The 56196-nt window shown below is 65.1% G+C and carries 55 protein-coding genes (1 of these 55 running past the window's edge); 35 read left to right on the forward strand and 20 right to left on the reverse strand.

The window, feature by feature from the left end; translation table 11 throughout:
• The first annotated feature begins 12 nt into the window (after positions 1–12).
• The 19 genes from PHA29_RS00915 to PHA29_RS01005 all read left to right on the forward strand — a co-directional run bounded on the left by PHA29_RS00915 (position 13) and on the right by PHA29_RS01005 (position 15843).
• Positions 13–1158, forward strand: coding sequence for an RNA-dependent RNA polymerase family protein (locus PHA29_RS00915; protein WP_270847547.1), 1146 nt, complete (start codon positions 13–15; stop codon positions 1156–1158).
• Positions 1159–1206: 48 nt separating this feature from the next.
• The gene (locus PHA29_RS00920; protein ID WP_270847548.1) at positions 1207–1449 is read left to right on the forward strand and encodes a hypothetical protein; all 243 of its coding nucleotides are present in this window, start codon (positions 1207–1209) and stop codon (positions 1447–1449) included.
• The gene (locus PHA29_RS00925; RefSeq protein ID WP_270847550.1) at positions 1446–1889 is read left to right on the forward strand and encodes a hypothetical protein; all 444 of its coding nucleotides are present in this window, start codon (positions 1446–1448) and stop codon (positions 1887–1889) included. The genes PHA29_RS00920 and PHA29_RS00925 overlap by 4 nt, the downstream gene beginning before the upstream one ends.
• Positions 1890–1901: 12 nt before the next feature.
• Complete coding sequence (locus tag PHA29_RS00930) at positions 1902–2162, forward strand: phage holin (RefSeq protein WP_270847551.1); 261 nt, start codon at positions 1902–1904, stop codon at positions 2160–2162.
• Entirely contained in the window at positions 2163–2819 is a 657-nt protein-coding gene (locus PHA29_RS00935) for a C39 family peptidase (protein ID WP_270847552.1), read from the forward strand.
• Position 2820: 1 nt separating this feature from the next.
• Positions 2821–3915: a LysM peptidoglycan-binding domain-containing protein gene (locus tag PHA29_RS00940; protein WP_270847554.1), complete on the forward strand. Its 1095-nt coding sequence runs from the start codon at positions 2821–2823 to the stop codon at positions 3913–3915.
• 640 nt (positions 3916–4555) lie between these two features.
• Entirely contained in the window at positions 4556–5467 is a 912-nt protein-coding gene (locus PHA29_RS00945; protein WP_270847556.1) for an FRG domain-containing protein, read from the forward strand.
• 39 nt (positions 5468–5506) lie between these two features.
• Positions 5507–6505: an Abi family protein gene (locus PHA29_RS00950; protein ID WP_270847558.1), complete on the forward strand. Its 999-nt coding sequence runs from the start codon at positions 5507–5509 to the stop codon at positions 6503–6505.
• Positions 6506–6643: 138 nt separating this feature from the next.
• On the forward strand, positions 6644–7156 hold the full coding sequence (locus PHA29_RS00955; RefSeq protein ID WP_270847560.1) for a GNAT family N-acetyltransferase: 513 nt from the start codon (positions 6644–6646) through the stop codon (positions 7154–7156).
• Between the two features lie 243 nt (positions 7157–7399).
• Entirely contained in the window at positions 7400–7720 is a 321-nt protein-coding gene (locus tag PHA29_RS00960) for a PadR family transcriptional regulator (protein ID WP_270847561.1), read from the forward strand.
• Positions 7707–8339, forward strand: coding sequence for a DUF1700 domain-containing protein (locus PHA29_RS00965; protein ID WP_270847563.1), 633 nt, complete (start codon positions 7707–7709; stop codon positions 8337–8339). Before PHA29_RS00960 ends, PHA29_RS00965 begins: the two co-directional genes overlap by 14 nt.
• Positions 8340–8354: 15 nt before the next feature.
• Positions 8355–8618, forward strand: coding sequence for a hypothetical protein (locus tag PHA29_RS00970; protein WP_270847565.1), 264 nt, complete (start codon positions 8355–8357; stop codon positions 8616–8618).
• A gap of 151 nt (positions 8619–8769) precedes the next feature.
• On the forward strand, positions 8770–9492 hold the full coding sequence (locus PHA29_RS00975; RefSeq protein ID WP_270847567.1) for an ABC transporter ATP-binding protein: 723 nt from the start codon (positions 8770–8772) through the stop codon (positions 9490–9492).
• On the forward strand, positions 9489–10328 hold the full coding sequence (locus tag PHA29_RS00980; RefSeq protein ID WP_270847568.1) for a hypothetical protein: 840 nt from the start codon (positions 9489–9491) through the stop codon (positions 10326–10328). The genes PHA29_RS00975 and PHA29_RS00980 overlap by 4 nt, the downstream gene beginning before the upstream one ends.
• Position 10329: 1 nt before the next feature.
• Positions 10330–11106, forward strand: coding sequence for a hypothetical protein (locus PHA29_RS00985; protein WP_270847569.1), 777 nt, complete (start codon positions 10330–10332; stop codon positions 11104–11106).
• A gap of 104 nt (positions 11107–11210) precedes the next feature.
• Complete coding sequence (locus PHA29_RS00990) at positions 11211–11879, forward strand: ATP-binding cassette domain-containing protein (protein WP_270847570.1); 669 nt, start codon at positions 11211–11213, stop codon at positions 11877–11879.
• Positions 11876–12631, forward strand: coding sequence for a hypothetical protein (locus PHA29_RS00995; protein WP_270847571.1), 756 nt, complete (start codon positions 11876–11878; stop codon positions 12629–12631). Before PHA29_RS00990 ends, PHA29_RS00995 begins: the two co-directional genes overlap by 4 nt.
• 550 nt (positions 12632–13181) lie before the next feature.
• Positions 13182–15569, forward strand: a complete 2388-nt coding sequence (locus PHA29_RS01000) for an AAA family ATPase (protein WP_270847572.1) — start codon at positions 13182–13184, stop codon at positions 15567–15569.
• Positions 15559–15843, forward strand: coding sequence for a hypothetical protein (locus PHA29_RS01005; protein ID WP_270847573.1), 285 nt, complete (start codon positions 15559–15561; stop codon positions 15841–15843). The genes PHA29_RS01000 and PHA29_RS01005 overlap by 11 nt, the downstream gene beginning before the upstream one ends.
• A 278-nt stretch (positions 15844–16121) precedes the next feature.
• Here PHA29_RS01005 and PHA29_RS01010 read toward each other — a convergent pair whose 3' ends face one another.
• Positions 16122–17159 carry a hypothetical protein gene (locus PHA29_RS01010; protein WP_270847574.1) on the reverse strand — a complete coding sequence of 346 codons (1038 nt, stop codon included), beginning with the start codon at positions 17157–17159 and terminating at the stop codon, positions 16122–16124.
• The gene (locus tag PHA29_RS01015) at positions 17122–18342 is read right to left on the reverse strand and encodes a WYL domain-containing protein (RefSeq protein WP_270847575.1); all 1221 of its coding nucleotides are present in this window, start codon (positions 18340–18342) and stop codon (positions 17122–17124) included. The genes PHA29_RS01010 and PHA29_RS01015 overlap by 38 nt, the downstream gene beginning before the upstream one ends.
• Positions 18343–18467: 125 nt before the next feature.
• Here PHA29_RS01015 and PHA29_RS01020 point away from each other — a divergent pair, with 125 nt between their 5' ends.
• On the forward strand, positions 18468–18734 hold the full coding sequence (locus tag PHA29_RS01020; protein WP_270847578.1) for a hypothetical protein: 267 nt from the start codon (positions 18468–18470) through the stop codon (positions 18732–18734).
• On the opposite strand, the gene PHA29_RS01025 is transcribed toward PHA29_RS01020, so the two are convergent.
• Together PHA29_RS01025 and PHA29_RS01030 are read right to left on the reverse strand one after the other, a co-directional pair.
• A complete protein-coding gene (locus PHA29_RS01025) occupies positions 18688–19959 on the reverse strand; it encodes a tyrosine-type recombinase/integrase (RefSeq protein WP_270847580.1) in 1272 nt (423 codons plus the stop codon). The genes PHA29_RS01020 and PHA29_RS01025 overlap by 47 nt on opposite strands.
• A gap of 447 nt (positions 19960–20406) precedes the next feature.
• Positions 20407–21612 (reverse strand): helix-turn-helix domain-containing protein, encoded by a 1206-nt coding sequence (locus PHA29_RS01030; protein WP_270847581.1) that lies wholly within the window; start codon positions 21610–21612, stop codon positions 20407–20409.
• 236 nt (positions 21613–21848) lie between these two features.
• Here PHA29_RS01030 and PHA29_RS01035 point away from each other — a divergent pair, with 236 nt between their 5' ends.
• The 4 genes from PHA29_RS01035 to PHA29_RS01050 all read left to right on the forward strand — a co-directional run bounded on the left by PHA29_RS01035 (position 21849) and on the right by PHA29_RS01050 (position 24122).
• Positions 21849–22160, forward strand: a complete 312-nt coding sequence (locus PHA29_RS01035) for a PadR family transcriptional regulator (RefSeq protein WP_270403818.1) — start codon at positions 21849–21851, stop codon at positions 22158–22160.
• The gene (locus tag PHA29_RS01040) at positions 22157–22780 is read left to right on the forward strand and encodes a DUF1700 domain-containing protein (RefSeq protein ID WP_270847583.1); all 624 of its coding nucleotides are present in this window, start codon (positions 22157–22159) and stop codon (positions 22778–22780) included. The genes PHA29_RS01035 and PHA29_RS01040 overlap by 4 nt, the downstream gene beginning before the upstream one ends.
• 15 nt (positions 22781–22795) lie before the next feature.
• Positions 22796–23059 carry a hypothetical protein gene (locus tag PHA29_RS01045; RefSeq protein WP_270403814.1) on the forward strand — a complete coding sequence of 88 codons (264 nt, stop codon included), beginning with the start codon at positions 22796–22798 and terminating at the stop codon, positions 23057–23059.
• 211 nt (positions 23060–23270) lie between these two features.
• Positions 23271–24122 (forward strand): hypothetical protein, encoded by an 852-nt coding sequence (locus tag PHA29_RS01050; protein WP_270847584.1) that lies wholly within the window; start codon positions 23271–23273, stop codon positions 24120–24122.
• Between the two features lie 33 nt (positions 24123–24155).
• On the opposite strand, the gene PHA29_RS01055 is transcribed toward PHA29_RS01050, so the two are convergent.
• From PHA29_RS01055 to PHA29_RS01065, 3 genes are all read right to left on the reverse strand, one after another.
• The gene (locus PHA29_RS01055; RefSeq protein ID WP_270847585.1) at positions 24156–25607 is read right to left on the reverse strand and encodes a DHA2 family efflux MFS transporter permease subunit; all 1452 of its coding nucleotides are present in this window, start codon (positions 25605–25607) and stop codon (positions 24156–24158) included.
• 177 nt (positions 25608–25784) lie between these two features.
• Complete coding sequence (locus PHA29_RS01060) at positions 25785–28013, reverse strand: YhgE/Pip domain-containing protein (protein WP_270847586.1); 2229 nt, start codon at positions 28011–28013, stop codon at positions 25785–25787.
• Positions 28014–28017: 4 nt separating this feature from the next.
• Positions 28018–30612, reverse strand: coding sequence for a YhgE/Pip domain-containing protein (locus tag PHA29_RS01065; RefSeq protein ID WP_270847587.1), 2595 nt, complete (start codon positions 30610–30612; stop codon positions 28018–28020).
• Positions 30613–30766: 154 nt separating this feature from the next.
• Between PHA29_RS01065 and PHA29_RS01070 the strand changes: the two genes are divergently transcribed.
• The gene (locus tag PHA29_RS01070; protein WP_270847589.1) at positions 30767–31396 is read left to right on the forward strand and encodes a TetR/AcrR family transcriptional regulator; all 630 of its coding nucleotides are present in this window, start codon (positions 30767–30769) and stop codon (positions 31394–31396) included.
• A 31-nt stretch (positions 31397–31427) separates the two neighbouring features.
• Here PHA29_RS01070 and PHA29_RS01075 read toward each other — a convergent pair whose 3' ends face one another.
• The 5 genes from PHA29_RS01075 to PHA29_RS01095 are packed head-to-tail and all read right to left on the reverse strand — an operon-like array spanning position 31428 to position 35354.
• Positions 31428–33023, reverse strand: a complete 1596-nt coding sequence (locus PHA29_RS01075; RefSeq protein WP_270403802.1) for a hypothetical protein — start codon at positions 33021–33023, stop codon at positions 31428–31430.
• 9 nt (positions 33024–33032) lie between these two features.
• Positions 33033–33710, reverse strand: a complete 678-nt coding sequence (locus PHA29_RS01080) for an ABC transporter ATP-binding protein (RefSeq protein ID WP_270847591.1) — start codon at positions 33708–33710, stop codon at positions 33033–33035.
• 14 nt (positions 33711–33724) lie between these two features.
• Positions 33725–34606, reverse strand: coding sequence for a hypothetical protein (locus PHA29_RS01085; RefSeq protein ID WP_270847592.1), 882 nt, complete (start codon positions 34604–34606; stop codon positions 33725–33727).
• A 54-nt stretch (positions 34607–34660) separates the two neighbouring features.
• The gene (locus PHA29_RS01090; protein WP_270847594.1) at positions 34661–34942 is read right to left on the reverse strand and encodes a DUF2087 domain-containing protein; all 282 of its coding nucleotides are present in this window, start codon (positions 34940–34942) and stop codon (positions 34661–34663) included.
• Between the two features lie 37 nt (positions 34943–34979).
• The gene (locus PHA29_RS01095; RefSeq protein WP_270847596.1) at positions 34980–35354 is read right to left on the reverse strand and encodes a VOC family protein; all 375 of its coding nucleotides are present in this window, start codon (positions 35352–35354) and stop codon (positions 34980–34982) included.
• Between the two features lie 475 nt (positions 35355–35829).
• On the opposite strand from PHA29_RS01095, the gene PHA29_RS01100 reads away from it, so the two are divergent.
• Positions 35830–37833, forward strand: coding sequence for an elongation factor G (locus tag PHA29_RS01100; protein ID WP_270847599.1), 2004 nt, complete (start codon positions 35830–35832; stop codon positions 37831–37833).
• A 204-nt stretch (positions 37834–38037) separates the two neighbouring features.
• Here PHA29_RS01100 and PHA29_RS01105 read toward each other — a convergent pair whose 3' ends face one another.
• The 6 genes from PHA29_RS01105 to PHA29_RS01130 form a co-directional block, all read right to left on the reverse strand.
• On the reverse strand, positions 38038–39939 hold the full coding sequence (locus tag PHA29_RS01105) for an alpha-amylase family protein (protein WP_270847601.1): 1902 nt from the start codon (positions 39937–39939) through the stop codon (positions 38038–38040).
• A gap of 318 nt (positions 39940–40257) precedes the next feature.
• A complete protein-coding gene (locus PHA29_RS01110) occupies positions 40258–41058 on the reverse strand; it encodes a transglutaminase family protein (RefSeq protein ID WP_270847603.1) in 801 nt (266 codons plus the stop codon).
• A gap of 15 nt (positions 41059–41073) precedes the next feature.
• Entirely contained in the window at positions 41074–41772 is a 699-nt protein-coding gene (locus PHA29_RS01115; RefSeq protein WP_270403786.1) for an alpha-E domain-containing protein, read from the reverse strand.
• Positions 41754–43106 carry a circularly permuted type 2 ATP-grasp protein gene (locus tag PHA29_RS01120; protein WP_270847605.1) on the reverse strand — a complete coding sequence of 451 codons (1353 nt, stop codon included), beginning with the start codon at positions 43104–43106 and terminating at the stop codon, positions 41754–41756. The genes PHA29_RS01115 and PHA29_RS01120 overlap by 19 nt, the downstream gene beginning before the upstream one ends.
• A gap of 253 nt (positions 43107–43359) precedes the next feature.
• Complete coding sequence (locus tag PHA29_RS01125) at positions 43360–44538, reverse strand: cation diffusion facilitator family transporter (RefSeq protein WP_270847607.1); 1179 nt, start codon at positions 44536–44538, stop codon at positions 43360–43362.
• Positions 44539–44683: 145 nt separating this feature from the next.
• Positions 44684–45784 carry a glycerol dehydrogenase gene (locus PHA29_RS01130; protein ID WP_270847609.1) on the reverse strand — a complete coding sequence of 367 codons (1101 nt, stop codon included), beginning with the start codon at positions 45782–45784 and terminating at the stop codon, positions 44684–44686.
• 548 nt (positions 45785–46332) lie between these two features.
• Here PHA29_RS01130 and nrdD point away from each other — a divergent pair.
• The 6 genes from nrdD (at position 46333) to PHA29_RS01160 (ending at position 52662) form a co-directional block, all read left to right on the forward strand.
• Positions 46333–48555, forward strand: coding sequence for an anaerobic ribonucleoside-triphosphate reductase (gene nrdD / locus PHA29_RS01135; RefSeq protein WP_270403779.1), 2223 nt, complete (start codon positions 46333–46335; stop codon positions 48553–48555).
• A 91-nt stretch (positions 48556–48646) separates the two neighbouring features.
• On the forward strand, positions 48647–49228 hold the full coding sequence (gene nrdG, locus PHA29_RS01140) for an anaerobic ribonucleoside-triphosphate reductase activating protein (RefSeq protein WP_270403777.1): 582 nt from the start codon (positions 48647–48649) through the stop codon (positions 49226–49228).
• Between the two features lie 79 nt (positions 49229–49307).
• The gene (gene folE / locus PHA29_RS01145; RefSeq protein WP_270847611.1) at positions 49308–49868 is read left to right on the forward strand and encodes a GTP cyclohydrolase I FolE; all 561 of its coding nucleotides are present in this window, start codon (positions 49308–49310) and stop codon (positions 49866–49868) included.
• Positions 49865–50452, forward strand: coding sequence for an HD domain-containing protein (locus PHA29_RS01150; RefSeq protein ID WP_270847612.1), 588 nt, complete (start codon positions 49865–49867; stop codon positions 50450–50452). The genes folE and PHA29_RS01150 overlap by 4 nt, the downstream gene beginning before the upstream one ends.
• 48 nt (positions 50453–50500) lie before the next feature.
• A complete protein-coding gene (gene folB, locus PHA29_RS01155) occupies positions 50501–50995 on the forward strand; it encodes a dihydroneopterin aldolase (protein ID WP_270847613.1) in 495 nt (164 codons plus the stop codon).
• Between the two features lie 92 nt (positions 50996–51087).
• A complete protein-coding gene (locus tag PHA29_RS01160) occupies positions 51088–52662 on the forward strand; it encodes an RNA-binding domain-containing protein (RefSeq protein WP_270847614.1) in 1575 nt (524 codons plus the stop codon).
• Here the strand turns inward: PHA29_RS01160 and PHA29_RS01165 are convergent.
• Complete coding sequence (locus PHA29_RS01165) at positions 52659–53444, reverse strand: M48 family metallopeptidase (protein ID WP_270847615.1); 786 nt, start codon at positions 53442–53444, stop codon at positions 52659–52661. The two genes, PHA29_RS01160 and PHA29_RS01165, sit on opposite strands and share 4 nt — an antisense overlap.
• A gap of 203 nt (positions 53445–53647) precedes the next feature.
• Here PHA29_RS01165 and PHA29_RS01170 point away from each other — a divergent pair, with 203 nt between their 5' ends.
• From PHA29_RS01170 to PHA29_RS01180, 3 genes are all read left to right on the forward strand, one after another.
• Positions 53648–54712 carry a D-alanine--D-alanine ligase family protein gene (locus tag PHA29_RS01170; protein ID WP_270847617.1) on the forward strand — a complete coding sequence of 355 codons (1065 nt, stop codon included), beginning with the start codon at positions 53648–53650 and terminating at the stop codon, positions 54710–54712.
• Between the two features lie 102 nt (positions 54713–54814).
• Complete coding sequence (locus PHA29_RS01175) at positions 54815–55243, forward strand: FKBP-type peptidyl-prolyl cis-trans isomerase (RefSeq protein WP_270403770.1); 429 nt, start codon at positions 54815–54817, stop codon at positions 55241–55243.
• 137 nt (positions 55244–55380) lie between these two features.
• Entirely contained in the window at positions 55381–55746 is a 366-nt protein-coding gene (locus PHA29_RS01180) for a metal-dependent transcriptional regulator (RefSeq protein ID WP_270847619.1), read from the forward strand.
• A 150-nt stretch (positions 55747–55896) separates the two neighbouring features.
• Here the strand turns inward: PHA29_RS01180 and PHA29_RS01185 are convergent, their stop codons facing one another.
• Positions 55897–56196 carry the 3' end of a heavy metal translocating P-type ATPase gene (locus PHA29_RS01185; RefSeq protein ID WP_270847621.1) on the reverse strand. It continues 1617 nt past the right edge of the window, so the window shows 300 of its 1917 coding nt (coding positions 1618–1917); its start codon lies beyond the right edge, outside the window — the gene reads right to left on this strand; its stop codon occupies positions 55897–55899.

Here is a 56196-nt window from a genome sequence, read left to right on the forward strand (position 1 = left end):
TGGAGGTGACGTGTGAACTCTGAAGAGCGACGCGCTGCCAGGAGGGAGAGGCGCGAGGAGAAGAGGGCGGCGAAGCGAGCCGCGAGGATCGAGCGGTGCACCCTCGAAGAGGTCGCCGACATGAACTCCCTGTACAGGGCGCAGCGCCAGGCCGCGCGAGGGGTCAGCTGGAAAGCCTCGACGCAGAGGTACCAGATAAACTGGCTTCTCAACATCAATCGAACTCGCAGGGACCTTCTTGCCGGCAACGACGTGCGCAGGGGGTTCCATGAGTTTGACGTCTTCGAGCGAGGGAAGCTGCGCCACATATCGTCCGTTCACTTCTCCGAGAGGGTGATCCACAAGTCACTCTCCCAGAATGCCCTCGTACCCGCCATGACCCCGTCGCTCATAGACCGGAACACGGCGAACATGAAGGGGAAGGGTCTGTCCTACGCGCTTAAGAAGCTCAAGAAGGATCTAGCCGACCACTACCGAGAGCACGGCAGTGACGGGTACGTCCTGCTCATGGACTACTCAGGCTACTTCGCGAGCATCGACCACGGCGGAGTGAAGAAGCTCGTCAGGAAGCACCTTGACGACCCGCGCCTCATCGCCCTGTCCGACTCCCTCATCGACTCTCAGGGTGAGCGCGGCCTCGGGCTCGGGAGCGAGCCCAACCAGGTGTGGGCGGTCGCCTACCCGAACCCGATAGACCATTACGTGACGGAGCTGTGCCACGTCGAGGCGTACGGACGGTACATGGACGACTCCTACGCGATTCACGAGAGCAAGGACCACCTCAGACTCGTGGCGGCGTGCGTGGCCATACTGTGCGAAGACATGTGCATCGTCCCAAACCCAAAGAAGACGAGGATCGTCAAGCTGTCCAACGGATTCACGTTCCTCAAGAAGAAGATCTTCTACGGAGAAGACGGCAAGGTGGTGATGAGGCCGTGCCGAGAATCCATTACGCGGGAGCGCCGGAAGCTGAAGCGTCAGGCCGGCCTCGTATCCGAAGGCGTCATGAGCCTGGAGGACGTCACCCGGTCGTACCAGTCGTGGCGCGGGTCTCTCACCGGCTTGAGCGCCCAGCGGACCATGGAGTCGATGGACGCCCTGTTCCGCTCGCTTTTCAAAATCACGGAAGACCCCCCCCAGAGACCAAAAAACCGATAGCAGCGTTTATGAACCCCTCGCAAGAGGGGTTTTTCTTTAGGAGGGCAAATGGAACCTAAGACGATCGACGGGATCGACGCGGAGATCGCCGCGTGCAAGATCCTGCTCAACAACAGCGACTACCAGGCGATGAAGCACGCTGACGGCGCGCTCACCGACGAGGAGTACGCGGAGATGAAGGCAAAGCGCCAGGGATGGCGAGACACGATCAACGAGCTTGAGGCGCGGCGCATGTCCCTTGAGGCAAGCCTTGAGGGCGAGGTCGCGACCGAGGGACAGGGGAGCGAATGATGGATGAAACTGGGGCCGCACTCGTGGAGGCGGTCGAGCCCTACGGCCTTCTCCCGCTTCTCTTCATGGGAGCGGGGATAGCTGTCGTGGTGGTGCTTTGTGTCTTCATTCTGCCGACGTGGCGCAAGAACCTCGAGGCGCAGCAGGAGATCGAGCGCATTAAGGCCGAGGCGCAGATCGAGCTTGAACGCAAGCGGGAGGAGAGAAAGGCCGCAGACGCCGAGAGGCAGGCGCAGATGGACAAGGAGCGCGCTGAAATCGACGGGAGGAACGCCGTCACCACGGAGGGTCTGAAAACGTCGATAGACGCCATGCGCGCGACGCTCGACCGCAACAACGCGCTCCTTGAGGGGAGCCGCAGCGGCTCGGCGAAGATGGGCGAGACGGTCGAGGACACCAACCGACTCGTCACGGAGATCCACCACGTAATCGTCAAGTAGGAAGGACGAACAATGATCAACTGGACCATACGAGTCAAGAACAAGAACTTCTGGATGGCGCTCATCCCCGCCGTGCTCCTGCTCGCGCAGGTCGTGGCGGCGGTGTTCGGCTACCAGCTGGACCTCGGCGAGCTGGGCAACCGCCTGCTCGACGTGGTGAACGCGCTCTTCGCCGTGCTGGTGATCCTCGGCGTGGTCACCGACCCGACCACCGAGGGCGTGGCCGACTCCGCGCAGGCGATGACCTACACCGAGCCCAAGAAGGACGAGTAGGTGGCGGGGCGAAAGCCACTCGCCGCGATCGCTGCCCTGGCTGCTCTGGCCCTCGCCTGCGCCGCCGCGCTCCTCTCGTGGCTCGTGCTCTCATCCCAGCCGGATCAAGCCGAGCCGGAGCCGGTCGAGCCGGTTCTTGAGGTCGTCTACGACGAGCCCGCCCCCTCCGTCCCCCTGTACACGCAGACGGACGAGCGGTGGGGCGGGCTTCCTTATGCTGACGCCGACCTTGCCACGTCGGGGTGCGGGCTCACCTGTGCGGCTATGGCGTGGCAGTACTTGAGCGGCGAGGAGTGCACCCCAGCCATGCTCCTGAACCTCGTTGGCAACGATTACGTGCAGTCGGGCCAGAACTACATGCCCGGATTCTGCTCATGGATGTCCGAGCAGGATCCGACGCTCGACTACACGGTGCTCTACGAGAGCCGGGACCGCGCGCTCCGCGAGCTTAGCGAGGGCCGTCTGGTCTTCGGCGAGATGCAGGGCAGCTTGGTGGATGGCGGCAGGGAGTACGGAGGGCACATCGTGCTGCTCGTGGCGGTAGATGGCGGCGAAGTGACGATACACGACCCCTGCGTTCCTTACGCGGAGGTCATTTCGGAGCCCCGGTTCCACGAGGTGGACTGGGGCTATTTCATATCCATCGAAAGGAGCTAGCATGGCGCTAAACGGCATCGACATCAGCGACTACCAGAGGGGCATCGACCTCACGAAGGTACCCTTCGACTTTATGATCTGCAAGGCGACCGAGGGCACGAGCATCGTCCACAGCACGTGCGACCCGTACATCCAAACGTGCAAGAGGCTCGGGAAGCTCTGGGGCTTCTACCACTTCATGAACGGCGAAGACCCCGTGGCGCAGGCGGACTACTTCTTCAAGCACTGCGAGAACTACTTCGGCGAGGGCATCCCGGTCTTGGACTACGAGATGTACGGCAGGATCGGAACCGCCGGGGCGAAGAGGTTCCTCGACCGCATCTACGAGCTGACTGGCGTGCGCTGCATCGTCTACATGAGCCGTAGCGTGTGCAACGAGGAGGACTGGTCGCAGATCGCGCCCAACCACGCCTTGTGGGTCGCGCAGTACGCCAACAACAATCCGACCGGGTACCAGGTCGACCCGTGGCTGCCCGGCGGCGGCTTCGGCGCGTGGGGCAGCTGCGCCATCCACCAGTACACGTCCACGGGGCGGCTCGACGGCTACGGCGGCAACCTCGACCTCGACATCGCGTACATGACGCGCGAGGCGTGGGCTAAGTTCGCAAACCCCAAAGGGGCTGCTGCTCCCGGTGGCGGGAACAGCGCCTCAGACGGCGGCGGCTCCGACCCTGCTCCCGATGCTGGCTCTGAGGGCGTAGCCCCTTCCGGCTCCACGCTCGACCTCGCTTACCACGTCGTTTCCAACAACATCAACGGCGATGCCCGTAGGGACTACTGCGGCAGTCGCTACGATGAAGTGCAGGGCTTCATCAACGACACCCACAACGCATCAGCCGAGACGCTTGCAGAGTGGATCAAGGCCGGGAAGTACGGCAACAACCCTGTGCGGAAGACCGTTATCGAGGCGTGCGACGGCAAGTACCAGGAGGCGATGGACATCATCAACGGGACGGGAAAGACATATACCGTGAAGAGCGGTGACACGCTCAGCGGCATCGGCGCGAAGCTCGGCGTCAACTGGAAGGACATCGCGAGCAAGAACGGCATCAGCTCGCCCTACACCATCTACCCGGGCCAGAAGCTCAAATACTAGGGCCATCGCGGGGCATCCTTCGGGGTGCCCAGCTTTTTTCATGTCTTGAAGAGTCGGGTTCAAGCACTCTGGTTAGGGGTCATGCGATTTCAGCCGTCAAACAGCATTACAGCGGCTTGTCTACCTGCTGGTTCTCAAACATGTTTATGCGAGCATGGCATCAGTAGGTAGCGCATAAAGATGTCGCTTCTGTGCATAACGAACGTATGGCTAAGCATGGCTAAGTGTCAGCGTTTGCTAGCGTATATCAACGTTTTTTCAAGTTGAGCTATCAACAAAAGGCCAGCTAGATTATACTGTGGAGTTGTATTTCTTTCCCTGACACGGAAGAGGTCACAAGTTCAAATCTTGTAACGCCCACCAAACTTTCGCAGCTCAGAGCATATTCGCTCTGAGCTGTTTTTGTATCTGTCCAAATGGTGTCCAAACAGCTGTCCAAATTCGGTGGGATTTACCGGACGATATGGAATGTCAAGTTATGCACGGACTTGAGTTACATAGCTTCGAGGATATGATTTATCTACACCAATAATCCATGGATGCTCATGATATACGCAGGTAATAGCCTATTCTTGTAGAGTCCAACGGGATAGTATCTTGGCTGTTCCTAAAGCTGCTAACAAGAATGGAGTCTCTTAAATTGGAAGCACGTGATCAGGATTCTCGTAGGATTAGTAGCGTTAGTGACTACCTGGCTATCGTAGACAACGCGTCAAATCGGGACTTCCTGATCAATGGGGTGAACGGAGTCACTTTTTATAGAGGCCAACCGGATAGCAAGTGGGAATTGTCTCCAAGTTTGTTTCGTGAGGGGCTTCTCGATAGCGAGAACGTATTGCTTACCTCAATTAGGCGGTATCGTCCGGATGATTTTACGGGTAGCAGATTGCAGCAACTGGCTTTGCTCCAGCATTATGGGATGCCTACAAGGTTGCTTGACGTGACGACCAACCCGTTAGTGGGGTTGTTTTTTGCATGCGGCGGACCTAAAGATGCGGATGGCCGAGTATTTGTTTTTCCCAAAATGCCCACGTCATGGGGCTCCGACCCCTTCATAAGCATGGTTATAGATTATTGCTTTGATTTCTGTGCTGTAAAGTGTGACCTCGATGCTGTATTAGATCAGGTGAAAGCAAAGTATTCGGTTACTCCGCATCACATAATGCCTGATACGGTGAAGCGACTTTTGGTACATCTAACAATTCCGTACCAGTTTGTCTTGCCAGAATGGACCAACCCTCGAATAGGCGCTCAACGCGGGGCGTTTATTGTCTGCGGAATGGATTTGCTGCGCGTTGAGCCGGCGATAAGTCACGTTGACCCTAACAAGCAGTACTACTTTTTTGGTCCCACCAGTGATCTGTATGGGCGTTTAGAGAAGCAGGGTACGTTCTCCCTTATAGTTCCCCATCAATACAAAGAAGATATTCTGCGTCAGCTCGAAGCGATTGGAATCGACGAATCATCATTGTTTCCTGATTTGCCGCATGCAATTGCCCATACAGTAAGAGAAGTGAAAGCCCGCAAACTCGGACCGCACTGCTTTTCCTAAGCTGTCTTCAGTTTCTGGTCGTAGGGTAGAATTGCTTGCATGATGGATGATGTTAGGAAACTCACAGCTTGGGGCATGGATGACGGCGTTCATGACGCGCTATCCCTCAAGCCCATAACAACTCCTGAGCAGCAGATCGATCTGCTCAAGGGCAAGGGCGTCACGTTTGAGCGCTGCGCAGAGGAGCGCGCGCTCAAGATTCTTGCGAGCGCCGAGACCTACCTGCATCTCTCTGCCTACCGGGTGCTTTTCCAGCGCCATGAGGACGGTCCCGACGCTGGGAAGTTCGTGAGCCTCGACTTCGGGGACCTCTTGGACGTGAGCTCTCTTGACGACGTTCTCCGCGAGACGTTTCGCCTCATGGCGAAGGATGTCGAGCGCGCGGTCAGGGCATGGCTCGTGTCCGATGCCGCTGAGCGCGGGGAGGATGGCTATGGGATTGTCGCCGACTTCGTGTCCTCCCTACCGCGCGGCTTCCGCGAGAGGCTGAGACGCGATCTCGTATCGCGTTCCCAGGCGGACGAGTACGCGGGGTCGTTGATCGGCCACTACCGGGGTGCCATGCCCGTATGGGTGCTGCTGGAAGTGGTACCGTTCGGGACGTTGCTCGCCTTTTACCTCTTTTGCGTTGAGCGCTGGGACGAGACGGGAAGGCGGGAGATTCACTACGCTCTTAAGGATGTGAAGGCCGTTCGCAACTGCGCGAGCCATGCGGGCTGCCTGTGCAACGGCTTCGTGCCCGAGCGCGAGACGAGGCACGCAACCTCGGGGGTCGCGCTCGAGTGGCTGAACGTCCACGGCATCCGCAACAGCAAGGGCCGCCGAGCCAGATTGCGCAACCGTCGCACGCAACAGCTCGTGACCACCGTGGCACTGCATGACATGCTTGCGGGCGAGCATGCCTCCCCGGCGGCGCTTGACGCGGTCGCTGGCCTCCGCCCCCTGATGGACGACGCGATTGCGCGCTATGGGACGCAGAACCCTCTCGTGTCTCATCTTGCGTTTCTTGCAAGGGTTCTTGACGTGGCACGAGGCTGATGCCATGATGTACACAGATGCAAAAACCTTCGAGGTTTTGTAAGGGCCGGTCCTCTCGGGGACTGGCTCTAGTTGTTTATGGGGCCTTAATTGATGCTGGATGCCATGCGGTGACTAGAAGAACGACCGGCGGGTGATATGATGAACGGCGACGCGCTCAGCAGTGCAGTCATGTCGGTCAGGAAACTTTCCCATTCCGACCTTCCCGCACTGCTTTCCCTCTGTCTCGGCAATCCGCAATACTATGCATTCCTCGACGAGGAGCCGACGATGGACGCGCTTGCTGCCGAAATGACCGAACTGCCCCCAGGATGCCTCCCGAATCAAAAGTCTTATCTCGGATTCTTCGATGCCGGCGGGGATCTTATCGCCGTGCTCGACCTCGTCCGGGGATATCCGGCTGAGAGGAGCGTCTTCATCGGATTCTTCATGGTCTGTGTCTCTCGACAGGGGGCGGGTGTCGGGAGCTCGCTCATAACGCGGCTTCGGGACCGCCTCCGCGGCGAGAGCGTTTCTCGCGTGCGCCTCGCCTACGTCGAGGGGAACGAGCAGTCCCGCCGGTTCTGGGAGAAGTGCGGCTTCGTCGAGGCTGGCGCACCGATCGACCAAGGTGAGTATAGGGTCGTTCCTATGGAGTACCGGCTGACGTAGCCTATGTGATCTGAGTTCTCTGCATATGAGGCACGAAGCTCGGCGAAGGATTGGGACGAAAGAACTAGAGCTCAAAGGCGCGATCGGACACTTTCTCAGCCTGCCACGATGGTGACGGAGGCTGCCATGAGGAAGGTGTTGCGAGCGCCTATGACAGGAGAATCTTCTCGATAGATGTTGACGCCTGATACCTTGCGTCGTATAGTGTGCGTAGCATAGTATACGACGAGGGGAGGTGTGCGGATGGAGGCCCAGATGAAGCGCGGCTTCCTGGAGGCCTGCGTGCTCGCGGCCATCTCGGGCGAGGAGTCCTACGGTTACCAGATCGTGAAGGACGTTCCTGTGAGTATGGGGCTCACGGAGTCCACGCTCTACCCGCTGCTCAAGCGCCTGGAGAAGGCGGGCTGCATCACGGCGCGCTCTGCCGGGCACAACGGGCGGGTGCGCCGGTACTACCGCATCACGGACGCCGGGCGCGAGCGCATCGAGGAGTTCCTGGCAGAGTGGCCGTCCGTGCAGGAGATCTACGCATATGTTGAGGAGGCACACCATGACGCGCGATGAGTTTCTGAACCGGCTGGGCGAGCTTCTGGCCTGCCTGCCGGCCGAGCAGGTCGAGGAAACCAAGGCGTTCTACGCGGAGGCCATCGCCGACCGTATGGAGGACGGCATGACGGAGGCCGAGGCGGTGGCCGCCATGGGCACACCCGGTGAGGTCGCCGAGGCAACGCTCGACGAACTGCCCGCCGTGCCACGCGCGATCGCGAGGACCAAGCGCATGAGCACGGCGCTTCTATGGGCGCTCGCCATCGTGGGCTCCCCGGTATGGATTCCACTGCTGCTCGCGTTCGTCGCCGTTGCTGTTGTGGTCTACATCTGCATCTGGATTCTCGCGCTTTGCGTGTGGATCGTGGCCATGGCTCTCGCGGGCGCAGGCGTGGTGGAGCTCTTGTTTGCGGTGAGCGGGGTAGTCATCGGACATGCTCCCTATGTCTTCGCATCGGTCGGAGCGGGCCTTGCACTCCTCGGTTTGGCACTTCTTGCAGGCGCTGGCGCCTGGGCGGCCTCCAAGCAAATCGCGCGCCTCTCGGCCCTTTGGGCGAAGAAAGCCGTTTCGCCCTTCTGGAAAGATCGAGGCAATAAGAGCAGCAGGGGCGCTGAAGCGGCGCCGCTCGCGGTATAGGAAGGAGTGCCAATCATGTCCAGCGTAAAAAAGATTTACCTTGCCGTAGCGAGTGGGCTTGTTGCCGCAGGGATCGTCCTGGCTGCTATCGGATTTGTGGCCTCCGGCTTTGACCTCGCCGTGTTCAACACACAGATCGACCTGCGCGATGACACCGTCATTCTGGGTGGTGTTGAAGTGGACGACCCGACAGGGCTTCCACTCATCGAGCAGCTTGCCGAGGTTGGCGAGATTGATGTCTCGGCCCCCGAAGCTCCGGAGGCACCCGCCGTGCCTTAGCCGCGCACCGATAGGGAATACCGCACGTTCCGTCATATGAGCTGACGCTACGCACCCAAACCCGAAACCTACAACCGACGAAGGCCCGCCCTCCGTTTCGCACGGGGGTTCCTGACGCATACCAAAAACCATCCGAAGAGAAGGGAACGCCATGACCACAGCTACGCCCCTCCGCCTCCGCGGGGTCGCGAAGGCCTACCGCGGGAGGACCGTCCTCGGCCCCATCGACCTCGCCCTCGAGGCGGGTCGCATCTACGGGCTCATCGGCGAGAACGGCGCCGGGAAGTCCACACTCATCCGCATCATCACGGGCACCACCAGCCCCAGCTCGGGCTCGGTCGAGCTGTTCGGCGCGCGCGGCGGACGCGGGCTCGCCGCCGCCCGGAGACGCATGGGCTACATGCCCGACGCGAGCTCGGCCTACCCGGATCTCTCCGCGCGGGCGAACCTTGAGGTCCGCTGCCTCGAGTGGGGCGTCCCCGCCTCCGGGGTAGACGGGCTGCTCGAGGCAGTCGGGCTCGAGACCGCCGGGAAGAAGCGCGTCCGCGCTTTCTCGATGGGCATGCGCCGCCGCCTCGACCTCGCCGTCGCGCTGCTGGGCGATCCCGAGCTCGTCATCATGGATGAGCCGGTGAATGGCCTCGACCCGACCGGGATCATAGAGGTGCGCGAGCTCATCCGCCGGGTGAACCGGGAGCGGGGGACGACCTTCCTCGTCTCGAGCCACATCCTGCCCGAGCTCGCCGAGGTGGCGACCGACTACGTCGTGGTGTCGCAGGGGCATCTCGTAGGGACAGTCCCGGCGCGCGACGCGGCGGGTGCCGCCTCGCTCGAGGCGCTCTACGGGAGACTCGTGCGCGGGGGCGACCGATGATCGCCTTCACGCGGGCGGTCAGCGTTGAGGCGCGCAAGCTCCTCTCCTCGCGGGCCCTCCCCGCGCTCACCGCCTGCGCCGCACTGCTCGCCGCCCTGACCATGACCTCCCCCGCCGAGTTCCCGGGTGGGCCGCTTCTCATGACGGCAGGGTCCGATCCCTCGCGGATCGGCGGGGCGATCGGCTTCATCGGCAACGTCGTCGACCCCTCGGCGCCCGGTCTCTCGGCGGTGCGCACGTCGCTCGTCTACACCGTGCTGTGGATTCCCGTGGCGATCGCCTTCGGGCTCGCGACGTTCTCCGTCGACTTCTCGTGCGGCGCCGCGCGCGTCTCGCGGGCGCGGGGCGCTTCGCTCGCGGAGTCGGGGGCAGCGCGCATACTCGTCGCGTGCTGCGCGATGGCGGTGCTCTATGCCGCGTCGTGCGTGGCGGCGCTCGTCTTCAAGGCCACTCAGTACGGTGCCGCCATCGGTCCCAGTGAGTTTTCGGCATTCGCCGGCGCGGGCGCTGTCAACGCGCTCGGCCTCTGTGCGCTCGCCTCGTGGTCTGCCGCGCTTTATGCCATGTCCCGCGGTTCGTTTATCACCGTCGTGGCGCAGCTCGCCCTCGCTGCGCTGGTCCTGCTCGGCTATCCGAGCGCCTACGGGGCGGCGGCTTCGGCGGGAGCGGTGGCACCGGTCCTGCCCTGGGCGCTCCACCCTGTCTTCTACCTGCTGAACGCTGCAGCGCTCTGCCTCGATACCGCGCAGACGGCACTCGCCCTCGGCATCTGCGCCGCGATGCTCGTCGGCGGCGTCGCTGCCGCAGCGGTGGCATCTCATCTCAAGGAGGTCTGACATGATGCGAACTAAACCTCTGACCGCCCAGGCGCGTGTGGCGCTCGCGAGCGGGGCACCGCTTGCCGTGGTCGCCTGGGTCTCCGCCGTGGCGGCGCTCTACCTGTTCGCCGGCGCGGGCGCCTGGGCCGCGGGCTTCACCGCATCCGGCGAGGTGCTCGGCTTCCTGCCCGACCCCGCTTACGCCGCAGGGGTGTCCGGTTGCGGCGCAGCGGAGGCGATTGCCGTCGCTGCGCTCGCGCACGCGGCCGTGCTCCCCGTCGCGGCAGTTGCGGTCGCCTATCTCGTGCTGCGCGAGGGGTTCTCGAGTGGAGCCGCAACCGTATCGTTCGCCCGTGGGGCGCGGCGTGGGGCATGGCTCGCCCGCAGCGCCGCGATCGTCTCCGCGAGCGTCGCCGTGCCCTTCGCCGCCATGAGCCTTGTCGCCGCGTGCGCGCTCGGGGCGGCGTCCGGCGCGGCGCCGGCGGCCGTCGCGAAGGAGCTCCTCCCGCGCCTCGCGGTCGCGGCGCTCGTCGCGGCGAGCCTCGCGTGTCTCTCCGTGGCCGCGTTCGCCCTGCTCGGCGTCGGGCCCTTCGCCGCGACGGCGGTGATCGTCCTCGCGGTAGCCGGCCTCGTCTCCCAGATGTCGGGGGCGCCCGTCCCGACGCACATGGGAGCCCTGGCGGTCGCCTGCGGCATAGGGACCGCCTCGCAGCTCCCCGCGCAGGCGCTCTTCGCGGCGGTCACCGCCGCGGCCGAGCTCGCCTTCGCCTTCGTCGCGATTCAGAAGAGGGCGTAGGGCGGGTGATGGATTCGCAATCCGCGCCTGATCCATGCCTGCGGCTGCAGGCATAACGGTCTAGCTATACCGGGTCGATTTTCTAATGACGGAAAGGAGCTGACATGGTGATTCACTTCTCCGTGGGCTACGACTTGGAAAGCCCGCTGGTCCGTGAGTGCGACCTGCGCATCGACGAGGGACGGGTCACGAGCATCGTCGGGGACAACGGTTGCGGCAAGTCGACGGTGTACCGCACGCTTGCGGGCGAGATGCCGCCTCTCTCCGGTGCGGTCCCGGGCGACCTGCCCGGGCGCTGCTGCACCGTCTCGGACCGCTCGAAGATTCCCGGCGAGGTGCTGGTCGGTGACATCGTCGACCTTGTCGGCGAGGCCGGCATGGCGCGGCTCCGCTCCCGCTCGCGCATGATTGCGGACGTCGTGGAGGGCCTCTCGGGGACGCGCGTCTCGAGGCTCAGCACGGGTCAGCGCCGCCTGCTCGAGATCGGCGTCTGCCTCTCCACGGGGCGGGACGTCCTCATACTCGACGAGGCGTTCAGCGGCCTCGACTACCGAAGCCGCCAGGCGTGCATCGACGCCGTGCTCGCCCTCGAGGGGACGACCGTCCTCGCGACCTCGCACAACCTCGAGGACGTCCTCGCCCTCGGCGACCGCATTCTGTTCCTAGACGCGGAGGAGAGGGCCCTCGTCGAGTACCCGGGCGAGAGGACGGTGGAGGCGCTCCGCGCGTTCATGACGGCGCGGATGGAGATGAGGGGTGGCGATGCCCTATGAGGGCGATACTGCTGTTCGAACTGCGGAGGATGTTGCGCGGCCGCACGGCGCTCGCCCTTGTGCTCGCTCTCGGCACCCTCCTCGCGATGTGCGCGATGCTCTCTGCCCCGTACGCGGCACAGGGCGGGCTCGCGCTGCCGGGCGCGGTGGCACTCGTCTACCACTCGGTGCTCTCGCAGTTCGGCTTCATCGTGCTCGGAACCATCTATTGCTACGCCTTCGCCCGCGACTTCGACGGGACGTGGCGCTTCTACGCCCAGGCGGGTGTGTCCCCTCGCCATGCCGTCCTGGCGCGGCTCGCGCTCCTCTCGCTGTTCTCCGTCATCGCCGCGGCGGCGATGTACCCCCTGCTCTCCCTCGCGTTCGGGTCGGCGGGCAACGCGTCGGCATTCGCCGTTGCCAGCGTCGCGCTCTCGGTGCTCTTCTGTTGTGCCCTCTCGTGCTCAGTCTCGCTCGTCGCGAGGAGCCCCCTCGTCGCGACGCTCGCGGTCCTCGCCCTCTTCATCGCGAGTAGCTTCCTTAACATGAACCTCGGGGGCGTCTTCTTCCAGGCCGACCTCAACGGCGTCTCCGCTGCTACCATGAGCGCACTGGTCGGAACGGGTGACGCGGCGACGGTGCCGTGGATCGACGTTGCCCGGTGGGGAGTCCCCGCGTCGCTCGGCCTCTCGACCGCCTGGCTGGCGGCGGCGGGGCTCCTCCTCGCGGCGTCGCTCTCCCACCTGGCACGTCGTGACGCAGCGTGGAGGTGAAGCGTCCGAGCTTGACCGGTGCGGCATTCGTTATGTTCGGCGCTCTATATTTGCCTATTCTTACGTGCTATGGGTGTCGCCAGGATGGCAACCCTCCACAGGACGGCCTGTTCAATTGGGGTTCCTTGGAAAACTATTCGCCACTCGACTTTGGAATGCGCCCTGATTCGAACTCGGCCGCAGGGCGTAGTTGCCTTTAGTCGGGACGACAACGATGAGCTGAAGCAACCGCTATATTCCCGTCACTTACGCAATTCCCCGGCTGGGGATATCTACTCTGGCTGCGCATCGTTATGATGCATCTCAATATCATCTAAGAGCGCGTGGGTGCACCCTTGTACCGTTCGGATGATTCGTATCTTACCCTCGATTATCGATTGAGATAGTTTAAGAGATAGTAATTCTAAGTTTGCGGGAGATAGCAATGGGGCTTTCAGAAGGAGTGCTGTTTATAGAGTGGTCGAATTGTATTTAGAGTGAGTATTCGAGACTGATTTTTTCGTAAGGCAGGATTAGATACCGAGCCGTAGATATTTAGGAGCTTTGCACTATGCCAAGAGAGGATGAGCGTATCTGCACACGGGGTAAGATTTGGGAGCTCCATATCCACTCCAATCAGTGCTTTTCGGCAGACAAAGAGCTGAAGAAGCTAAGTATTCTCGAGTACGTAACGGCGATCCTAGCGGTTCTCGAGGACTACAGGGACCTCGAGATGATTTCCTTTACCGACCACAATCTAATATGCTTCGATTTGTATAAGGAGTTTATTAATAGGAAAAGTAGATTTATCCTGCTTCCGGGCATCGAGATCGACACGTCCCTGGTTCCTAACGGCGAGAAGAAGGATAGTAAGCACATAGTTGTCTATTTCGACGCCGTCGACAATCTAGACCGACTCGAGATGATAGCTCGAGAGGTTAACCGGTTCATGATTTCGGAAAACATTGGGGTACAGGATGGCCAGCATCCGATTTACATTCACGACTTGCTCGATAGGCTGGCGACCCTGAAAGTGCAGTTCATCCTTAGTCCGCACGCGATGAAGCAGCAGAACAGAGACATCGACGCCGACTGGCATTGTATGGAGGACGCAGAACGTGCGGGCACTATGAAAAAGTATCTTGACCAGTTCTTCTGTTTCTGGGAGGCTAGCGGGACTAGCCAGATTCACCATGCAACTCAGTTTTTACGCGATATGGATTGCGGCGAGAGGATTTCAGTAGTCGCGTTTTCTGACTCAAAGGACTTCGATAAGCTCAGAAAATATCTCGATAAGCCGTGTCAGTATTTTAACGCTCTGCCGAGCTTCAATGGCTTAAAAATGGCCGGAAGCGAGATGGCGAGAATTACCCGTGAGCAGTATCGCAATGACAGTGCGGAGCTTGGCAGCTACATCGGAACAGTTCTTTTCGGTGGGCGAGAAATAAAACTCTCGCCGCGTCTGAATGCCATTATTGGTGGTAGGGGCAGTGGAAAGTCCGTTCTCTTGGATTCGTTGGCCAATGGCCTCGGACTGCCCGGCGGTCGTCTTGAGAAGAAGAGAACAGATTTCATCGGAAAGCTTCCGATATCCCTTTCAAGTATGAGTGGGGTTCCAATTAGCGCCGGGCAGTTCCATTTTGACTACTACAATCAGAGCTACATTTCGAAGCTGTTCGAGAAACAGGGTGACGATTTCAATAAAGAGCTTGAGAGCTACTTTTCTTCCGCATTTGAGCGCATTGAGCCGCTTGAGACCTCCGCAATCAAGCGTAGTAACGAAGAGAGCTTCGAGTCGAATTTAGAGTCTTTCCAGAGCCAAGATCACGACAATTTGGAAGGGTTTGTTGAAAAGTACATCGTCGATAATAAAGACACTCTCAGTATCGCTATTCGTGATAAAGATCGAAAAAAGCCAGACGCTAAGCTGGCGTCGTTTTCCTACGAGGAGAGTCTCGCCGCTCTTGCCAAGGCGATAAAGCCGAAAATCCCTCCTTTCCTCCGCGAGGATAAAGCTGTTGAGGAAGCGGCAAACAACCTGTATCGCGTCATTTGCGAGCGAGCGTATGCCAAACGGATGCAATACCTTGAGAGCGACTTTTTCTTCAATGCCATTATCGACACCTTCAAGGCGAAAAAAGCAAGCATAAGTAAGGCTCAGAAGGACCGTTCAGAAGCGAAGACGCTCTTCCGGACCATATTCGAGGAGAAGGGGATTGGCTATCGTAGGCGAGTGTCGCTAGTCAACGTCTTTGTGAGGGCGTGCGATGGATTCCAAACTCACTACGAGAACTCGTGCCATGCACGGGGAGAGCGGGAAAGAGCCTTCCTGTTCAAACGAGAGCTCGATGTTGAGCATCCTCTGGACTACATGGCGAGGCTCTTTTCTGAGCAAATATCCTCTAGGGGATTGGGCGCATGTGAGCACAGCAACTTATGGGCATACATTCAAGCCTTTTGCTTCGATGAGGACTGCTACAAACAAGGGTATAGCGCTGAGACTCTCTTTGATGCGTTGTCAAAATATGATCTGAGGTATGAGGAACGTCTGTCGATAAGCTATTTGCGCGACGACGGCGGATACGATGACATCTCCACCCTTTCGCCCGGAACGCAGACCAATATCCTTCTTGAATACATTGTCCATCAAGAGACAAAGAAGCCCCTGCTTATCGATCAACCTGAAGATAATGTTGACAATCAAACCATATATAGCGACATCAAGCGCTGGTTTATGAAAATGAAGCACATGCGACAGGTGATTGTCGTGACGCATGACGCGAATATCGTTATCAATGCTGATGCGGACAATGTCATCATTGCATCACAGGATAAGAATGGAAGCTTTACCTATAAGTATGGTGCCTTGGAGTACGACGATACGCTCGAGGACGCCTCATTGATTCTTGATGGGGGCAAGGAGGCCGTGAAGAGGAGGCTTTTGAAATATGGCGAGTAGCGAAGTGAAAGTGACGCTCATGCCCAAGGTTGAGGTTGCGTTAGCTACCGATAATCCCAACATTGGAGAGTTGGTCGATACGGCAGTTCTTTACCGAGACTCGCTGGATATTAGCGCAATAAGCGTTACGTGCGAAGATGAGACATTTGACGCCCAAAGCTTTACCGAGATTGTTAAAGACTCGATAAAACAGCTAATTGAGGCAATCGAGCTTGAGAGGGATGCGTTCGACAAGGCGATCCTTTCTCTTGAGACCAAGGACTCGCAAAAGTGAGTGGTTCCGTTGGATTTGCGATGCAGTTGATGGCACTCGCTTGAGGTGCGAAATAGAGGCAAATACTAGACTGCCCCTCCGCCTTAGATGGGCGGAGGGGAGCAGGATAAGGCTCCACTACGTTTCGACAGAAGAGCGGGCGGCGCAACCCGGCGAGCTGGGTTCGAGGTGCAGGTCAGCGGGGTCGCAACGAGGAGGCCGAGAGATCTTGACCGTGTAATCGGCGGGCGGGTGAGCGCATACGAGAGCACGATTTACCGAGCTAGAGGCCGATTACATCAGTATGCATCGGAGCTGTCGCAGTCCTTGAGCTCGGGCCAGCCGTGTATCGTCCACCCCTTGCGGTTCGCCACCTCGGTGCAATCGCTGTATAGCTTCCGGCATCGCTTGCCGTCGTACCCTATTGGGCGCTTTGCCGGGTCGGCCATTATGCACGCGAGTTCTCGGAGGTGATGGAATTGCAGCGATTCGATTCCTACCGACAGAAAAAGGGAGGCTGCGGACCCGTAATCAGGTGGCAAATGCCTGCCGTCTTGGAACAACCCGTTGAAATAGGCACTGCCAAGGTCTTCCTTTGCGGGCGGGAACCCCCTGTCTGCGAGCGCACGGAAAAGCTTATGGCTTTTCTCAAATAGATAAGGATCGTTGCCCAAGAGTCTTTCTTCTTCGCGGACATATGCATGGAGCCTATCGGGAGCTCCCATTATTTTATCTGCTATCTGCTCAATCTCGATGTCCTGCACGGATGGCAGACGCTCCTCGTCATACACGCGTTGGAAGATCGACTCCTCGTTTTCGAGTGCCTGACGTCCGGACCTGACATAGGCTTGGTATTCGTTGCATGCGCCGTGGACTTCCTCCACCTTGTCGAGGAACCGCTCCATGTCGCAGAGGCACACTATGGCTCTCTTCCATGAGCGCCAGTCATCGGGCGCGTCCTCATGGGAGTGGAAGTTATTCCTGTCATCCCGCAAGGTGAAGACCCAAGAGCGAATCTTCTGGTGTATTTTTACGCCTGCCAGCCATGGATCGTTTTTCGGGTCCATATCCTCAATTAGCAGTGCGCACAGCAGCGTGACGTCCATATTATTCGTCGAGAAGCCGTCAAAGTCCTCGTCGAGCGCCCTCTTTGCTTTGAGATATGTGCTGCCGTGCTTTCCGCCGGCTTTCCTTTCCGCGAGAGAGGAGAAGCGCGTCTTCCATTGCCGGCCATTTGGGCTGTCGCGTATGAGCAGGTCTAGATACCCTGCGAGGAGGTCGCGCATGATGGCTATCTCGTCATTGATCAGGTTTCTCGCGCTCTTGGTCCGTTGCATCGCCGTCTCCTTGCCAGCCGTCGAGGGATTCGAGCGCCTCGGTCAGCATCTTCCTGTACCCGGCTCTTGCGGCGCGGTAATCCTCTAATAGTAAATCGTACCCCTTGAAGCAGCCGGTCATGTCGTCCCAGTACGGTTCGAGCCAGTCGATGGACTTCGGCTGCTCGAGTGCGATGGCCGTGCGCATCCCGAAGAGCCAACGGTAGAATGTCGGCGAGAGCTGCACTACGACGCAGGCACAGCCGCTGGACCCGTCCTCGGCAATATGGCTAATGTGGGCGCTCGCCCCGAACCTGTCGCGAAAGTACCCGGCGGCCCTCTCGTGGACTCTGAGGAAGAGGACCCTCGGGGTCCCGTCACCCCACATATCGAAAACCTGGCTTGTTCGCTCTTCGACGGTCCTTCGCAACTTCCTGACCGTTCGGGTATCCTGAGCCCTTTTGCTTGAGACCGATGGGTCGCGCATCTTGTCGAGCCTTCTGTTGAGTTTGGCCCATTTGCCCTGCTCGTGTTCGCCCCAAGTCTCAAGATAGTAGTTTCCGAAGCTGAATATGAGCCTGATGGGGGTCTCCTCGAACACCTTCGTCCCGTCCGGAGCGGTCATGAGACGGCTTCTGCCGTCGAGGCCCTGCGCAACGTAGGAGAACCGGATGCGCCGCTTCTCCCTCATGGCCTTGGAGGCGACGTCCGCCGCGTGGAACACCTCGGTCTCGTCGGACGTCTCCCTGCGGTCGATGCACACGTCGTCGACGATGGAGTCCTGCTCGTTGATGGAGACGAGTTCGTATAGCGAGTTGCATAGCGCTAGCCGGTCCCCGGCGGTGATGAACTTGCATGTGCGCACCATGTTTACGAGGAGCCTCACTTGTGAGGTGCTGAGGGCCGAGCTGGTGCACCTGAAGCCATCGTTCTTCCCCCTTGCGGGCACGCTGACCTCGATTCCCAGCGGCCTGTTCCGGGCGATCTCGTTCAGGTCTGACAGGACTTTGCCCTCTGTCGGGGCTTTGCCCGTCCTAAGCCCGATTATCTCGGCGATCTCTCGGGCGGTGAGGCCGTGGCCTTCGTCGGTAAGGGTTCGGACGATATCCAAGATGGACAGAAGCTCCGACTTGGCTGTGCCGGTCGAGCATGCTGAGGGTTGAACCGACCCCTCGAGAAGTCGAAGCTCAGAGTGATTTTTCATTACGTGCCTCCGTCAAGATGACATTGAAATATCAATGTCATCTTGACGTATTCGGAAGACGTTGCACAACGACGAACGACAGAATTCTTAATGATGCAATTCTCGACGATGAACGGAGGACGGAAATGCTGGACAACACGATGCAGATGATGCGCGGGTGTGGGGACAAGCTATTTCGGGGCTTTACAGTTGAAGCTTCGACTACGACGACAGGAGGCACGGTGTCGTCCCAGAGCGGAGCGGGGACGGTCCTGTTCATGGCGTTCCTCGTCTGCTCGCTCGTGGCGCTTGCCATCGAGAACGGGAAAGACGTCGAGTTGGATCTCCATTCCGGCAAGCTCTCGATCAAGGGGCCGCGTCTTGCGCATGATGCGCTGGGGCTTTCGGCCTAGAAGCCCTCCGGCGTGTATTCGACGCGCGCGGCGCCCCTCCTCGCGGTATGCAGCCTTCGCGCGCTCCAGGGGATCGAACCTCGCCGAGGCGTCGGGCGCGTCGAACATCGCGTCCACGATGCGGTGGGTGCCCGCGCGCCTGAAATACGGCTCGAGGTAGGTCCTCAGCTCGTTTTTGATGTCGTTGATGACGAGGCTCCTTCCCATCAGGAAGTTCGCGAGCGCCGAGGGGATGGCGATCCTTCGCGACTTGCCCTCGCCGCTCTCCGCCAGAACGCAGACGTGGACGGAGTCCATCAGCCTGATCTCGCTGCCGAGGCGAGCGACATGAAGTCCTTCGTGTGCGGTCGGGCGTGTAGAACGAGTCGCCGTCCCCGAGGACATAGCAGTCCTCCCGCGCGCTTGCCCCGAGAGAGCTCCTGAGGGAGCGCAGGGTATCGGCGAGCCCCTTCTCGAGGACGACCTCCCGCTCGCCTGCCTCGGTCTTCGTGCCCTTGAGATAGGGTCTGCCGTTCGACACCCCGACGGCGCGACCGACTCTGATTCTGTTGGCAACGAGGTCAACGTCGCCCCACCTGAGGCCAGCGACCTCCTCTCTTCTGAGCCCGGCGAGCAGCCCGAGGCGCGCCGCAACGCTCTGCTTGGTCGTGGGGGACGCGTCCAGGACGGATAAAAGCATCGAACGGCTCCTCTCGTCGAGCGCGTTCGGACGAGGCTTCCGACGCTTCGGCGGCTTGGTCGCCTTGTTGAAGGGGCTGCGATGGATATGGCCCATCTCGCAGGCGCAGTCCATCACCTGTTTGAAGAAGCGATGGTCCTTTGCAACGGTGTCGGCGACGAGGCCGTCCGCGAGCAGAGCTGCCTGCACGTCCATGACGTTCTCCGGCGTTATCTCTTCGATTGAGTAGCCCTCGAGATAGCGCGCGAGATGCTTGATGGAGCTGCGGTAGTTGGTCGCGGTGCTCGCCTCTATCTGCTGGGAGCGCTCGCGCTCGTCAACGTAATCCAACATGTACGCAATGAGTCCGCGGCTTGAGGCGCCGTCTCCGTCCTGCTCGATCAGCTCCCTTCTGATGTCCTCCATGATGAGGGTCGCGGCTCGGCGAGAGGTTGCTTCGAACGATCTGGTTACGATGCTCGAGCCGTTTCTATCGGTCCGGCAGAAGCGTGCCTGCCAGTGCCCCTTGCTTCGCTCGCGCAGGCTTCCTTTCGAGTAAGTTGCCATTGAGACCAGCTCCCGAATGTCTGTCCAAATGAATGATGTCTGCTGTCCAAACGCTGTCCAATATAGGTTTGGACTCACCGTAACGGACGGCCTGTCTGGAATCATAGAGAATCAGAAAAGTCGAGATAGACGGACCAATCGGACGCTCTGGATGCATGAAGTGTGAAGATTGATTCACTGGGAAACGCCTGTTGGCGGAGCGGCAGGGCGCTGACACGGAAGAGGTCACAAGTTCAAATCTTGTAACGCCCACCACGAGAACGCAGGCCGGAGGCTATAAGCTTCCGGCCTTTCTTTTTCAGCTCCCTTGCTGCACGGTCAGGCGCCCTCAGGTCGATGCGGGGTCGCGGGCGGGCGCCTTATCGTGTACGGGCATCCGGCTGCCGTGTGCGACGTCCGGCTGTCGTGTACGGGCGCCCGGCTGCCGTGTGCGACGTCCGGCGCGCCTTATCTGCTCGCCCCTTCATCCGCAAACCCCCGTGCGGACGCCACAACCTCCCGATAGCGCGGGTCGTCGCCGGCGAGGTCGCGCCACTCCGGCGACGCCGCCCGCTCGGCGACAGCCCGCCTCATCACCGCCGTCGTCTCGTCGGCCTGGCGCGCCTTGTGCTCGGCCCACGCGGAGCCGACGCGGTCCGGGTCGGCGCGGTCCGCTATGCGGTCGAAGAACGGGGATGCCGAGAGGCCGGGTGAGCGGGGGTCGACGCGCCCCGCGGCCATCGCCGCGCGCGCAAGGGCCTCGATGGCGCCGTCCCGCTCGCCTGCTCGACGAAGCGCCTCGGCTTCCTCGAGCGCCATGCTGACGGGGTACCACGGGTTCAGCGAGCCCATGCCCAGCGCGTCGTACACCGCCGTCGCCGCTGCGCCGGCGTCATGTGCGAACGTCGCGTCATCCCGCATCCCCATCTCCTGCGCGAGCGACGAGAGCACGAAGTTCGCCGCGCGCAGCCGCTCCATCTGCAGAAGGTCGAGGGCGTCGCCATCGCGACCGAGCCTGCAGTAGGCAGAGGCGAGCAGCATCGTCGGGGCGCCCGCGTCCTGCCGGCGCACCAGCGGCTCCAGCAGCGACACGGCCTCCTCATAGCGCCCTGTCTGGAAGAGCGTCGTCGCCTTCTGCTGCTGCGCGAGGAAGAGCACGGGCGCCTCCGTCGCGATCTCCAGAGCGCGGTCGATGAGGGCGAGCGCCGCGGATCCGGGCACAGCACCCGTCGCGCCGTCGGTTCCGCTGCCGTCTGCGTCGCCCGTCGCGTCCGCGGGCGCGAACGGCGACGCCATGCCGGCCGACCATGCCGTGAGCAGCGACGCCAGCATGAGCAGAAGGTTCGCGTCCGAGTAGTGCTCCGCCGCGAGCGCGCGAAGCCGTTCGCGCGCCGCGTCGAGATCCGTCTCCGCCAGCGCGTAGACCTCGGCGTAGAGCGCGGCGGACTCCGCCTCGGTGAGCTCGTCGCGCCAATCGAAGAGCTCGTCCAAGGTGAGCGAGAAGTACGCGGCGATGCGCGGCAGCAGGCTCACGTCCGGCAGGCTCTGGCCGAGCTCCCATTTCGACACCGCGGCCTTCGAGACGCCCAGGTGGGCGGCCAGCGCCTCCTGCGTGATGCCCATGCGGCGGCGCTCGCGCGCGATCGTACGGCAGATGTTGATGCGTTCGACCATCTGTTCCTCCCTTGATGCGATGGATGGGCGGCTGCCGGCTGCCATCTCCAGTATGCGGTCGAGCGAAGGTGGAATCAAAGGAGCGCCGGTTGACGTTTCCCGGGAGAAGTCAACCGGGTTTCTCCCGGGTGCCCGGGACGACACCGTTGTCCTCGTTCTCAAAATATCCCTTGACGTCTTATACTCTACGACATATAGTATGTGTCATACAGTATAAGACGAGAGGAGGTGTGCGGATGGAGGCCCAGATGAAGCGCGGCTTCTTGGAGGCGTGCGTGCTCGCAGCCGTCTCCGGCGAGGAGTCCTACGGATACCAGATCGTGAAGGATGTGCCGGCGAGCATGGGGCTCACGGAGTCCACGCTCTACCCGTTGCTGAAACGGCTCGAGAGGGCCGGATGCATCACGGCACGCTCCGCCGAGCACAACGGGCGGCTGAGGAAGTACTACCGCATCACGGACGCCGGGCGCGAGCGCATCGAGGAGTTTCTGGCCGAATGGCCGTCCGTGCAGGAGATCTACCGTTACGTCGAGGAGGCGCGATCATGACGAGGGACGAGTTCCTTGATCGGCTGGGCGAGCTTCTGGCATGCCTGCCGGCAGACCAGGTCGAGGAGACCAGGCAGTTCTACGCGGAGGCCATCGCCGACCGCATGGAGGACGGGATGAGCGAGCAGGAGGCCGTGGCGGCGATCGGGGCACCCGGGGCGGTTGCCGAGGCCGTGCTCGACGACCTGCCCGCCGTACCGCGCGCCATCGCCAAGACGCGCCGGCGCAGCACCGTGCTGCTCTGGGTCCTCACCGTCGTGGGGTCTCCGGTCTGGGTGCCCCTGCTCCTCGCGTTCGTCGCCGTGGCGCTCATCGTCTACGTCTGCATCTGGGTGCTCGCGCTCTGCGTGTGGATCGTCGCCGCGGCCCTCGGGGGCGCGGGCGCGGTGGAGCTCGTGTTCGCCGCGGGAGGTCTCGCCATCGGGCACATCCCGTACGTCCTGGCCTCGGTGGGAGTGGGGCTCGGCCTCATCGGCGCGGCGCTCCTCGTGGGCGCGGGCGCCTGGGCGGTCTCGAAGCAGATCGCGCGACTCTCGGCGCTCTGGGCGAGGAAGGCCGTCTCACCCTTCTGGAAGGGCAGGGGCGAGGGGAACGACGTGGCCGCGCACCTCGCGGCCTAGGAAGGAACGGCTATCATGACCAGCGCGAAAAAGGTTTACCTCGCTGTGGCGGGCGGGCTCGTGGCCGCGGGCATCGTCCTCGCGGGCATCGGCTTCATCGCCTCCGGGCTCGATCCTGCGGTGTTCAACACGCAGATCGACCTGCGCGACGACACCGTCGTCCTCGGCGGCGTCGAGGTGGACGACCCGACAGGGCTTCCCCTCATCGAGCAGATCAGCCGGGTGGGCGAGGTCGATGTCTCCGCCCCCGGGGCCCCGGAGGCGCCTGCCGCGCCCTAGCCGCGCATCGTCGACATCCGCTCCGGCGCTCGTCTATCGCGACCCCCTCCGACATGGCGGATCGGCACGTCTCGAGCTTTCAGCGTCTGCCGTGAGCCTGTTGCGCCGACGGTTCTCGTCGTCGGCTTTTTTCCTGCGAGCGCTTCGCGGGGCGGCATGCGACAATCGAGCCGAACCGTTGTCCGATGCACCCGCGCCGAGGGGAGGCCGCATGGCTCGTCGTTTCGCTGCGCCCGTCCTGCTGGCTGTTTTGAGCCTGGTCGGCCTGCTGGTCTGTATAGGCTGCGCCTCTCAGCAGGGTACAAGCGGCGATGCCGTTTCCCGGTGCACGCGCGCACGGGTTCTTTCGGTAAACGATGGGGAACTGACTGCCGAGGTGCTCATCTTGGAGCCTCCCGGCGACTCGTCCGTTGCCTGGGGCACGTTTGCGAAAGGCGAGGAGGGGCAGGCGGACTTTTCCGGATGGGGGGCCGATGAGTTGCCCGCGGTCGGTTCGGATGTCGTCCTGACGTGGATCGGCGCTCCCGACGAGGAGAGCTCGTTTCCCATCGACGTGTACGACTGGGAGCCCACGGTCGACTTCTATGCGTCGCTCGATGAGGTCCGCGAGGTTCGCCTCACGGCGTCGATGCTCACCTTCATGGATCAGGAGTCCGATGAGTTGGCGGCGGATTTCGCCGACGTCTCCGATCTCGCCCTCGAGGCGCGGGCGGACGGCGGAGATTTGGTGCTCGTCTTCACCGACGGTCAGCTTGAGGACTATCGGGCGGACATCGAGGGGACCCTCGAGGGCTACGCGGCATCGCTGCGGGAATCCGACGAGGTCGCCTCGCTTAAGATCGCCGACGACCACACGGGCATGACCATCGCCATCGCGCCCGCCTTGCTGGATAAGCCGGTGCTCACGGGCAAGGCGTTTATGGGCGTCCCGGGCATGTGCATAACGCTTCAGGCGCTCGACGGGGTAACAGACTGGCAGTTTGACGTCACGGTCATCGATGCCGAGACCGACGAGGAAATCGGCCATGCGACGCTGCCCGAGGAATCGTTGACGATCGGTTAGCGATTGCGTGCGGCGCGCTGGCGTCGCGGGTGACTACAGGAGCTCGTCCTCGCGCTTGGGCAGCAGGCAGGAGACGATAGCGCCGACGACGGCGGCGCCCGCGAGCACGCAGATGGCGGCGACGAAGCCCTCCGGGGTGTTCTGGTCACCGGTGCCGCCCGTGGCAAGTGAAACCGTCTGCAGCGCCATGGCGACGATCGCGGTGCCGAACGAGGAGCCGACCTGCTGCATGGTGCGTACGAGGATGGTGCCGTGCGGCACCTGCTCGGGGGAGAGGCCGACGTAGACCGCCGAATTGATGGGGATGTTCACCGTACCTTGGGCGAGTCCTCGCACGAACAGCAGGGCGACAAGCGGGACCGTCGGCGCGTCATGCGCGATGCAAAACGGCAGCGTGGTGGCGGCGAGCAGCAAAAACGCGGTCACCGACACCGCCTGGTCGCCAAAGCGGTCGATGATGTGCCGCACGAAGATACGGCTCACGAGCACGCCGATACCCTGCGCCATCATATACTCGCCCGTCTCGAAGACGGTGGAGCCGTGCATCTGCTGCCACCACAGCGGTAAAACAAACTGGGCGGCATAGAGGCATACGCCGAAGAAGAACGACGCGGTGCTCGCGGCGCGCGACGCGGACAGTGCAAGCAAGCGGATGTTTACGAGCGGGCTTTCGGTGCGGCGGAGCGTGTGCTGGCAGAAGGCCGCGATCAAGACCATACCGGCGACGATGGGGAGGGCGACGTCGATCAGCACGCTCGCGGGCTGGCTGGCGATGTTGGACAGGCCGAGCAGCACGAGCACAAGGCCGATCGAGATGAGGGCGAGACCGGCGAGGTCGAGCCGTCCCGCATGGTCGGCGCCGGCGGCGTCTCGCGGCATGAAGCGCAGCGCCAGCAGAATGGCGAGGATGCCGAGCGGGATGTTTACCAGGAAGAGCCAGTGCCAGGACAGCGAGTTCAAGATGATGCCGCCGACCGCGGGGCCGAGTACGGGGCCGAGCGAGATCGGCAGCGAGATGGTGGCGACGATGCCTGCGGTGCGGGTTATCCCGGCACGGCGCGCCTCCATGACCGGCAGGGTTTGCGTAAGCGGGAGGATCATGCCCGCGGCGATACCCTGGATCGCACGGAAGCCGATCAGCGCGGCGGTCGTCGTGCTCGCGGCGCAGCAGGCCGACGAGATGACGAACAGCACGAGGCAGCCGAGCCACAGGCGCCTGCCGCTCCAGCGTATGAGCGCCCAGCTCGTGATGGGCACGACCGCTGCCAGTGCAAGCAGGTAGGAGGTGCTCACCCACTGCATGGTGATGGTGTCCGAGCCGAACGCCTCGACGAGGGTGTCCATGCCCACCGAAACGAGAGTCGAGTCGATGACGGGCATGAGGACGCCGCAGATGATGGCGGCGAGATAGCCGGGGCCGAGGATAGCGAGCGCGCCGGGTTCTCGATCGGATGACGTGTTGCTGCCGTGCCTTGTCCGCTCCATGCTACCTCCCGCGCGCTGTTTGCCACCACCACGCTACCGGCAAATCGGGGCCGGGTTAAACCTGCGCGACAAGTTGGGGCTGGGTACTAAGGGCGACACTTGGCGGACGGCAAGACGGGGACCGGCGCAGCCCCGTCGAACACGCGATAGAGCTGCGCCTGCCCCCGTTTCGCACGTCTACATGATACGGGTCGATTCGAGGGCGTGCTCGAGGCGCTCGTTGAGACGGATCACGGGGCGCCTGAGCACGAGGCCGAGCAGCAAGGACGGAATCAGATAGAGCGCGAGCAGGCCGAGTTCAATCCAGAAATCGTCCCCGTATACCCCGAACATTGCCGCGCGCATCGCGCCCTCGGCGTGCACGAAGGGCAGCCAAGGGTAGATCGCCTGAAAGAGGGGCGGCAGCATCTGCTGCGGAAACGTGCCGCCGGAGCCGGCGACCTGCACCACCATGAGCACGACAGCCACGGCCTTGCCCACATCGCCGAACGATGCGGTGAGGGCGAAGATGATGTTCACGAACACAAACGATGAGACGAGGCCCGCGAGCACGAACAGGCCGGGATGGGCACATTGGACGCCCAGGTACCAGAGGTCTCCACCGCAGATGAGCAGGGTCTGTGCGGCGCCGAGGATCGCGAAGAGCGCAAGGCGCCCGATATAGGCCTGCGGCTGCGAGCAGCCTGTCTGCGCGAGCGCACGTCTGCTCGGTGTCGCCTTGATGAGCGCCGCGATCACCACGCCGCCGATCCAGATGGCAAGCGCGGTGTAAAACGGGGTCATGGCGGACCCGTTGTTGTCGACGGGGAAGACGGCGTGACGGTCCATCTGAACCGGCGTCGCGACAAACGAGGCGATTGCGTCGGGATTCGCGACGAGGATGGTGCGGACTTCGTCCAAGTCGTTCGCTGCAAGGGCGTTCTCGAGTCGGTGCTGAAGATCCCGAAGACCGCCTGCGGCCGCATCAAGCGTCTGCGCGGAGCTGTCGAGGGAGGAACGGGCATCGCCTAAGCCGGCAGACGCGGTGCCGGCGCCGTCGGCCACCGAGTCCATGACACCGGACAGCCCCTCCATGGCAGTGTCCACATTCGATACCGCATCGTCGATGCTGTCGGCAAGCTCGTCGAGCGCGCCGTGCAGCGAGGAATCATAGGTCGTCTGCGCATCGGCGAGGCTCGTGCGCGCGTCGGCGACCATCGTGTGCAGCTCGCTGCGGGCGTCGTCGGCGTCCACCGTCGTTTGTGCGATGTCCCCCGATGTCTTCTCAAGTCCTTGCGATAGGTCCTCGAGTTCGGTAATCGCTTGGTCCACGCGTTCGCAGATGCCCGCGATGGTCGTGGATGCCTCGTGGATGCGCGCGGCCTGTGCCGGATCGGCCGTGCCTTGCGCTTCCAGGCTTTTGAGGAGGGAAGCGCTGTCGGCAAGGGCGTCGGCGAGCCGACGGAGGAACTCCAGCTGACGGTCGACAGCCCCCTTCGTCTCGTCGAGTGCGGTGACGATTTTGTCGGCCTGCCCGTCTGCGGTGTCGAAGGCTCGGTCGATAGCCGCATCGACGTCGTCCATGCCGGCCGTACCCTGCGCAAAGGCCGCATCTGCCGCCTCGACCGCATCGTCGAGCGCGTCCCCGAGACCGCGCAGGCCGTCGGCGCTTTGCGTGCAGGCGCCGGAGACGTCGCCGATCGGTGCACGCGCAGCGTCGAGCGAGCTCGAGCTTGCGGCGACCAGGCTCTGTGATGAGGCCAGTACGTCGGAGAACGATCGCGCGGTCTGCGCGGTGCCGTCAAGCGTGTCCGCTGCCGTCACGAGCGCCTGATCGAGGCGAGCTGCCACCGAGGCGATTCTGTCGTCATCGAGCAGGCGACACAGTTCTTCGAGGGCGCCAGCGCCCACGTCGGTCGCCGTGCGGGCGAACCCTTCGTCGATATCGCGCTGGATTGCGGCGGACGCCTTGTCGGTGACGATTTCGGCGATGGCGTTCGCCTTTTGGTTTTGATAGAAAGCCACCTTTGCCTGACGGGGATTCGCCGAAAATCCGCTGAGCAGGCAGGCGGAGAAATCCTCGGGAATCACCACGGCGGCATAGTATTTCCCGGAGCGCACGCCCTCAAGGGCGTCTTCACGCGTGGTAGGGGTGTAGCCGATGGAGTCCGACTTCATCAGGTTCGCGACCACGCGCTCGCCGAGGTCGAGTGTGACGGGGATCAGCTCGCCGGTGTAGCCGGCGTCCTCGTTGACGACGGCGACGCGCAGGTTCTTCGTGTTGCCGTACGGATCCCAGCTGCCCGCGATGTTGAACCATGCGTAGAACGACGGCACGGCGACGATGCCGACGACCACCACGATGCCGATGGCGTTGGCGAGCGCGTGCCGCACGTCGCGGCGGAAAAACGAGACGATGGAGTGCATGGCGCTACGACCTTTCGGAGAGGGAGGCGGGATGAACAGGGGCGGATGGGCCGGCGTGGCCGGCACGAGTCGCCAGGCGGCGCGGGTGTCCGGTGCGTCCCGCAAGGACGCCGCGTGCACGTTCATGCAGGTACTCGATGACGATGAGGTAGATGCACGTCGCCGCGAGCGATATGATCCAGCAGATGAGCAGGGCGAACTTAGCGGGAAGCGCCAGCAGGGCGAGCAGCAGGGTCGCCGGTACCACGGCCAGGGCAACCAGTCCGCGACCGATGAGCATCGGATAGCGTCGCTCGAAGCGCGCCGCCCGCATCGGGTCGGCGACCCAGGCGCCAGCGCTCACGAAGCTTTCGCCTTTGCGCTCATCGAGCGCGTCTTCGGCGACGTCATGCTCGGCGATCATGAGATCGGTTTCAGCGAGCCTGCGGTCGAACAGGGTGTTGATGCCCACAAGATGCCGTCGCGCGCCGATGCCGACGAGCAGCGCCGGTATCGCGAACAGCAGCAGGGTTGCCAGGCTGCGGACGTAGAAGTCCCCGTAAAATCCGGCAACCGCCTCGCGCATGGCGTCGATGCCGTAGGTAAAGGGCAGCCAAGGGTGCAGGGCACGGAAAAAGCTCGGCATCATCTCGATGGGATAGGTCCCCGAGGTGCCCGGAATCTGCAGCACCACGAGCAGGACGCCGAGCGCCTTGCCGATGTGTTTGAAGGCGACGGCGAGCGCATAGACGATGAGGACGTAGACGAGCGATTCGACCATGCCCGCGAAGACGTAGGCGACAGGTACGACGCACTGGATGCCGAGCGCGATCACGCCCGCGCAGCAGATGATCGCCTGCAGCTGTCCCAGCATCGCGAGCAGCAGCCAGCGTCCGAGAAAGCCCTGCCAGGGAGCGATGGCCCCGAGGCCTTCCGGATCGACCTCCAGCTTGTAGATGGCGACGAGCACGAAGCCGCCGACCCACAGTGCCAGATTGGTGTAGAACGGCGCCACGCCTGCGCCATAGGTGTCCACGGGGAAGATCTCGTGCGTGACCAGGACGGCCGGCGCGCTCATGAACGAACCGACCTCGGTGGGGTCGAGGCGGACAAGGTCGCGCAGGGACGCCAGGGCCTCGGCGCCGCCGAGGGCGTCGATGTCGGTGGCGAGCCCGTCGACGTCTGTCGCGGCTTCCCTGAGCGAGGAAGACGTCTCCTTGATGGTGTCAGCCGCTTGGGCAAGCAGGGCGTCGAGCTGGTCGAGGGACGACTCGGCCTGCGACGCGATTGGAGAAAGCGAGCCCACGGCGCCCGACAGGCGCCCGCCCGCATCGGCGAAGGCGTCGAGCGAGGATGAGATCTGCAGCCCGATGACGCCGGACAGCTGCGCCTGCAGGTCGCTCAAGGCGTCTGCCCCGTCCTGAATGCTCCCGTTCACCGAGCTCGACAGGTCGCGTACGCTATCGGCGGCTGCCTTGATGTCGTCTGATAGCTCCTGCAGCCGGTCGAGCTGAGCCAGCTGTTCGTCGGATAGACTCGAAAGCAGGTCGATTTCCGCATCGATCTGCTGGAGCGCTTGCGTTCGCAGGCCGTTTTGCTCGGCGCCGTCGAGCGCCTCGATTGCGTTGCGGGCGTTCTCAAGCGAGGTCATAAGGTTGCGCACTGTATCGTTGAGGGCACGGATCTGCGCGATGGCGGCATCGATCTTGCCCTGCGCCCAGCCGATGTCTCCAGCGAGCTCCCCGATGTCGTAGGAGGCCTTTGACGAGATGCCTGCCATGGTTCTTGCGTCGGCGCCCATGTCGCCTGCAAGCTGGCCTGCGAGCGTCTGGGTACCGGAGCGCGCGGTGCCGAGTGCCTCCTGCGCGCGGTCGAGCGAATCGGCGAGCGATGAGCTTGAGTCCGCGATCTGCTTCAGGGCACCCCGGGCGTCTCCGACGGTCTGCCGGGCCGAGTCGATGCGCCGCTGGGCGCCATCCAGATCGTCTGCCAGCGCGGTGAGCGTCGCTGCGGTGTCGTGCAGGCTTCCGGCAGCATCCTGGGTCGCCTGGTCGACGCTTGCGGTCGCAGATGAGGCGGCCCCTTTGAGCCTGTCGGCCACCGTGTCGCCCACCACGCGCATGAACTCGCCCTCGATCTGGGTCTCAAGCGTGGTCGCGCCGGTGTCGGTCACCTTGGGTGCGATGGCGTTGGCTTTCTCGTTGACGTAGTAGGCGATATCCGCCGTTTCGGGCTTGCCGTCGACCACCCCTGCAAGGGTAGCCGAGAAATCGCGGGGGATGACGATTGCCGCATAGGCGCGGCCCGCTTCGACTTCGGACACGGCGTCGTCCTTGCTGGGGGAGAAGGTCCACTCGAGCTGATGGTTGTCTTCGAGCCGTTCGCGAATCATCTCGCCGGCGTTGATGTCTCCCAGCCCGGGCACCGTCGCGCCCTCGTCCTCGATGACGACCTCCACCGGCACGGTCCCCGTGTTCTCATAGGGGTTCCAGTTGGCCAGGATATTGATCCATGCGTACAGCGACGGGATGATGCACACGCCGAGCGCGATGACGATGGCTGCAGGATTGCGCACGATGCGCTTGAGGTCCCTGATGAAGATTTGCAAAACGGTACCCACGGCGTCCCCCACGACGGTTCGATGACAAAGTGTTGGAATGTTGTATCCGAGGGGATGGGTCTTTATGCACGCTCATCCAATACTTTTGAAAAAGATTCAAAAAACGTAAGCGATGCTACACTTTCCGGTGGATAAGCTGAGCGAAGGAGACGGTATGGTGAAGCGGGCCGACGGAACGGAACAGGGTGGCGCGAGCGCCAAAACAGCGAAGAGCGCCGCGACGCGCGAGAAAATCATGGCCGCCGCAACCCAGCTCATGGTCGAGCGCGGCGGTACGGGCTTTCAGATCGGCGAGGTGTCCGATCGGTGCGGCATCTCCAAAGGCGCCCTCTACTACTATTTCGCCGATAAGGGCTCACTTGTGCAGGCGATCTTCGATCGGGCGATGGAAGGGCTTGTCGCCGACGTCGAGGCCGCGGTCGCCCAGGCTCCTTCCTCGCGCGCTTCGATTCTGGGGCTCGTCGGCGCACTCGCGCATGCGGTCCGTCCCGGCAGCGCGCTTACGCTTGCGCTCGCCCATGGCATCTGGGATGTGGAGCACGAGGTGCTTCCGCACATCAAGGGGCGCATGGAGCGCATCATCGCGGTGCTCGAGGCGCAGCTCGAGCGGGCCAAGGTCGAGGGGCTCGTCAAGCCGGATGCCAACAGCCATCTGGTGGCGGTCGCCATCATCGGCGCCTTCGCGATCTCCGAATACGCCGGCGAGGCGGTCGATGCCGCGGGCGACCCCGAGGCATTCGCCCACGGCGTGCTCGATGTGGTGTTCCACGGTATCGGCGCGTGACGAGAGGCGGCTGTATGCGGGCCCGATGGGCCTAACGGAGCGCCCGTATAACCATGGTCGCTACGGCGGCTGCGGTTATCCAGAACGCAAGCGGGGCGAGGCCGGTCGGTATGACGGCGGCGATGAGCGCCGCGGTCACGGCGGAGAGCCCCAAAGCGCTCTCACAGGACAGGCGGAGCTTCCCGGGTGTTCGTTCTGCTGCGTCGAGCGCTCCGCAGAGCGCCAGGATGATATCGAGCGCCAGCGCCGACGAGAAGGCGCCGAGTGCCGACATGACGCCTGCGCTCCAAGCAAGGGGGATACAGACGAGAAGCGACGCTACGACGGCGACGGCGAGCGCGGGAAGAGCGTCCAGCGCGAGCAGTACCGGTGTCGACACGGGCAAGTGGTCGCGCATGAAGCGGTTGCCCATATCGTCGGTGAACGTCCGGGCGATTGCGCGCGGGAGCTCGGAACAGGAGAGCGCAAACAGCAGCCATGAGGCGGCACCGAGGATGCGCCCGCCCGTTGCCCCTCCGAGCATGCCGGACGCGGCGCTCATCTCGGCAAGGGAGCCGGAAAGCAACGCGACGCCCATCGGCGCCAGGACGGCGCCAGCCCCCAGCAGCTGCGGCAGCATGTCGTATCTGCGAACGAGCGAGATGGCGGAGCGCGCGAGGACCGTTGCCGTTCCCCTGATGCATGGCATGTGGCCGATAGGGCGACGCCGCGCCGCGCGACGGCTTTTGATGAGGCTGCGGTAGAGCTTGGGGTTGTAGACCGCCATGCGGCGCACCGCGTAGACGGAGGCGTCGCCGGCATCGCACGTGAGCGCGCAGGCGGGTAGAGTGCGGGCGACGACCGCGCTCGTCGCGACGAGCAGAAGCGTACCTGCTGCAGCAGCGATGGGTGCGGATGCCCCGGGCTTGCCGAAGATCAGCGCTTGAGCAATGCCGGCGAACCGGGGGAGGAGCGCACCGGTCGTGACGACGAGCATGATGCCCGCCGCGGCGATGGCGCAGACGAGGGCGAGGCGCCGCCTGCCCGCGACGCGCAGCCGGATCTCGCCGACGACCCAGGCGAGGGCATACGACGCACTCGTCATCAGACCTGCGGTCATCGCGTAGGGCAGGCAGATAACAAGGTCGGCTTGGGTGCCGAGTGCCGTTGCGGCGAAGGCTGCGACGAGGTAGCCCGCAGCACCTCCCACAAGGGCGCGCGCGATCAGACGCGGTGCGAGTTCGACGAGGTTCCAGCCGGCAAGCGCCACGGGCGTCTGCGCGAGCCAGGCGGCGTCGGGCGCGGAGACGGCCCAGGGTGCACGCCAGGCGGCGCGAACTGACCACAGGGCTGCCGCGCAGACGGGGAGCGCAAGGGCGGCTCCCGCGATGAGCAGGGCGATATCGGCGGTGACGGCTGCCATCTCGGGGCTGTCGGTCTGCGCGGATCCGGTAACGAGGCCCAATAACCACAGCCAGCACGCGACAGCGCATCCGCAGACGATGACCGCCACGTAGAGCAGGTAGATTCGTTCGCTCAAATCGCGCGTGTCGTCCAAGTCAGCACCGGCCGCCCACAGCCAGAAGTTGGCAGAGGCGCGCAGGTGCTTGCGCTTGAGCCAAAGCATGGTGGAAAGCCCGCCGAACATGATTGTCACCTACACGGATTTCCAGAACGCATCGTCGACGGGGCCGTCAAGATGCTCCAGTCTACCGCCCTTGAGCATGAGCATGCAGGTAGGCTGGAGCGTTTCGAGCGCATGGTGGCAGCTCATGATGATGGCGCAGCCGCAAGCGGCGGCACGGGCGAGCTCCTCCTCGAGCACGCGCGCGGAGGTGGGGTCGAGCGGACCGGTGGGCTCGTCGAGCATCAAAAGGGCGGGCTGGACGGCCAAGGCGAGCGTGCAGGCGAGCTTCCCGCGCATGCCTCGCGAGAAGCTCTGCGGATACTGGTCGCAAAAGCGCGCGATGCCGAAGCGCTCGAGCAGGCGGTCGGCCTCGTCCCAACGCTCGTCGTCCCAGTTGTTGGCTCGCCCCAACAGCTCGACATGCTCGTAGGCGGTGAGATCGTCGTAGAACGCGGGGACGTCCGCGACGAACGCCATGCGGCTGCGCTCGGTGGGCCTGGCGCGCTCGAGCGCGGTTCCGTTGAGCAGGATGGTGCCCTCGCGGAGCCGCTCCCAGCCGGCAAGACAGCGCAAGAGCGTGGATTTTCCCGCGCCGTTCGGGCCGACAAGCAGCGCCACGTCGCCTGCAGCGAGCGAAAACGTCACCTGTTCCCAGATGTTGGCACGACCGTAACCGAACGCGATGTCTCGAACATCGAGGATATCCATAGCGGGCCTTTCGCTTACCGCACCGTGAACACGTAGCTCACGGTGCCTTCGCCGAAGGTGACTTTCACGCAGTAGCGCCAGCCGGGCTCGATAGCGAGCGTTACCGTGCTGTCGACGAGCGCTGCTTCGACCTGTTGGCCGGGAAGCGCGTCCGCATCGATATCCGAAGGAGATGCCGCCTTCTCGGTAGCCGCTGCGATGTCGTCCTCGCTCCAGCGCGTGACCGACACCGAGCGGGCGGAGCGGTCGAGGGCCAACGTGGCCTCGATTTCGCTGTCGATACGCGCATCGGGGATGTCGTCGCGAGAGATCTGCGTGGGATGGGGGACGTCCGCCACGACGGTCCGCATCTGCCCGTCCTCTTTAAAGCTCCAGGTGAAGCCGTTGGTGAGGGGCATCAGCGAGACCGCCGCAAGATCGGTGGTGTAGTCGAGTGAGGCGCTTGCCGGCTGCGAGGGGTCGGGCTCGCTCCAGAGCTGGGCGACGAGCTCATCGTAGACGGCAGCGTCCTCGGGCGCCCCTTCGTCGATGACCTCGACGCGCGTGATGCCGGGATACTGCCCGGGATAGCTTTCGAGCATGATGCCGTTGCCGGTTATGCGCACGACGTTGCCGGGCTCGAGGTCCTCGGGCGCGATGGCGGCGCCATCGATGCCGGCGATCTCGGCGTCGCCGATCGCGGTCGGGACGAAGGGCGTCTCGGTGTCCTGATCGACAAGCAGCAGGCTGCCGTCGCTTAGACGAAGGACCATCGCGGTGCTTTCGAGCTCCTGCTGTTCCTTTTGCTGTCCCGCGTCGCTTCCTTCGGCGCGCTTTGTGCCGTTGGCTGCACAGCCGGCGATGCCGACGACGGCACCGAGGCAGGCGAGCGCGATGATCGCGATGCGGAGGTTCATGGGCAGCCTTTCGTCAGAGGGCCGAAGACGGATTTCCGTTTGTCACATGATACGCTACGTCGCGATACGACGGTATACGCGGCCGTCGTCGCTGCGCTCGAGGTATCCGAGGTCGACGAGCATGCGCCGCAGCCACGCGTGGTCGTCGACGATATCCAGCAGGATGAAGTTGACCTCCTGCTCGGTATAGGTGCGCCTCGCTTCGAAGCGGCTCGTCGCGTAGCGTAGCAGTGCCTGTCGATAGATGTCCTTGCGCGGTATGGTCGCCACCCGGCCCGCTTCGTCGATAAACCGACGGCGAAACTCAGCGTCAACATACGCGATGTCGTTGTTCATGGACACTTCCTTAGACAGGTGGGGTCGGCCCGGCTCGTCAGTCCGCCGTGTAGTCGTGGAGTACGGCCTCGATGTTGTTGCCCTCGGGGTCGAGCACGAAGCAGGCGTAGTAGCCGGGGTGGTAGTCGCGCGGGCCCAGGGCGCCGTTATCGGTACCGCCGTCGAGCGCGGCCTCGTAGAACGCCCGGACATCATCGGTGGTCTTGGCGCGCCATGCGTAATGGCTCGGCGCAGGCGCGATGCCCTCCTTGGTCGCCGAGATCCAGACGGCGTCGCCCGTCTCGTCGTCGACGAATTGCGTGCCGCCCGGGTACTCCACGCCTTTGTGATAGCCCACGGTTGCGAGCACGCGCTCGTAGTAGGCGGCCATGGCAGCGGGATCGGATGCATGGATGATGAGGTGATCGAACATGGCATTCCTTTCGCAGATGGTGCAGATGGGTACGTGTTCGTTTCATCCCCTTATTGCCGGCGATGGTGACGGCCGACTCCATTTTCCCATCGTGCCCATGGGCAGATACCGATACCTTCGGCGAGCGGTGCGCTCCGCGCTGGGGACCAGCAGTTTTCTCGTATCAGGATCGAGGCTCTCGCGAAGTGAGTGCTTCATATTGAAAACCCTTTGTATACCGCGGAGGTTGCAATTCGTGTACCTGCGGATTTCTTGCTGTGCAGTACAGGGATACTCGAGGAATCCAAAACGAAGCACTCACTTCGCGAAATCGGACGAGCCCCGGCGCGCTTGAGGGAGCTGCTCCATCGACCAGAGGGGCTCTTTCGGGCAAAATGGCCCGCGTCGACCGAGACCGCGTTGCCGTTTTGGCATGCGTTTCGCCATCTTCAGCGTGCTACCATCGTGGACGCGATGCGAAAGCGGGGAGGCGCGCATGAAGCAGGCGGTCGTGGGGCTTGTCGCCCACGTGGACGCGGGGAAAACGACACTGGCAGAAGCCATGCTTTTCGCAGCGGGCTCCATCCGCGCGCGCGGACGCGTCGACCGCGGGGATGCGCACCTGGACAGCGATGCCATGGAGCGCGAGCGCGGGATCACGATTTTCTCCTCGCAGGCGTCATTCGATTTCGAGGGCTTCCATTACATGCTGCTCGACGCCCCCGGGCACGTCGACTTTTCCGCCGAGGCCGAGCGCACGCTGCGCGCGCTCGACTGCGCGGTGCTCGTGATCGGCGCAAATGACGGCGTCCAGGGGCATACCGAGACCATGTGGGACCTGCTTGCGCGCTATCGGGTGCCGACATTCCTGTTTGTCAACAAGATGGATCTTGCCACCGCCGATCCGGATGCGCTGATGCAGCAGGTCCATGGGCGCCTTGACCCGATGTGTTTGGACGGTGCGGCCCTGCTCGCTGCCGACGAGTCCGTGACGGAGGACGCCGCGGCGACCGACGAGACGGTGCTCGACGAATATCTCGAGACCGGCGCGCTTTCCTCCACGACGCTTCGCCGCCTCGTCACCGAGCGTCGTATCTTCGCTGTGTTCTCGGGATCGGCGCTTCGTGGTGACGGCGTCGAGGACCTGCTGCGCGGCATAGCCTCGCTGATGCCCGAGCGCACGTGGCCCGACGAGTTCGCCGCGCGCGTGTACAAGGTGAGCCGCTCGCCGCGCGGCGAGCGGCTGGCATGGCTCAAGGTCACCGGTGGGGTGCTGCGCGCCAAGATGTTCGCCTCGGGCACCGACCATGGCGAGGTATGGGAGGAAAAGGTCGATCAGGTCCGCATCTACCAGGCCGACTCGTTTCAGACGGTGACAGAGGTCCCCGCAGGACGCATCTGCGCGGTGACGGGCCTTTCTCACGTGATGCCGGGCAGTGTCCTCGGCGCCGAGCCGCAGGGTCTGGCGCCGCTGCTCGCCCCCGTCCTGTCCTACCAGGTGCTTCCTGGCGATAACGACGTGCATACGGTGGTGCGCGCCCTGCGCGAACTCGCCGATGAGGATCCCTTGCTCGGCGTGAGTTGGCAGGAGCATCTGCAAGAGGTGCACGTGCAGCTCATGGGCGCCGTGCAGCGCGAGGTCGTGCAGCAGGTGCTCGCGGAGCGCTTCGGTCTAGCCGTCGATTTCGGTCCGGGCGGCATTCTGTACAAAGAGACGCTGCGCGCGCCCGCGGAGGGTGTCGGCCATTTCGAGCCGCTTCGGCATTACGCTGAGGCCCACCTGCTTATCGAGCCCCTGCCGCGCGGGATGGGAATCGAGGTCGGTACGCGCTGCTCGGAGGACGACCTCGACCGCAACTGGCAGCGGCTCATTCTCACCCATGTGCTCGAGCGCGCGCATATCGGCGTGCTGACCGGCTCGCCGCTCGCCGACGTGCGCATCACGCTGCTCGCCGGTCGCGCGCATGCCAAGCACACCGAGGGCGGCGACTTTCGGCAAGCGACCTACCGCGCCATCCGCCAAGCGCTCATGTGCGCCCGCGAGCAGGGGGCGTGCGAGCTGCTGGAACCCTGGTACCTCTTCCGCCTGGTGGTGCCCGCGGACAAGGTCGGGCGGGCGCTCGCCGACCTGCAGCGCATGGGGGCGTCGTTCGATCCGCCAGCGACAGCGGGGGAGGTCGCCACGCTCGTCGGATTCGCGCCGGCATCCGAGATGCGCGAGTACGCGCTCGACGTGACGGGCTACACGGCGGGGCTTGGACGTCTGGCGCTCGAATATGCCGGGTATCGGGAATGCCACGACGCGGAACGCGTGATTGCCGAGGCCGCCTACGATCCGGAGGCCGATCTGCCCAACACGCCGGATTCGGTCTTCTGCGCGCACGGGGCGGGCTATACCGTCAAGTGGCACGAGGTCGCCGAGCAGGCGCACGTGGAGGTCGATCCCACGCGCCTGCGTCCCTGGCGCGAAGCCGACGCCTCGTTTTTCGCGCGGGGGTAGCGCGACCGGGCGCTGAGTGCTCCCCGAGAAGCACATGTGCGTTTACGGTGCGGTTTATGGGAGGCCTGGCGAGTAGACCGCTGAACCCGCAGGCGCGCTGCCAGCGCTTTTGCTCTGGGCATCGGCGGTGATACTCGACCATCCTGCCATAAACCGCACCGTAAACCGTTCGTTTGTGAAGATAAAGAGGGCGCCGCGGCGTCCTTACCGCAGCATCCAGGCAAAACCCCAGCTCGGCATGGCGATCGTCGCGAGCTCGGCGGTCTCGCCGCTCACCAGGTCGGTGTACGTGGCCGTCTCGGGCATCCAGATGGTCTTGGCGTCGTCGCTGAAGTTGAACACGGCGTGCAGCGTCCTGTCGCCGATGCTGCGTACGACCCACAGGATCGAGGTGTCGTCGTAATCCTTGGTGCGCACGTCGGCGTCGGCCGAGAACACCGGCTCGTCGCGGCGGATATTCTCAAGCGCGCGCAAGGCGCCGAAGATGCGCTGCTGGACAGACCCGGGCTCGTCGATGTTTTTCGCAAGCTGCCAGTCGAACGCGCCGCGGTGGATGTAACGGGAGTCCTCGGCCTTCTCGGGGTCGTCCTTGTAGGTGTAGTCGTTCACCTGGCCGACCTCGTCGCCGCTGTAGATGATGGGCAGCCCCGACTGCGTGAACATGTAGGCGTGCAACATGATGTCCTTGCGGATGGCAACCTCCATCGCCTCGTCGTTGCCCTCGAAGCCGGCCGCCTCGATGCCGCACATGGATGCGGTGGTGGCGCAGAAGCGCGCATCGCCCGTGACGGGGTCGGCGTTGTAGAGCTCGCCGCGCGAGACGCTGCCGGGCGTATGGCCCTGGAAGTAGTCGTTCAGGTACGTCTTATGCGGCACCTCTGCCATGCCCCACGTCGAGAGCGTCCCGTAATCCAAGCCCCAGCCGATATCGTCGTGGCAGCGCAGATAGTTGAGGAAGGTGTAGCTACGGGGCAGCGAGCATACGATGTCGGTCTGCTGGCGCAGCAGGCGCGCATCGCGCGTCGCGACGGTATTCCAGGTGGTCGCCATGGTGGTCACGTTGTAGAGCATGTGGCACTCGGGCTTCTCGACGGTGCCGAAGTACGGCGCGACCTCCACCGGCGCCATGACGACCTCGCCCAGAAGCACGATGCCCGGGCACACGATCTCGCCGATCATGCGCATCATGCGCACGATAGTGTGGACCTGCTTGAGGTTGCGGCACTTGGTGCCGAGCTGCTTCCAGATGTAGGGGACCGCATCGATGCGGATGATGTCGATGCCCTGGTTTGCCAGGAACAGGAAGTTGTACATCATCTCGTTGAACACGCGCGGGTTGCGGTAGTTGAGATCCCACTGGTAGGGGTAGAACTGCGTCATCACGCACTGGTCGAGCTCGGGCAGGTAGGTGAAGTGGCCGGGTGCGGTGGTGGGGAAGACCTGCGGCACGTCGCGCGTGTAGCGGTCGATGATGCCCTGGTCGTGCACGAAGAAATAGCGGCTCATGTACTCGCCTTCGCCGGCGCGGGCGCGCCGGGCCCACTCATGCTCGTCAGAGGTGTGGTTCATGACGAAGTCCATGCACAGGCTGATGCCGCGCGTGTGGCATTTGGAGGCGAGGTGCGCAAGGTCGTCCATGGTGCCGAGCGCGGGGTTCACGCGTCGGAAATCCGAGACCGCGTAGCCGCCGTCCGAGCGGCTCTTGTCGGCGGGCGTGTCGAGGAACGGCATGAGATGGATGTAGTTGACGCCGCATCGCTCGATATAGGGGAGATTCTTCTCGACGCCTTTGATGGTGCCGGCGAAATTGTCGATGTACATCTGCATGCCGAGCATGTTGGTCGCGCGGTACCACGCGCCGGCCTCCTCGCGTGCGAGGTCGAGCTTCTTGAGCTTGTTGTCGCGCTCGTCGAAGAAGCGCTTCAGCCCGTCGCAGAGCTCGGCGAACATATCGCCGTTGTCGTAGAGCTCCATGTAGAGCCAGCGCAGCTCATCGCGATGGCGCGCCAGGCGCTCGGCGAACACCTTGTCGGCGGCCTTCCCGCGCACCGCCGGTCCGTTCGCGCCGCCGGCCGCCTGGGAAGCAGGTTTGCGGGTGGTTGCCATGGTCCCGTCCTTCCTTCGCATCTCGGTCCAGACGGGTTCATTCTATGGCCTCTACGAGCGGATTCGATCAACAGGAGGGCTGCGGTGCAAGACTCGTGGCAATCGTGTATATCCGTTGTGGGAACGATATCGCAAATTGGGAGGTCCGCTCCGGCCGACCGTCCGGGGACCCTTCCGGCGAGGGGCGCGCCCGGGCGTCGGCGGCCGCGCCGGGCAGGGACGTCGCGGCTTCGCTCGGCCCCCGGCTGCGCCGGGCATGGGTTGAAACGAACCCGTCCCCAACGAACCCGTCCCCAACGAACCCCTGCCGGCGCGGGGTCACGCCCGCATGCTCTGGTCGCGCACCGAGATGTGGAGCGACTGCCGCTGGTCGGCGCCGCCCCGGAACACGCCCGCCTCGATGGGGCAGTCGGAGAAGTCGCGCCCGCGGGCGAGCTCGATGTAGGCGTCGTCGACCTCCCGGTCGTTGGTGGGGTCGATGCCGCGCCAGCCGTTCCCGTCGTGCACCTCCACCCAGGCGTGCGTCGCGCCGTCGCCCACGACGAGGCCGTTGACGTAGCGGGCGGCCACCCCCAGGGACCGCAGCGCGGCGATGAGGATGTGCGCGTAGTCCTGGCACACGCCCCGGCGCTGGGCGAAGGCGTCGGCGGCGCAGGTGGTGGTCGCCGTGCTCCCCGGCTCGTAGGCCATGGCCCCGTGCAGCGCGCCGGAGAGCCGCCGCGCCGCGCCCCAGGGGTCCTCCGCCGCCGCGGGGGCGCCCGCGCCCGAGGCGTCGCGCGCGAAGGCGGCGATGGCGTCGTCGCCGGCGGCGAGCGCCGAGGGCCGTCGGTAGATCGGGTGCGCCGGCGCGCGGACGGTCTGAGCGCGGTCGACGAGCACGCGGCCGGCGGACAGGAACGAGAAGGCGCGGTGGGCCGCGGCGACCCGCCCCGCGAGCACGGTGTTGCCGAAGCCGTCGACCTGCGCGGTCAGCCCCGTGTCGGGGGTCACCACGGTCTGGGCGGAAAGGACCGTCTGCCCGGCCGTGCTCGCGGGCTGGCAGCGGAGGAGGAAGTCGTGCTCGCGGACGGGCTCGCTCATCTCGAGCGCGGTCTCGAACGAGTAGCTGAGGATGCGCATGCGCCCCACCCCGTCCTAGGAGAAGATGCCGTTGACGCACGCGATCGCGCGCGAGAGGAGCGCGTCGTCCGCGTCGTCGGGGAACGAGGGGGAGGAGGCGATGGACGCCAGCTCCTTGAAGGCGGGGCGACTGTAGGCGGCGCCCGTGCGGTCGAGGCGGCTGGCGAGCCGGTCCACCTCGTGCGGGATGTCGGCGAGCCGGTAGCGCAGGCGGGCGCACAGGTCCACGCGCTCCACCGTCATCCCGCACTTCACCAGGCAGCGCGCCGCGTCATCCGTCACGAAGTCGTCGATGCACCCCTTGAAGGCCATGATGTTGTCCTGCACCTGCTGCAGGTCGAGCAGGGGGCTCGCCGAGGCGCCCGCGGCCTCCAGGGCGTTGACCGCCATCTGGATGTACCCGAGGCTCTCGGTCCCCAGCGCGTCGCGGCAGGCGAGGGCGTTGTCGTAGGCGGCGTCCATGGAGCACGCCACCGACGAGGGGTTGTCGCGGTTGAACAGGCAGCGCTGGAAGAACTCGAGCGGCGTCTCGGTCTCGCAGCGGAACCCGAGGTCGGCGAGCTGGCCCCGCCAGTCGCCCGCGAGGTCGTCAAGCGCGCGGTCCGCGACCCGGTCGTAGGTGCTCAGGATGAAGCGCTGCGTGGTGAAGCTGCGCTCCAGGTAGCGTCCCAACCACAGCAGGTGGTCGATGCGGTTCAGCGAGAGAGAACCCATGTGTCCTTGAACCCTCCTCCTTGGCTCGAGTTGACGATCGCGGAGCCCTCCTCGCGCGCGTAGCGCGAAAGGCCGCTCGCCCAGACGGTCGTGGTCGCCCCGCTCAGGACGAAGGCGCGCAGGTCGGCCTTGCGCGGGACCACCTCGCCGCCCATGTAGGTCGGCAGGCAGGTGAAATCCACCACCTCCTGCGCGATGAAGCGGCGCGGCTCGGCGCGGACGGCGCGCTTGAGCGCCTCGAGGCCCGCGGCGTCCAGCGACGACCCGAAGACGACGCCGTACCCTCCCGCCTCGGCGACGTCCTTGATGACGAGCGTGTCCGCATGGTCCAGGACGTACGCAAGGTCGTCGGGGTAGAACGGCAGGTAGGTGGGGGCGTTGCTCAGGATGGGGCGCTCGCCCAGGTAGTACTCGACCATCTTGGGCACGAAGTAGTAGATGCCCTTGTCGTCCGCCGCGCCGTTGCCCGGGGCGTTCAGGACGGCGACGGAGCCCGCGCGGTAGGCGGCCATGAGGTTGGGGACGCCGATCAGGCTGTCGGGGCGGAAGCACAGCGGGTCCAGGAACTCGTCGGAGACGCGCCGGTAGACCGCGCCCACCCGGCTCATCCCCGAGGCGTCGCGGTAGTAGAGCCTCCCGTCCTCGCAGAACAGCTCGTCGGGGGTTGCGAGCAGGGCGTCCGCCTGCTCGGCGAGGTAGGCGTGCTCGAAGTACGCGGCGTTGTAGCGCCCCGGGGTCAGCACGACGTTGATGCCGCCGCGGTTCACGTGGTCCATCACCGCCTTGAGGCGGGCGCCGTAATCGCGGTTGTCCACGACCGGGACGCGCCGGAAGGTGGTGTCGTCGCACCGGCGGCAGAGGCTCCGCGCGATGAGCGGGTAGGAGGCGCCCGACGGGATGCGGAGGTTGTCCTCGAGCACGTACCAGGTGCCGTCCGCGCCCTCCACGAGGTCGATGCCCGAGATGTGGCTGTAGATGCCGTCCGGGGGCGCGATCCCCACGCACTGGGGCAGGTAGCCGGAGCTCGCGAAGGCGAAGTCCTCCGGGACCACCCCGTCGCGCACGATCTGCCGGTCCCCGTAGATGTCGCGCAGGTACGCGTTGAGGGCGTCGACGCGCTGGGCGAGCCCTCGCTCGAGCGTCTGCCAGGTCCCGGCGTCGATGATGCGGGGGATGGCGTCGAAGGGGAACAGCCGCTCGGTGAAGGCCCCGTCCCGGTAGATGCCGAACTTCACCCCGTAGCGCGCGAGCTGCTGGTTGATCTTGGGCGTGTGGGGGACGAGCCCGGTGTAGGGGGCCGTGCCCACGCTGCCGTCGGGTCCGTATGCGTCCATGCTTCCCTCCCTGCTCCGTCGTCGGTGGGCCCGCGCGGCGGGCCGGGCGCCGTGCGGGGTAGCCTCAGCGCCGAGTATGGAGGGTGCTGGTTTCCGGAAGATGAACGGGCGCCCAAGAAGGCGGTTGCGTTTCGCGCCCGTTGCGAGACGGTTTCATGGCAGATGGGGCGCGCCGGCGGAGACGCCGCGGCCCATGGGTTGAAACGGACCCGTCCCCAACGAACCCCCAACGGACCCCGGGCCGGTGCGGCCGCTACTGCTCCGAGCTCACGTAGCTCTCGTCCACGGTGATCTTGGGGATCGTGCGCGGGTAGTGGTCCCGCACGATCCGGCTCACGCGCCGGCGCAGCTCGTCGGCGCCCATGGGCAGGTCGGCGGGGCGCACGCAGTCGAAGATCACGTTGGTGTGCGTGGGGCCGGGCACGCAGCGCAGGTCGTGGATGGTGATGCGCGGGTCGATGATCTTCACGGCCTGGTCGATCCAGCCGCGCATGTCGACCACGGCGGGATCGTCGGTCACGATGGGGTCGTAGTGCAGGGTCACGATCAGGCGGTCGTCGTTCTTGAAGTCCTGCTCGATGTTGTCGATGAGGTCGTGGCTCTCGATGGGGTCGGCCTCGGCGGCCATCTCGACGTGCGCGCTCGCGAACTGCCGTCCGGGGCCGTAGTCGTGCACCATGAGGTCGTGGGTGCCGAGCACCCCCGGGTAGCCCATGATCTTGGTCCGGATGTGCTCGACGAGCTCGGGGGAGGGCGCCTGCCCGAGCAGGGGGTTGACCGTGTCGCGCACCAGGCCGATGCCGCTCCAGACGATGAAGGCGCCCACCGCCGCGCCCGCCGCGCCGTCGAGCTGGATTCCCGTCGCCTGGGAGACGACGGCCGAGGCGAGGACGGCGGCGGTCGAGATGACGTCGTTCCTGGAGTCCACGGCGGTCGCCTGGAGCGTCTCGGACCCGATGCGCTTCCCGAGGGTGCGGTTGAACGCGGCCATCCACAGCTTCACGGCGATGGAGAGCGCGAGGACGGCGACGAGCGCGCCGCTGAACTCGACCGGCGCGGGGTCCAGGATGCGCTCGACGGACGACCCGACCAGGTTGATGCCGATGGCCAGCACGAGCGCCGCCACGACGAGTCCCGCGAGGTACTCGTAGCGGCCGTGGCCGTAGGGGTGCTCGGGGTCGGCGGGCCGGCTCGCGAGCTTGAAGCCGAGCAGGCTCACGATGTTGCTCGCGGCGTCGGAGAGGTTGTTGACCGCGTCGGCGACGATGGACACCGAGCCCGCGAGCGCGCCGATGGCGCCCTTGGCGATGCACAGCGCGATGTTGCAGACGATGCACACGATACCGGCGAACTGGCCGTAGGCGGTGCGCACGGCGGCGTCGCCCGTGTTGCCGCTGTCCTTGACGAAGCGCCGGACCAGCCATTCGGTCATGGAGCCCTCCCGGAAAGAGAAATCGACAGGCCGAGGGGCCTGCCGATGAGCTTGCTGATATACGCGTCAACTATACCACCCGCGCGGCGCGCGCCCTCCCGCCGGGCCCGCATCCGGGCGCCCGGCGGGACCCGGGGCGCGGGGGCTAGTCCTCCAGCGCGTAGTAGCGGCCGAGGGCGTCGGCGCCCAGGATGGCGTCGGCGAGCATCTCGGGCGTGACGTCGAAGGGCATGTTGCCCACCGTGTCGGCGGGCGCGCAGGCGGCCTCGGCCACGGCCATGACGCGCTCGCGCGAGGCGTCCTCCACGCCCAGCTCGGCCAGGGTGACGGGCAGGCCGACCTCCAGGCAGAAGCCGAGCACCTGCTCCAGGGTCTCGGTGGGGGCGTTCTCGAGCACCAGCTGGACGAGGGTGCCGAAGGCGACCTTCTCGCCGTGGAGCATGGCGTGGGTCTCGGGGAGCTGCGTCATGCCGTTGTGGACGGCGTGCGCGGCGGCCAGCCCGCAGCTCTCGAACCCGATGCCGGACAGCAGGGTGTTGGCCTCGATGACGTGCTCGACGGCGGGGGTGAGGCACCCGGCCTCGAGCGCCACCTTGGCCTTCACGCCGTCGGCCATGAGGGTGTCGAAGCACAGCCGCGCGAGCGCGAGCGCGGCGGCGGTCGCCTTGCCGCCCGCGCAGGTGTCCGCCTCGGAGTCCACGCACGCCTTCGCCTCGAAGTACGTGGCGAGCGCATCGCCCATGCCCGAGACCATGAGGCGCGCCGGCGCCGCCGCGATCACCGTGGAGTCCATGAGGACCACGTCGGGGTTGGAGGGGAGGAACAGGTAGCGGTCGAACACGCCGTCGGCGGTGTAGATGACGGACAGGGCGCTGCAGGGCGCGTCCGACGACGCGGCGGTGGGGCAGACGATGACGGGCGCGCCCAGGTAGTGGGCGACCGCCTTGGCCGTGTCGAGCACCTTGCCGCCGCCGATGCCGGCGACGACGTCGCAGCCGGCCCCGCGCGCGACGGCGCAGAGCCGCTCGATCTCCGCGTCGCAGCACTCGCCGCCGAAGTCCTCGAGGACGAGCTCGGCGCCCGCCGCCTCGAAGCCCCGACGGACCTTGCCGCCGACGCGCTCGGCGCCCGCGGGCGTGGCGATGGCCAGGGTCCTCGCGCCGAGCGGCGCGGCGTAGGAGGCGAGCTCCGCGAGGGCGTCGGGGCCCTGGACGTACTTGCCGGGGCTGTTGAAGATGCGTGCCATGGTTCTTCCTTTCCTGGGGGCGCCGCCTGCCGCGGCGCGTCTGCGGGTATTGTACCCGCAGGGCCGGCAGCCCCGGGCGCCGCGTCCGGGGCTGCCGGCCGTCCGAGGGCCCGCGCACAACATATGGGTCCGACGCCCCGAGCGGTCGCGAGCGGGGGCCGAACGTGAATTCCTGTGGACCATCCAAAATCCACGACCGCGCGCGGGCGCCGGGGAACGCCGCAGGTGAGCGGCGCGCGGTGTTCGCGCTCCGGTTGAGGCGCCAATGTGTCGGGAAACAAATCTTTCGTTCTGACCTGCAAAAACACAACATCTTGTGTTTGTCCTCGCCGTGTTTACCGCATGTAGTGAAGACGGCTTGTCGTATGATGGAACGGCGCATCCGACGCCGCGCCGCCCGGGCACCTACTCCGCCCGCCGGCGCGCACCCGTCGCGAGACGCGCCGCGCGCCCGCGCGACGCATCCGGGGCCGCCCAGGCGGTCCGGGAAACGTCCACGCGGCGCGGTATCTTGACATCGACGCACCATGACGGCGAAAGGGTCGAACATGAAGATCATCAAGCGAAGCGGCACCGAGGTCGCCTTCGACATCGAGAAGATCGCGAACGCCATCCGCGGCGCCAACCGCGAGGTCGACGAGGCCGACCGCCTCTCGGAGCGCGAGATCGCCTTCGCTTCCCAGAACGTCGCCGAGGCCTGCGAGAAGGCGGGCCACACCGTGTCGGTGGAGGAGATCCAGGACATGGTGGAGGACGAGATCATGGCGCTCGACCACTACGAGGTCGCCCGCCACTACATCATCTACCGCTACGTCCAAAGCCTGAAGCGCACCAAGAACACCACGGACGACAAGATCCTGTCCCTCATCGAGTGCAACAACGAGGAGGTCAAGCAGGAGAACTCGAACAAGAACCCCACCGTCAACTCCGTGCAGCGCGATTACATGGCCGGCGAGGTCTCCAAGGACCTCACCCAGCGCGTGCTGCTGCCGAGCGACGTCGTCGACGCGCACAACGAGGGCCTCATCCACTTCCACGACTCGGACTACTTCGCCCAGCACATGCACAACTGCGACCTCGTGAACCTCGAGGACATGCTGCAGAACGGCACCGTCATCTCGGGCACCCTCATCGAGCGCCCGCACAGCTTCTCGACCGCCTGCAACATCGCCACCCAGATCATCGCCCAGGTCGCGAGCTGCCAGTACGGCGGCCAGTCCATCTCGCTCACCCATCTGGCGCCCTTCGTCGACGTGAGCCGCCAGAAGATCCGCCGCCAGGTCGAGGCCGAGCTCGCCGAGCTGGGCTTCGAGGCCCCCGAGGAGAAGGTCTCCTCCGTGGTCGAGGAGCGCCTGCGCGACGAGATCCGCCGCGGCGTCCAGACCATCCAGTACCAGGTCGTCACCCTCATGACCACCAACGGCCAGGCGCCGTTCGTGACCGTGTTCATGTACCTCAACGAGGCGCGCTCCGAGGCCGAGAAGCACGATCTGGCCATGATCATCGAGGAGACCCTGCGCCAGCGCTACGAGGGCGTCAAGAACGAGGCGGGCGTGTGGATCACCCCCGCCTTCCCCAAGCTCATCTACGTGCTGGAGGAGGACAACGTCGCCGAGGGCTCGCCGTACTTCTACCTCACCCAGCTCGCCGCCAAGTGCACCGCCAAGCGCATGGTGCCCGATTACATCTCCGAGAAGATGATGCGGAAGTACAAGCTGTCGAAGGGCGAGACCGAGGGCAACGGCGACTGCTACACCTGCATGGGCTGCCGCAGCTTCCTCACCCCGGACCGCTCGGGCAACGGCTTCGACAACGTGGCGCGCGCCAAGAACTACGAGCCGGGCAAGCCCAAGTACTACGGCCGCTTCAACCAGGGCGTGGTCACCATCAACCTGCCCGACGTGGCCCTGTCGTCCAAGGGCGACCGCGACCGCTTCTGGGAGATCTTCGACGAGCGCCTGGAGCTGTGCCACAAGGCGCTGATGTGCCGTCACGAGCGCCTGAAGGGCACGCTGTCCGACGCCGCGCCGATCCTGTGGCAGTACGGCGCGCTGGCGCGCCTCGACAAGGGCGAGACCATCGACAAGCTGCTGTACGGCGGGTACTCCACCATCAGCCTGGGCTACGCGGGCCTCTACGAGTGCGTGAAGTACATGACCGGCGCCTCCCACACCGATGAGCACGGCAAGGGCTTCGCGCTCGCGGTCATGCAGCATATGAACGACAAGTGCGCGGAGTGGAAGGCCGCCAGCGACATCGACTTCTCGCTGTACGGCACCCCGCTCGAGTCCACCACCTACAAGTTCGCCAAGTGCCTGCAGCGCCGCTTCGGCATCATCCCGGGCGTGACGGACAAGGGCTACATCACCAACAGCTACCACGTCCACGTGTCCGAGGAGATCGACGCCTTCGACAAGCTCAAGTTCGAGAGCGAGTTCCAGCAGCTGTCCCCCGGCGGCGCCATCTCCTACGTCGAGGTGCCCAACATGCAGGACAACCTCAAGGCCGTCATCCGCGTCATGCAGTACATCTACGACAACATCATGTACGCCGAGCTCAACACCAAGAGCGATTACTGCCAGGTGTGCGGCTACGACGGGGAGATCAAGATCGTCGAGGACGACGGCAAGCTCGTGTGGGAGTGCCCGCATTGCGGCAACCGCGACCAGGAGAAGCTGAACGTGGCGCGCCGCACCTGCGGCTACATCGGCACGCAGTTCTGGAACCAGGGCCGCACCGAGGAGATCCGCGACCGCGTCCTGCACCTGTAGCCGCGGCGCAGAACCGGTCCGACTGTCATCACGGCGGGAAAACGGGGACAGTCCCTATTTTCCCGCCTTGCGCTTGCGAGGGGTTGTTCGCGTGAATTACGCCGAGATCAAGTATTCGGATATCGCCAACGGGGAGGGCGTGCGCACCTCGCTGTTCGTCTCCGGCTGCCGCCGCGGGTGCCCGGGGTGCTTCAACTCCGGCGCCTGGAGCTTCGCGGCGGGGGAGCCGTTCACGGCCGAGGTCGGGGACCGGATCATCGAGAGCCTCGAGCCGTTCTACGTCGACGGCCTCACGCTGCTGGGCGGCGAGCCCATGGAGCCCGAGAACCAGCGCGGCCTCGTCGGCTTCGTCGAGCGCGTGCGCGAGCGGTTCCCGCGCGGGTCCGGCAAGACGATCTGGTGCTTCACGGGCGACACGCTCGACGAGCTCATGGAGGGCGGCCGCCATCGCACCGAGGTGACCGACCGGCTGCTCGACTGCATCGACGTCCTGGTCGACGGGCCCTTCGTCCGGGGCCTGCACGACATCACGCTGCGCTTCCGCGGTTCGTCCAACCAGCGGCTCATCGACCTGCCCGCCACGCGCGCCGCCGCCGCGCAGGCCGGCGTCCCGCTCGCGGAGGCCGTGCGCCTCTGGCAGGACGAGGAGGTCTACACCACGCACACCATGTAGGCGCGGGACCGCCCGTCCCCCGCGTGCGCGCGGGGTGGTACGATAGCGCAGTCATCGGCGAGCGTCCGGGAGGAAGTCCATGGTCGATCAGGAAAAGGTGGTGCAGGCGGTCCGCCTGCTGCTCGAGGGTATCGGCGAGGACCCGTCGCGCGAGGGGCTCCTCGAGACGCCCGAGCGCGTCGCCCGCATGTACACCGAGCTCATGGCCGGGCAGGATGCGACGGCCTCCGAGCATCTGGCGCGGACGTTCGCCGTCGATGCGAACGACCTCGTCGTGGAGCGCGACATCACCTTCCACTCGCTGTGCGAGCACCACCTGCTGCCGTTTCACGGCCGCGTCGCCATCGGCTACATCCCGGACGGCCGCGTCGCCGGGCTCTCCAAGCTCGCCCGCACGGTCGAGGTCTTCGCCCGCCGCCTGCAGCTCCAGGAGCGCCTCACCGCCCAGATCGCCGACGCGCTGATGGACGACCTGGGCTGCACCGGCGCCATCGTCTTCATCGAGGCGGAGCACATGTGCATGACCATGCGCGGCGTTCAGAAGCCCGGCACGCTGACCGCCACCTGCGCCCGTCGCGGGGCGTTCGCGGACGACCCCGCTCTGGAGGAGCGGTTCTTCCGCATGCTGGGACGCGCATGACGGGGGAGGGCCGCGGGACCGAGCCCTGTCCGGGCGCCTCCGCGCCGCCGCGGGAGACCGTCCCGCTCGGGCTCGCCGACATGCCCCGCGTGGACGCCATCTGGCGCCATCCGCTGTACCGGGAGCGGCTCGAGCGCATCGAGGCGCTCGAGCGCGACCGCGCCTTCTGCCGTCACGGCCTGCCCCACCTGCTGGATGTGGCCCGCATCATGTGGATCTCCGTGCTTGAGGCGGGGCGCGCCGCCGAGCTCCCCCGCGACCTCGTCTACGCCGCAGCCCTGCTGCACGACATCGGGCGCGCGGCCCAGTACGAGACGGGCGAGCCGCACGACGCCGCGGGCGCGCGCATCGCGGGGGAGATTTTGGGTACGGTAGAGAGCGGCTGTTCATTCACCGACGCGGAGCGCGAGATGCTGCTCGACGCGGTCGGCGCGCATCGGGACCGCGTCCCGCGCCCGGGCGCGCGCCCGCTGGCCGAGCTGCTGCGCGCGGCGGACAAGGCGTCGCGGCCGTGCTTCGCCTGCCCCGCGAGCCGGGAATGCAACTGGCCGGAGGAAACCAGGAACCTCGCGGTGCGCGTATAGCGCAAGCGCCCGTCCGCCCGCGGGGTCACGTACGAAGGAGCGGATCATATGGGAAAGAAGCATCAGAAGCACCTGCCGGAGAAGGCCACGCCCGCCGAGGGCGCCGAGCTCGCACGGCGCGAGGCGGGGCTGCCCGCCACGAGGACGGCGATCGCCCGCTGGACGCCGGACGACCTGTCCTCAGCCGACAAGATCCACATCGACGGCCTCGAGGTCTTCGCCAACCACGGCGTGTACCCCGAGGAGCGGGCGCTGGGGCAGAAGTTCGTCGTCTCCCTCACGCTCTACACGAGCCTGCGCGAGGCGGGGCGCACCGACGACCTGCGCTCGTCGATCGACTACGCCAAGGTGTGCCACAGGGTCGACACCTTCCTGTGCGACCACGTGTACAAGCTGATCGAGGCGGTGGCCGAGGGGCTGGCCGACGACCTGCTGGCGACGTTCGACACGCTGATGGGCGTGCGCGTGCGTCTGGAGAAGCCCTGGGCGCCGGTGGGGCTGCCGCTGCGCACCGTCGCGGTGGAGATCGTCCGCACGAGGTAGCGCCGACGCGACCGAGGCGGCGCGACGTTCCCGCCGAATCGTCCGCATCCTGTGATACTATCGTCGATATACCGACGATAGGGGGGCGGGCGATGGAGTATCGGGAAACGGAGCGCATCGAGTTCAAGCGCACGGCAAACGAGCGTATCGCCAAGACGGTCATCGCCTTCGCGAACGGCACCGGCGGCGACATCTACATCGGTATCGACGATTTCGGACAGGTTGCCGGCGTCGACGATATCGATGGCGAGATGCTCAAGGTCTCGAGCCTGGTGCACGATGCCGTCTGCCCGCCGCTCATGCAGTTCGTGCATATCGAGCCAATCGAGCTCGAAGGCAGGGACGTCGTGCGCGTCTCCGTCGAGGCGGGGGACGAGAAGCCCTATTACCTCGCATCCAAGGGCCTCGTCCCCGCCGGGGTGTTCACCCGGTTGGGGCCCGCGACCGTGCCCATGGGCCGCCGGGACATTCGCCGGATGATCCGCGAGGCAGATGACGACTTCTTCGAGACGCGCCATGCGAGGGTGCAGGACCTTACCTTCGAGACGGCGCGGCGCGTCTTCCGGGAGCACGGCGTCGAGCTCTCCCCGGAACGCTACCGGGCGCTCGGCATGCTGGCCCGTGACGGGTTCTACTCGAACCTCGCCCTGCTCATCTCGGACCAGAACCCCTATACCCTGAGATGCGCCGTCTTCAACGATGACGCCGGAACCGAGTTCCTGAACCGCATCGAGTGCGAGGGCTCGGTTCTCGGCCAATACGAGCAGGCGCTCGGCTTCCTGCGGCTCGCGAACAACCTCAGGTCCTACTTCCCCTCGAACACGCGGATCGACCAGCGGGATTACCCTGACGACGCGCTGCGCGAGGGCATGCTCAACGCCATCATCCATCGCGATTACGACGAGAGCCGCTGCGTGCCCACGTTGGTGAAGATGTATCGCACGGAGCTCTCGTTCACCTCGTTCGGCGGGCTGTTCGGCATCACCGCGCACCAGGCGATCACACGCGAGTCGTCGCCGCGCAACCCCCGTCTGCTGGCCCTCTTCGGCCGTCTGGGCGAGGTCGAGGCGTACGGGTCGGGCCTGCCCAAGATCTGGAAGCTGTACGAGCGCGAGGGGCTTCGGGCGCGCATCGAGGCCGAGGGTTCCTTCTTCACGCTCGTGCTGCCGAACATCAACACGGCGCGCAACCCGCTGATGAGCCTGACGGCGAACGACGGGCCCGACCTGCGCGGCGGTCAGGAGGCGTTCGACGAGCTGGTCGCGATGGGGGCGCTGCCGGCGCGCGTGAAGGAGGCGTACGACCGGGCGCGCGCGGAGCGCCTTGCGCTCGACCGCACGCAGGCCGAGGCGCGGGCGGCGACTCCGGCAGCGAGGGCGCCCGTCGCCGGTCCCGCAGGTATCCGGATCACCCGCGCGGAGCGGGTCGCGGCCGAAGCCCCGGGAACGGGGCCGGGGCGCCTCGAACGGTTCCTGGTATCCTTCGCGCTCGAGCGGGGCGAGTTCTCGCGCGAGGAGGCGCAGCGGGCGCTCGATGCCGGGCGCGATACGACGCTCAAGGTCATCAACGGCATGGTCGCTTCCGGCGCCCTGGTCAAGACCGGGCGCGCGCGGGCGACCCGCTACCGCGTCTCGGACGACCTGAGGAGAGCCGGGGATGCGGGCTAGCCCGTCTGATCCACGGCGGCGGCGACCTCGCGCGCGGGGCGGCGCAGCAGCGCGGAGAGCTCGCGGTTCGCCGGGCACCAGGCGTCGAGCAGCGCGTGGAAGCGGGCGTTGTGGCTCGGCTCCATGAGGTGCGTGAGCTCGTGGGCGACGACGAACTCGAGGCAGGCGGGCGGGTAGGCGGCCAGCCTCGTGTTGATGCGGACGGCGCGCGTCGCCGGCGTGCACGAGCCCCAGCGCGTCCTCATGCTGCGCAGGCTCCAGCTGCTCGCCGCGACGCCCATGCGCTCCTCGCAGCGCGCTGCGACCCCGGGCAGCACGCGGGCGACCTCGCGGCGGTAGAGCTCGGCGACCAGGCGGTCGTACTCCTCGGTCGGAAGGCCCGCGAGCCCGTCCTCGTCGCGCACGGGGGCCGCGCCGAACGTCGCGGGCCGTGCGGCGGCGCCGAAGCGCACACCCGCCCGTCTCAACGCGTCGGCCAGCGGGACGAGGGAACCCCAGAGCGGCACGCTCGCGCGGTCCCCGGCGCGCCGCGGCCCGGCTTCCGCCTCGGTGCGCCTGCGCACGCGCTCGGCGATCCAGCCCGCCCGCCGGTCCAGGAAATCCTGCGCGACCTCGACGCGCGTGCGCGCTGGGATGCTCATGACCACCGAGCCGTCGCCGCGCACGCGCAGGTTGAGGTTGCGCACGCGCTTGCGCGTGACGGTCACGGGGATGCGGGCGCCGCCGGCGTCGACATGGAGCGTGAAGGGGGCGGAGACGGAGGTGCGGTTCGATCGGTTCATGCGCCCCAGCATAGCAGACGGCCGGCCTCGCGCATCGCGCCATCGCGGCGACGCGCGCCTTACGGGGACCTTGCGTCTTTGTGCACGGGGCGTGGGCGCCGCGGGCGCGTCCGGGCGAGCGGCTATAATGGGACCCCATCGCGAACGCGACGGCGCCGGCGGGATGGGCCCGCCCGCCCCGCGCGTCGAAAGGAGCCCCGCCCATGATCGATGTGGCCGTCCTCTTCGGTGGTATCTCCACCGAGCACGATATCTCGCTCAAATCCGCCGACAACGTCATCCGCCAGCTTCCGCGCGACCGCTTCCGCCCCGTGCTGATCGGCATCGACCGCGACGGCGCGTGGTTCCACTACGCCGGCGACGTCGACGACGTGGTGACCGGCGCGTGGGAGGAGCACGACTGCAACCCCGTGGTGCTCATCCCCGGTCGCGGCGAGGGCGCCCGCGGCGGCTTCCTGGAGCTCGCGGACGGCGAGTTCTCCGAGCTTCCCGTCGACGTGGTGCTGCCCGTCCTGCACGGCCAGGGCGGCGAGGATGGCACGGTGCAGGGCGCGCTCGAGTGCTGCGGGGTACCCTACGTGGGCTGCGGCGTCATGGCGAGCGCCGTGTGCATGGACAAGGACGCCTCGCACCGCATCGCCGCCGCGGCCGGCGTGCGCTCGCCCGCCTGCGAGGTGCTCTACCGCGGCGCCTCCGACGAGGCCTGCGCCGCCGCCGCCGAGCGCTGCGGGGGCTTCCCGGTCTTCGTGAAGCCCGCCCGCGGCGGCTCGTCCATCGGCGTGTCCAAGGCCGCCGACGAGGCCGCGTACCGCGAGGCGCTCGCGCAGGCGTTCGCGCTCGACGAGAAGGTCGCCGTGGAGGAGGCCATCACGGGCGTCGAGGTCGGCTGCGCCATCATGGGCGACGCCGTGCGCGGCACCGAGATGGGCGAGGTCGACGAGATCGTCATCACCGGCGACGGCTTCTTCCGCATCCATCTGGAGAAGGACCCGGGCGCCAACACCGAGCTCCGCTGCCCTGCGGACCTCCCCGCCGACGTCATGGCGCGCGTGCGCGATGCGGGCCGCACCGTCTACGAGGCCCTCGGCTGCTCCGGCTTCGCCCGGGTCGACCTGTTCGTCACCCCGGAGGGCGAGGTCGTGTTCAACGAGGTCAACTCCACGCCGGGCCTCACGTACTACTCGCGCTTCCCGCAGATGATGCGTGTCGCCGGCCGCGAGCTGGGAGCGGTGCTCGCCGAGCTCATCGATGCCGAGCTGGCGCGGTAGCGCCGCGTCCCGCGGTGCAGGGCGGCGCGATATTCGGGTATAGTGACCATCACGTGTCCGCGCCCATCCGGGGCGCGGCGGCGACATGAAATGAGGGAGGATATGTCCAACCAGGGCAAGAAGGTCCGCGCTCACTACCGCGGCACGCTCGATGACGGCACGCAGTTCGACTCGAGCTACGACCGCGGCGAGCCGATCGAGTTCACCTGCGGGGCGCATCAGATGATCGCCGGCTTCGACGCCGCCGTCATGGACATGGAGGTGGGCGAGAAGAAGACCGTCCACATCCCGTGCGCCGAGGCGTACGGCGAGCGCCGCGAGGACCTCGTGCTGCACTTCCCGGCCGATCAGGTCCCCAACATCGAGCAGATCCACGTGGGCGACCGCCTGTTCCTGTCCGGCCCCGGCGGCCAGCCGGTGCCCGTGACGGTGATCGAGGTCGACGCCGAGGGCGTGCGGCTCGATGCCAACCACGAGATGGCCGGCAAGGACCTCAACTTCGACATCGAGCTCGTCGAGGTGCTCGACTAGCCCGGCCGTCCCGACCCGGAGGCGACGCCGGCGGTGGCGGGATGGGGCTCTGGAGGTCCTGTGGATGAGGGTTTGCCATGGGCAACTTCCTGCGGTAGTATAGTTCGACATCGTTAACTACTGCCGAGAGGGTTGCAATGAGACTGCGCGAATCGGGTGAGGACTACCTGGAGGCCATCCTGGTGCTCCAGCAGGAGCGCGGGGCGGTGCGCGCGATCGATATCGCGGAGCGCCTGGGCGTAACCAAGGCGAGCGTATCGAAGGCCCTGACCAACCTCGAGCAACGCGGTTGCGTCGAGGTCGTGCGCCGCGACGTCCGCCTCACGGAGGAGGGCTCGTCGCTGGCCCACGAGGTCCTGGAGCGCCACGTCTTCTTCCGCGACCTGCTCGTCGCCGCGGGGGTCGAGCCCGGGCTCGCGGCCGAGGAGGCCTGCCATATGGAGCACTGCCTGTCCGACGACAGCTTCCAGAAGCTCAGGGCGCATCTGGGGCAGGCGGCGTAGCAGGGTCCCGCGCCCCCGCGGCGCCCTCGATAGCCGAGATGGGAAAACCGCCCCCGGGGCTGCCGTGCGACCGGCGCCCCGGGGGCGGTTTCGCTCTCGGTGCGGGGCCCGTGGTCGCGGCCCCGCACCGGATCCGCCGGCTTGCGCCGGTCACGCCCGATCGGCGCCGACGCGCATGGCGCGCATGGCGTTCAGGATCGCGATGACCGCCACGCCCACGTCGCCGAAGACGGCGAGCCACATGTTTGCCAGGCCCAGCGCCGCCAGGACGAGGATCAGGACCTTCACGCCCAGGGCGAACACGATGTTCTGCCAGACGATGCGCATGGTCTTGCGCGCGATGCGCATGGCGCGCGCGATGTTGCTCGGCTTATCGTCCATGAGGACCACGTCGGCCGCCTCGATCGCCGCGTCGGACCCCATCGCGCCCATCGCCACGCCCACGTCGGC

It is taken from the genome of Candidatus Collinsella stercoripullorum, assembly GCF_027669965.1.
In the GTDB taxonomy this organism is placed as follows: Bacteria; Actinomycetota; Coriobacteriia; order Coriobacteriales; family Coriobacteriaceae; genus Collinsella; species Collinsella stercoripullorum.

What these genes read in the sequence shown, in the direction of transcription:
- PHA29_RS00920 (WP_270847548.1), top strand. Translation starts at nt 1,207, where the DNA reads ATGGAACCTAAGACGATCGACGGGATCGACGCGGAGATCGCCGCGTGC.
- PHA29_RS00925 (WP_270847550.1), top strand. Translation starts at nt 1,446, where the DNA reads ATGATGGATGAAACTGGGGCCGCACTCGTGGAGGCGGTCGAGCCCTAC.
- PHA29_RS00930 (WP_270847551.1), top strand. Translation starts at nt 1,902, where the DNA reads ATGATCAACTGGACCATACGAGTCAAGAACAAGAACTTCTGGATGGCG.
- PHA29_RS00940 (WP_270847554.1), top strand. Translation starts at nt 2,821, where the DNA reads ATGGCGCTAAACGGCATCGACATCAGCGACTACCAGAGGGGCATCGAC.
- PHA29_RS00950 (WP_270847558.1), top strand. Translation starts at nt 5,507, where the DNA reads ATGATGGATGATGTTAGGAAACTCACAGCTTGGGGCATGGATGACGGC.
- PHA29_RS00955 (WP_270847560.1), top strand. Translation starts at nt 6,644, where the DNA reads ATGATGAACGGCGACGCGCTCAGCAGTGCAGTCATGTCGGTCAGGAAA.
- PHA29_RS00960 (WP_270847561.1), top strand. Translation starts at nt 7,400, where the DNA reads ATGGAGGCCCAGATGAAGCGCGGCTTCCTGGAGGCCTGCGTGCTCGCG.
- PHA29_RS00965 (WP_270847563.1), top strand. Translation starts at nt 7,707, where the DNA reads ATGACGCGCGATGAGTTTCTGAACCGGCTGGGCGAGCTTCTGGCCTGC.
- PHA29_RS00970 (WP_270847565.1), top strand. Translation starts at nt 8,355, where the DNA reads ATGTCCAGCGTAAAAAAGATTTACCTTGCCGTAGCGAGTGGGCTTGTT.
- PHA29_RS00975 (WP_270847567.1), top strand. Translation starts at nt 8,770, where the DNA reads ATGACCACAGCTACGCCCCTCCGCCTCCGCGGGGTCGCGAAGGCCTAC.
- PHA29_RS00980 (WP_270847568.1), top strand. Translation starts at nt 9,489, where the DNA reads ATGATCGCCTTCACGCGGGCGGTCAGCGTTGAGGCGCGCAAGCTCCTC.
- PHA29_RS00985 (WP_270847569.1), top strand. Translation starts at nt 10,330, where the DNA reads ATGATGCGAACTAAACCTCTGACCGCCCAGGCGCGTGTGGCGCTCGCG.
- PHA29_RS00990 (WP_270847570.1), top strand. Translation starts at nt 11,211, where the DNA reads ATGGTGATTCACTTCTCCGTGGGCTACGACTTGGAAAGCCCGCTGGTC.
- PHA29_RS00995 (WP_270847571.1), top strand. Translation starts at nt 11,876, where the DNA reads ATGAGGGCGATACTGCTGTTCGAACTGCGGAGGATGTTGCGCGGCCGC.
- PHA29_RS01000 (WP_270847572.1), top strand. Translation starts at nt 13,182, where the DNA reads ATGCCAAGAGAGGATGAGCGTATCTGCACACGGGGTAAGATTTGGGAG.
- PHA29_RS01005 (WP_270847573.1), top strand. Translation starts at nt 15,559, where the DNA reads ATGGCGAGTAGCGAAGTGAAAGTGACGCTCATGCCCAAGGTTGAGGTT.
- PHA29_RS01010 (WP_270847574.1), bottom strand. Translation starts at nt 17,159, where the DNA reads ATGCAACGGACCAAGAGCGCGAGAAACCTGATCAATGACGAGATAGCC.
- PHA29_RS01015 (WP_270847575.1), bottom strand. Translation starts at nt 18,342, where the DNA reads ATGAAAAATCACTCTGAGCTTCGACTTCTCGAGGGGTCGGTTCAACCC.
- PHA29_RS01020 (WP_270847578.1), top strand. Translation starts at nt 18,468, where the DNA reads ATGCTGGACAACACGATGCAGATGATGCGCGGGTGTGGGGACAAGCTA.
- PHA29_RS01025 (WP_270847580.1), bottom strand. Translation starts at nt 19,959, where the DNA reads ATGGCAACTTACTCGAAAGGAAGCCTGCGCGAGCGAAGCAAGGGGCAC.
- PHA29_RS01030 (WP_270847581.1), bottom strand. Translation starts at nt 21,612, where the DNA reads ATGGTCGAACGCATCAACATCTGCCGTACGATCGCGCGCGAGCGCCGC.
- PHA29_RS01035 (WP_270403818.1), top strand. Translation starts at nt 21,849, where the DNA reads ATGGAGGCCCAGATGAAGCGCGGCTTCTTGGAGGCGTGCGTGCTCGCA.
- PHA29_RS01040 (WP_270847583.1), top strand. Translation starts at nt 22,157, where the DNA reads ATGACGAGGGACGAGTTCCTTGATCGGCTGGGCGAGCTTCTGGCATGC.
- PHA29_RS01045 (WP_270403814.1), top strand. Translation starts at nt 22,796, where the DNA reads ATGACCAGCGCGAAAAAGGTTTACCTCGCTGTGGCGGGCGGGCTCGTG.
- PHA29_RS01050 (WP_270847584.1), top strand. Translation starts at nt 23,271, where the DNA reads ATGGCTCGTCGTTTCGCTGCGCCCGTCCTGCTGGCTGTTTTGAGCCTG.
- PHA29_RS01055 (WP_270847585.1), bottom strand. Translation starts at nt 25,607, where the DNA reads ATGGAGCGGACAAGGCACGGCAGCAACACGTCATCCGATCGAGAACCC.
- PHA29_RS01060 (WP_270847586.1), bottom strand. Translation starts at nt 28,013, where the DNA reads ATGCACTCCATCGTCTCGTTTTTCCGCCGCGACGTGCGGCACGCGCTC.
- PHA29_RS01070 (WP_270847589.1), top strand. Translation starts at nt 30,767, where the DNA reads ATGGTGAAGCGGGCCGACGGAACGGAACAGGGTGGCGCGAGCGCCAAA.
- PHA29_RS01075 (WP_270403802.1), bottom strand. Translation starts at nt 33,023, where the DNA reads ATGTTCGGCGGGCTTTCCACCATGCTTTGGCTCAAGCGCAAGCACCTG.
- PHA29_RS01080 (WP_270847591.1), bottom strand. Translation starts at nt 33,710, where the DNA reads ATGGATATCCTCGATGTTCGAGACATCGCGTTCGGTTACGGTCGTGCC.
- PHA29_RS01085 (WP_270847592.1), bottom strand. Translation starts at nt 34,606, where the DNA reads ATGAACCTCCGCATCGCGATCATCGCGCTCGCCTGCCTCGGTGCCGTC.
- PHA29_RS01090 (WP_270847594.1), bottom strand. Translation starts at nt 34,942, where the DNA reads ATGAACAACGACATCGCGTATGTTGACGCTGAGTTTCGCCGTCGGTTT.
- PHA29_RS01095 (WP_270847596.1), bottom strand. Translation starts at nt 35,354, where the DNA reads ATGTTCGATCACCTCATCATCCATGCATCCGATCCCGCTGCCATGGCC.
- PHA29_RS01100 (WP_270847599.1), top strand. Translation starts at nt 35,830, where the DNA reads ATGAAGCAGGCGGTCGTGGGGCTTGTCGCCCACGTGGACGCGGGGAAA.
- PHA29_RS01105 (WP_270847601.1), bottom strand. Translation starts at nt 39,939, where the DNA reads ATGGCAACCACCCGCAAACCTGCTTCCCAGGCGGCCGGCGGCGCGAAC.
- PHA29_RS01110 (WP_270847603.1), bottom strand. Translation starts at nt 41,058, where the DNA reads ATGCGCATCCTCAGCTACTCGTTCGAGACCGCGCTCGAGATGAGCGAG.
- PHA29_RS01115 (WP_270403786.1), bottom strand. Translation starts at nt 41,772, where the DNA reads ATGGGTTCTCTCTCGCTGAACCGCATCGACCACCTGCTGTGGTTGGGA.
- PHA29_RS01120 (WP_270847605.1), bottom strand. Translation starts at nt 43,106, where the DNA reads ATGGACGCATACGGACCCGACGGCAGCGTGGGCACGGCCCCCTACACC.
- PHA29_RS01125 (WP_270847607.1), bottom strand. Translation starts at nt 44,538, where the DNA reads ATGACCGAATGGCTGGTCCGGCGCTTCGTCAAGGACAGCGGCAACACG.
- PHA29_RS01130 (WP_270847609.1), bottom strand. Translation starts at nt 45,784, where the DNA reads ATGGCACGCATCTTCAACAGCCCCGGCAAGTACGTCCAGGGCCCCGAC.
- nrdD (WP_270403779.1), top strand. Translation starts at nt 46,333, where the DNA reads ATGAAGATCATCAAGCGAAGCGGCACCGAGGTCGCCTTCGACATCGAG.
- folE (WP_270847611.1), top strand. Translation starts at nt 49,308, where the DNA reads ATGGTCGATCAGGAAAAGGTGGTGCAGGCGGTCCGCCTGCTGCTCGAG.
- PHA29_RS01150 (WP_270847612.1), top strand. Translation starts at nt 49,865, where the DNA reads ATGACGGGGGAGGGCCGCGGGACCGAGCCCTGTCCGGGCGCCTCCGCG.
- folB (WP_270847613.1), top strand. Translation starts at nt 50,501, where the DNA reads ATGGGAAAGAAGCATCAGAAGCACCTGCCGGAGAAGGCCACGCCCGCC.
- PHA29_RS01160 (WP_270847614.1), top strand. Translation starts at nt 51,088, where the DNA reads ATGGAGTATCGGGAAACGGAGCGCATCGAGTTCAAGCGCACGGCAAAC.
- PHA29_RS01165 (WP_270847615.1), bottom strand. Translation starts at nt 53,444, where the DNA reads ATGAACCGATCGAACCGCACCTCCGTCTCCGCCCCCTTCACGCTCCAT.
- PHA29_RS01170 (WP_270847617.1), top strand. Translation starts at nt 53,648, where the DNA reads ATGATCGATGTGGCCGTCCTCTTCGGTGGTATCTCCACCGAGCACGAT.
- PHA29_RS01175 (WP_270403770.1), top strand. Translation starts at nt 54,815, where the DNA reads ATGTCCAACCAGGGCAAGAAGGTCCGCGCTCACTACCGCGGCACGCTC.
- PHA29_RS01180 (WP_270847619.1), top strand. Translation starts at nt 55,381, where the DNA reads ATGAGACTGCGCGAATCGGGTGAGGACTACCTGGAGGCCATCCTGGTG.